Origin of the sequence: Nocardia sp. NPDC052316 (assembly GCF_044547795.1) — a bacterium.
Lineage (GTDB): Bacteria > Actinomycetota > Actinomycetes > Mycobacteriales > Mycobacteriaceae > Nocardia.
The window spans coordinates 56,508-114,178 of record NZ_JBIUBB010000007.1; the positions used below are offsets into that span (position 1 = coordinate 56,508).

Consider the following 57,671-nt stretch of genomic DNA (forward strand, 5'->3'; position numbering starts at 1 on the left):
GGCTACGACTCCCAGGTGCCGCTCGCCCGGGAATCGGGCGCGGTCACCCCGATCTACGACGCTCCAAGCGCATTGCGGCAACTACACGACATGGGCCTGCGCGTGGTCGGCCGGATCGTCGCGTTCCGCGACAAGACGATGGCCGAATGGGCTTGGCAGACAGGGCGTTCCGACTGGGTCGTGCAAACCCCCGCCGGCCAGCCCTACTCCAGTAAGTACGGCCCGATCGCCTTCACCAACTTCGCGAACCCCGAGATGCGCAAATACAACATCGATCTCGCGGTCGAGGCGGCGAAACTCGGCTTCGACGGCATCATGTACGACTACATCAGGCGTCCGGACGGCGCGCTGTCGCAGATGCACTTCCCCGGAGCCACCGTGTCGCCGACCGTCTCAATCGCCGAATTCCTCAGGGAGAGCCGCGATCCGGTGCGCGACGCGGGTGCCGACCAGAGCGCCGCGGTGTTCGGTATCGCCTCCACCCGCCCCGATCAGATCGCGCAGGACATTCCGCTGATGGCCCAGCACGTGGACTACATCGCGCCGATGGTCTACCCCTCGCATTGGAACCCCGGCGAATACGGCGTCGCCAACCCGAACTCCCAGCCCTACGACATCACCTTCCGATCGCTGCAGGACTTCCGCACCCAAACCCAGGGCACCGGCGCCCTGATCGTCCCGTGGTTGCAGGACTTCAGCCTGGGTGTGAACTACGGACCCGCCGAGGTGCGTGCCCAGATTGACGCCGCGAACGACGCAGGCGTCAACGGATTCTTCCTCTGGAGCCCGACGGTGCGCTATCACCTCACAGGCGCCTCGGACTGATCCGAGCGCACGGGTAGAGACGGCCCAGCGCTACCCATGGCTGGGCCGACTACCAGCGAAAATATAATGCGAACGACCGATCGGTTATGATGAATAGGCATGACAACACCCCACGTGACCGGCGCGGTTACCCTGGTGTGGTGAACGTTGAAGTGACGCGCCTACCGGGTATCGGTGTGCGCAAGGACTTTCCGGTCAAGGGCGGCCGCCGCCGGATCGGGGTCATCGATCACAAGGACGGCACGATCTATCTGATCGTCAGCAAAGCCGACAATCCGGAAGCCACCGACCAGATTCCGCTGTCGGCGTCGGAGGCGGCCGCACTGGCCAACCTGCTGGGCGCCCCACAGCTGATCGCGCAGTTACGGGACGAGCACCGCGAGTTCGACGGTGTGAACACCCGGCAGTTGTTGATCCTCGACGACTCCCCCTACGCCGGTCGTCCGCTCGGCGACACCGAGATGCGCAGCCGAACAAGGTCTTCCATCGTGGCGGTGATGCGGGGCGGCGCGGTCATCCCCTCACCGGGCCCGGACTTCGTCTTCGCCGCAGGCGACCTGTTGGTGGTCGTCGGCACCGCCGAAGGCTTGGAAGCCGCAGCCAAAATCCTCACCGACGGCTGAGGCTTTTCATCCGCTGAACACGTCGAACACCTCCTCCGCGCGGTCCCGGCCGCGGTACATGTCCCAGGCGGTGGCGGCGAGCCGGTCCGGATCGAGGGTGTGCCCGTCGGGCGATCCGTAGCGGTCCGGGTCAGCGGTGACCATGGTGTGAATGTCCCCCCGTTCGACGAGACCGCCGATGGTGAGGGTGCCCGCGTAGACCCCGCGATCGCCGAGCGCCGCGTGCAGGGTGAGGGCGTAGTTGCGCAGCGCGGCGGAGGGCAACGCCAGGTGGCCGAGCATGGGCATCGGCCGGACGCTGGACAGACCACCCGCGAACAGCAGGGCGCCGGAACCGCGAGCCAGCATGCCGGGGAGCACGTCGTGCACCATGTCGACGGCGGGCCACACCCAGTCGAACGCGGATCGCGCTGTGTCGGCGTCGGTTTCAGTGAGCGGAATGGGTTGGTGCGCCGGAGCCGGTCCGTAGTAAGCGAGTTCGATGTCGCCGTCGCCGGCTATGTCGGCGAGAACCGACTTCAAGCGGGCCCGGTCGGTGACGTCGGCGGCGTGAGCGGTGGCGTCGACACCTTGCGCGGCAAGGTCTCTCAGATAGCTCTCGTGGCGCGCTGCATTGCGCGACACCAGTGCGACCCGGAAGCCCTCGCTTCCGAATCGACGCGCCATGGACATGCCGAGTCCGGGTCCGACGCCGATGATCACGGCCGTGGGTGTGCTGGACATACGATCTCCTGTTCCTAACTTGAGGGGTCCCTCGGTTTAAAAACCTAGCACGAAATCGAGGAGCCCCTCGACTTTTGTAGGATGGTCACCATGACCAAACCGTTGCGCCGCGACGCGGCCCGCAATCGCGAGAAGCTGTTGCGGGAGGCCGCCGGCGTCTTCACCGAGCAAGGGCTCGACGGTTCACTGGAGGAGATCGCCCGCCGCGCCGGGGTCAGCATCGGCACGCTCTACAACCACTTCCCGCACCGCGACGCACTCATCGACGCACTGCTGCCCGCCCGGGTCGCCGCGATGGAAGATTTCGCCGCGCGAGCAGCGGCCGAACCCGACGCCTGGGTCGCGTTCAGCGGATTCATCGAGGAGCTGCTGGATCAGTTCACCGCCGACCGCGGGCTGCTCGAGGCCTTCACCGGCGACCACCCCGCCGCCGCCCAGCTGACCGAGGCCTGCCACCGCGGCATGTCGCACCTGTCGACGCTGCTGCACCGGGCCAGGCAGGCAGGCGCGGTGCGCGCCGACGCGACCGATGACGACGTGGTGCATCTGGTATGGGCACTATCGCTACTCGGCGAGGCCACCGGTTCCCCCGCATGGCGCCGCTGCCTGCAATTGGTCCTCGACGGCCTGCGCCCCACCGACTCACCGACGCGATAGGACCGATACCGTGCCATATGCCAAGGCCGCCAACGGAGTTCGCCTCGCGTATCAAACCGCGGGCGAGGGCACACCACTGCTCCTGCTCGCCGGGCAAGCCAACAACCATCACTGGTGGGACGGCATCCGCGAGGATTTCCACACGCGACATCGCACCGTCACGCTCGACTGGCGCGGCACCGGCGACAGCGACAAGCCCGACGAGCCCTACAGCACAGCGGGTTTCGCCGACGACGTGGTCGCGGTGCTGGACGACCTCGGCCTCGAACGAGCCGCGGTGTACGGCACGTCGATGGGCGGCCGGGTCGCGCAGTGGCTCGCCGCCCGCCACCCCGAACGGGTGCACGGCCTCGTCCTCGGCTGCACCTCCCCCGGCGGCAAACACGGCATCGAACGCGGCTCCGAGATCCGCCAGTCGCTCGTTCAACCCGACCAGGACGCCGCGAATCGGGCCCTACTGGAACTGATGTACACCCCGGAGTGGCTCGCACACACCACCGGCCCGTACAACACGGTCGGCGATCCCACCATGCCCGCCTACGCCAAACGCCGGCACCTGATGGCCAGCAACCGGCACGACGCCTGGGACGTGCTGCCGGACATCTCGACCCCCACCCTGATCGTGCACGGCACCGAGGACCGCTTCAATCCGGCGGCGAACGCGCCGCTGCTCGCCGAGCGCATTCCGCATGCTCGCCTGCGGTTGATCACCGGCGCTCGGCACGCCTACTTCGACGAATTCCGAGCCGTGGCAAGCCCCCTCGTGCTGGACTTCCTGGACGAGGTCGGCGCATAGCCAGGCCTCGGCGCCCGGCTGCCGATATTGATTTCGCCGAAAGTATTGACACAGCCAACATCCCGGAGTTAATATTCCCACAGAGGAAAACATTCGAAGTGGCTCTCCCATGTGCCCAAATCTCGAATGCCTATTGTGCTGCCGCGAATATGCGAGTAATTTGATGCGTTGCGCTGGCTGCCTCCTGTCCGACCCCACGAACCAATCCGTTGTGATCACCACCGATAACGTGGTCCTCACTTCCCCTGGTGTGCGAGTTCCGTTCGGGTAGGCGATCACACGCAATTCATCAGCATGAGGTCGTGGAAGGACGCACCGTGTCAGTCTCCCCGCACCAAGCCACCAACAACGCCCAGGTCATCGCCGGTGTCCCCGGCGCACCGAAGCGGGTGTCTTTCGCCAGAATTCGTGAGCCCCTCGACGTTCCGGGGCTGCTCGACCCTCAATTCGATTCGTTCCAATGGCTGATCGGCGCGCCACAGTGGCGGGCCCGCGCCGCCGCGCGCGGAACCGACAACTCGGCGGGCGGCCTCGAAGAGGTGCTCGCCGAGCTCTCGCCGATCGAAGACTTCGCAGGCACGATGTCGCTGTCGCTGTCCGACCCTCGGTTCGAAGAGGTCAAGGCCTCCGCCGCCGAGTGCAAAGACAAGGACATGACCTACGCGGCGCCGTTGTTCGTCACCGCGGAGTTCATCAACAACAACACCGGTGAGATCAAGAGCCAGACGGTCTTCATGGGAGATTTCCCGATGATGACCGACAAGGGCACGTTCATCATCAACGGCACCGAGCGCGTCGTCGTCTCGCAGCTGGTTCGTTCGCCGGGCGTCTACTTCGACCACTCCGTCGACAAAACGACCGAGAAGGACCTGCACAGCGCCCGGGTCATCCCGTCGCGTGGCGCGTGGCTGGAGTTCGACATCGACAAGCGCGACACGATCGGTGTGCGAATCGATCGCAAGCGTCGCCAGCCGGTCACCGTGCTGCTCAAGGCTTTCGGCTGGACCGTGGAGCAGATCGCCGAGCGCTTCGGGTTCTCCGAGATCATGATGTCGACGCTGGCGAAAGACCACACGACGGGCACCGACGAGGCGCTGCTCGACATCTACCGCAAGCTGCGGCCCGGCGAACCGCCGACCAAAGAGTCCGCGCAGCACATGCTGGAGAACCTGTTCTTCAAGGAGAAGCGCTACGATCTGGCCCGCGTCGGCCGCTACAAGATCAACAAGAAGCTCGGCCTGCACTTCGACCAGATGACGCTCACCGAGACAGATCTCGTCACGATCATCGAGTACCTGGCCCGCCTGCACCGCGGCGACAAGACCATGAACTCCCCGGACGGCGTCGAACTCCCGATCACCGTCGACGACATCGACCATTTTGGCAATCGTCGCCTGCGCACCGTCGGCGAGCTGATCCAGAACCAGGTCCGGCTCGGCCTGTCCCGGATGGAACGCGTTGTCCGCGAACGCATGACGACCCAGGACATCGAGGCGATCACGCCGCAGACCCTGATCAATATCCGTCCGGTGAGCGCCGCGATCAAGGAGTTCTTCGGTACCTCCCAGATGTCGCAGTTCATGGACCAGAACAACCCGCTGTCCGGGCTAACCCAGAAGCGCCGCCTCACCGCCCTCGGCCCGGGTGGTCTCTCGCGGGAACGGGCCAGCATCGAAGTGCGCGACATCCACTTCAGCCACTACGGCCGCATGTGCCCGATCGAGACGCCGGAGGGCCCGACCATCGGCCTCATCGGCTACCTCTCGGTGTTCGCGCGGGTCAACCCGTTCGGCTTCATCGAGACGCCGTACCGGAAGGTGGTCGACGGCCGGGCCACCGACGAGGTGGTCTACCTGACCGCCGACGAGGAGGAACGGTACATCCGCGCCCAGGCCAACTCGCCGGTCGACGCGCAGGGACGGCTGATCGAGCAGAAGGTCCTGGCTCGGCGCTTCGGCGACGAAGTCGAGTTCGTCTCCCCCGCCGACGTCGACTACATGGATGTCTCGCCGCGCCAAATGGTTTCGGTCGCGACGGCCATGATCCCGTTCCTCGAGCACGACGACGCCAACCGCGCCCTGATGGGCGCCAATATGCAGAAGCAGGCGGTGCCGCTGATCCGCTCCGAGGCCCCACTGGTGGGCACCGGCATGGAGCTGCGCGCGGCCATCGACTCCGGCGATATGGTCGTCAGCGAGAAAGCCGGTGTGGTGGAGGAGGTTTCGGCCGACTACCTCACCGTGATAGCCGACGACGGCACCCGCAAGAGTTATCGGCTGCGCAAGTTCGATCGGTCGAATCAAGGCAACTGCGTGAACCAGCGGCCGATCGTCGACGAGGGCGCGAGAGTCGAAGCTGGGCAAGTCCTTGCCGACGGCCCGTGCACCGAGAACGGTGAGATGGCGCTGGGCAAGAACCTGCTCGTCGCGATCATGCCGTGGGAAGGCCACAACTACGAGGACGCGATCATCCTGTCGCAGCGCCTCGTGGAAGAGGACGTGCTCACCTCGATCCACATCGAAGAGCACGAAGTCGACGCGCGTGACACGAAATTGGGCGCCGAGGAGATCACCCGCGATATCCCGAACATCTCCGACGACGTGCTCGCCGACCTCGACGAGCGCGGCATCATCCGCATCGGCGCCGAGGTGCGCGACGGCGACATCCTCGTCGGCAAGGTCACCCCGAAGGGTGAGACCGAGCTGACCCCCGAGGAGCGGTTGCTGCGCGCGATCTTCGGCGAGAAGGCGCGCGAGGTACGCGACACCTCATTGAAGATGCCGCACGGGCAATCCGGGAAAGTCATTGGTATCAGGGTTTTTTCGCGCGACGACGACGATGACCTGCCGCCGGGCGTGAACGAGCTGGTGCGCGTGTACGTGGCGCAGAAGCGCAAGATCCAGGACGGCGACAAGCTCGCCGGTCGCCACGGCAACAAGGGTGTTATCGGCAAGATCCTGCCGACCGAGGACATGCCGTTCATGACCGACGGCACGCCCGTCGACATCATCCTGAACACCCACGGTGTGCCGCGTCGGATGAACATCGGCCAGATCCTGGAGACCCACCTCGGCTGGATCGGCAAAACCGGTTGGGCGGTGAAAGGCGCACCCGACTGGGCCGAGACACTGCCCGAGGAACTCCTCGCCGCACCCCCGAACAGCAATCTCGCCACGCCAGTGTTCGACGGGGCCCGCGACGAGGAGCTCACCGGACTACTGGGCTCAACGCTGCCCAACCGCGACGGCGAGGTGATGGTCGGTCCGGACGGCAAGGCCACCCTGCTCGACGGCCGCTCCGGCGAGCCGTTCCCGTACCCGGTGGCGGTCGGCTACATGTACATCCTGAAGCTGCACCACCTGGTCGACGACAAGATCCACGCCCGTTCGACCGGCCCGTACTCGATGATCACCCAGCAGCCGCTCGGTGGTAAGGCGCAGTTCGGTGGTCAGCGCTTCGGCGAAATGGAGTGCTGGGCCATGCAGGCCTACGGCGCGGCCTACACGCTGCAGGAACTGCTGACGATCAAGTCCGACGACATCGTGGGCCGGGTCAAGGTCTACGAGGCGATCGTCAAGGGCGAGAACATTCCGGAGCCGGGCATTCCGGAGTCCTTCAAGGTGCTCCTCAAGGAACTCCAGTCGCTGTGCCTCAACGTCGAGGTGCTGTCCTCGGACGGCATGGCGATCGAGATGCGCGACGGCGACGACGAGGATCTGGAGCGCGCCGCGGCGAACCTGGGCATCAACCTGTCCAGGAACGAAGCGGCGACCATCGAGGATCTGCCCGGCTGACACCCCGCCCGCGCACACCGGGATCGAGCCGCGATACACATCGCGGCTCGATCCCGGTTGTCGCACCCGCTGTGACCGCCGCCCGCGTGTCGGTGCGGCGAGTCGGTGTGCGGGAACCCAGCAAGTGCGCGGCTGTCCGGACCTCAGACGTGCACCGCGGCGATCGCGTCGACCGCTTCTGGATTCTTCGGCTTGGTGCGCGGCAGGAAGAAGGCAGGTACCAGCGTGAGGACGGTCAGCACCAGCGCCACGATGTAGGTGTGGCTGAATGCCGTTGCGGCCTGGCTCAATCCGGTCTCCAGCACGCCCGGCGGTAGCTGGCTCGCGAACTCCGGGCTGGCGTTGGCCGCGATCGCCGGCTTGGCGAACTCCTCCTTGTTGAGGAAGTTGGTCAGCACCACCGAGATCACCGCGGTGCCGATCGAACCCGCGGTCTGGTTGACGATGTTCATCAAGGTGGAGCCGCGGGCGACCTGCTGGTGGCTCAGCGTCTGGATCGCCGCGGTCATGATCGGCATCATCGTGCAGCCCATGCCGAGACCCATCACGAACAGCGCGCCGAGCATGAGCGGGTACGAGGTATCCACGCCGAGCTTGGTGAAGAACACCGTGCTGAACGCGATGAGTGTGATGCCGACCAGCACGATCTTGCCCGGCCCGATCTTGTCGACCAGCCGTCCCGCGACGGGCATGGTGATCATCGCGCCCAAACCCTGTGGGATCAGCAGCAAGCCGGCCATCAGCGCCGACTCGCCCCGGATCTGCTGCAGGTAGGTCGGCAGCAGTAGCGCCCCGCCGAAGAACGCGATGGCGAACAGCACCATGGTGAGCACCGCGAAGGTGAGCGCGCGGTTGCGGAACAGATGCAGATCGATCAGCGGATGCTCGGTGCGCAGCGCGTGGAAGACGAACGCCACCATGAGTACCAAACCGATGATCGCGGGCAGCAGCACCTTCGTCGCCAGCACCGTGCCCTCACCGGGGATGGAGGACACGCCGAACAGGAACAGCGCGAGGCCGGGCGAGGCGAGCAGCATGCCGAGGAAGTCGAAGGACTCCGACGGCTCCGGCTTGTCCGCCGGGAACACCATCTGCGCCAGAACCAGCGAGATGATGCCGATCGGCACGTTGATCAGGAAGATCCACTGCCAGTGGAACTCGATCAGCCAGCCGCCGAGGATCGGTCCGCAGATCGGACCGAGCAGCATCGGCACGCCGAGCACCGCCATCACCCGGCCGACCCGCTGCGGGCCCGCCGCATGCGTCATGATCGTCATGCCGAGCGGCATCAGCATGCCGCCGCCGATGCCCTGGATCACCCGGAACGCGATGAGCGACTCGATGTTCCACGCGGTGGCGCACAGCACCGAGCCGAGGACGAAGAACGTCAGCGCCGCCATGTAGAGGCGTTTGGTGCCGAACCGATCCGCCGCCCAGCCGGTGAGCGGAATGACGGTGGCCAGCGCCAAGGTGTAGCCGGTGATCGTCCACGCCGCGATGGCGTAGCTCGTCTCGAACTCGGCTTGGAACGTAGGCAGCGCGATGTTGACGACGGTGATGTCGAGGATCGACATGATCGCGCCGAGCACGACCACGCCTGCCACCTTGAAGACCGCCGCGTCCAGTTTGTCGGCGGTCGGATCAGGCCCCGTCGCCTGAGTATCCGGAGGTTGAGTCACCGCTTCAGCGTTCCATTTCTTCGCCTCCTACACCAGCACTTTCTGAGCGGATTCGGCAGAACAAAATTCCAAGGCGGCGCGGGCGGCCGCCGTCGCGCCGGCACTCGCGGGGAGCAGCGGCAGGCGGACCGCCGGGCTGGGGATGCGCCCCTCGGCGGCCAGCACCGCCTTGATCACGGAGGGGTTGGGTTCGGCGAAGAGCGCTGCGGACAGTGCGGCGAGGCGGTGGCCGAGGGCTCGGGCCTCGTCGAGCGGTCCGTCGCGCCAGGCGGTCACCAAGGCGGCGAACGCGGCGGTGGCGAGGGTCGCGGAGGCGAGGATGCCGCCGGTCGCCCCGAGGGCGAGCAGCGGTGCGGCATACAGGTCGTCACCGGCGAGGACGGCGAAATCGGCTGGGCGCGTTCGCATCAGCTCGATCGTGGTGTCGTCGATGGCGCCGACGGCGTGTTTGACGCCGATGATGTTCGGCTCCGCGGCGAGCTCGCGCAGGGTGTCGGCGCCGAGCGTGCGGCCGGTGCGGTACGGAATGTTGTAGACGACCAGCGGGACCGGGCTGCTGGCGGCGAGGGCGCGGAAGTGGGCGAGGACGCCCGCCTCGGAGGGTCGGGTGTAGTACGGGACGACGGTGAGCGCGGCGGTGATGGATGCGCCGAGGCCGGCGAGTGCGTCGATCGAGTCGGCCGTGCAGTTGGTTCCGGCGCCGACGATCAAGGGGGCGTTGTGTTCCCGGCACGCGCGGGCGCAGATCTCGATGACGAGTTGGCGCTCCGCGGTACTCAGGGTCGCGGTTTCCGCGGTAGTGCCGAGCGCGACCAGGCCGGTCGCGCCGTCCGCGAGCGCCGAATATGCCAGGCCCGCCAGCGCGTCGGCCGCTAGCGCGCCGTCCGCGGTGAACGGGGTAACCAGGGGGACGAAAAGGCCTGCGAGCGTCATGAATACCAGCGTGACCTCGTTGAACCTTCAGGTCCAGTTCATGTTTCTACATTCGAGCATAAGGTGAACTGATGCTCGATATTCGCAAGTTGCGGCTGCTGCGCGAGCTGGCGCATCGCGAGACCATCGCGGCGGTCGCCGACGCGCTCGCCTACACGCCCTCGGCCGTCTCCCAGCAGCTCAGCGCACTCGAACGCGAAGCCGGTGTGCCGCTGCTGGAACGGACCGGGCGGCGGGTGACGCTGACCCCGGCCGCGCGGACGCTCGTCGAGCACGCCGAGACGATCCTCGCAGTGCTCGAACAGGCCGCCGCCGACTTGGCCACCAGCCGCGTCGAACTCACCGGCACGCTGCGGATCGGCGCCTTTCCGACCGCCGTCCGGACGATCCTGTCCCCCGCGCTCGTCGCGCTGAGCCGCGATCATCCCCGGCTGGAACTGATGGTGACCGAACTCGATCCGGCGACCGCACCCGCCGCGTTGCGTGCGGAGACCCTGGATGTCGCGCTGGTGCAGGAGTACGACTACGTGCCCGTCGAGCCGGATTCGGCGCTCGACACCGAGCCGCTGCTCGAGGAAACCATCTATCTGGCAGCGCTGTCCGATACGTCACTGGGCGCGCATCGCGAAACCTCGTGGATCGCAGGCACTCCCGACACGTTGTGTCACACGATGACCGTGCGCGCCTGTCAGGCAGCGGGATTCACGCCTCGCGTGCGCCATCACGCCGATGATTTCGGTACTGTGCTCGCGCTGGTCGCGGCGGGGCAGGGCGTGGCGTTGGTGCCGGAGCTCGGCGCGTCGACCTGCCCGCCGGAGGTCACGCTGACGCCGTTGGCGACCCGGCGGCGGACGCTGCTGGCGTATCGGCGCGGCACCGGGGGCCATCCGGCCGTTCAGGCCGCGCGCTCGGCGCTGCGCGCTTCCGTGGCCCGGGGTAGCGCTACCGGGTCGGCTCAGCGCAGCAAGTAGCGGCTGGTCGGCACCACATCGATGTCGCGGTCGGCACCGAAGGTGGCCACGCTCTTCATCATTCGCTCGATTCGACGCGTCAGCTCGGCGGTGTCACCGGCGCTGCCGTAGAACGCGTGCGGGTCGGTGAGCGCTTCGATCGGGAAGAGTTCCTCCACGATGGCGGCGATATGGGGAGCGTCGTTCGTGACGCGGTCGAGCACGAGATTCTGGACGTAGCCGAAGGTCGCCTGGGTGGTGATCGCGACTTCGGTGTGCTTGTCGCGCCAGCGGTGCAGCCACTCGGCGTGCGCGAGGGTGTCCGGTCGTCGGAGAAACGCGAGGTTGGCCAGGCCGGGTGTTCGCCCGCCGAGCGGAACCGCGGGAGGCTCGATCGGGCGCGCTTCCTCGACGTGCCAGCCGGCAACTCGTTCGGCGACCTCACCGAGAATTGTTGTGAGGGCTTCGATTTCGCCTGACTCGGATACCCAGGCGCTGACCACAGCGGTTACCGGCTCGTCGAAGCTTGTCAGCCGGAGCATGGCGTTCGCGACCGCGGCGTCGGCGATGTTCACCTGTAGCGCAGTGGCTCCGGCAGCGGTCAGCCGTGCGGTCGGTTCGTCGGCGAGGAGATCGCCTGCGCCCCAGAGTGCGAACATCACCTTCATCGCGCGGCCACTTTCTGTAACAGGTTTCACTTCTGCGCAGGGTAGCTCAATCCCGTCCCGATTCGCCCGTTCACGAAGGCCGCCGACCGTGCCGCACGGTCCGACCTGGGCAATCGCCGCGCCGCCCGGCCCGCACACGCGAGTGAATAGTCGCCTCTTCGCCGGGTAAACGGTCCGCATCGAGCGAAGGTGGGTGGCCTGTGAAAACGATTTCGACCGACATTCCGGCGCGACTGGATCGCTTGCCGTGGTCACGCTGGCACTGGATGGTGGTGATCGGGCTCGGGTCCGTCTGGATCCTGGACGGCCTGGAGGTCACCGTCGTCGGCAGTGTGGCGAGCCGGTTATCCGAGCCGGGCAGCGGCCTGAACATCACGGCCGCACAGGTTTCCGGCATAGCGGCGGCGATGTACGTCGCGGGCGCGGGCTGCGGCGCGCTGTTCTTCGGTTGGCTTACTGACAGATTCGGCCGCAAGAAGCTGTTCTTGATCACCCTCGCCGTGTATCTCATCGCGACAGCGCTTACCGCCGTGTCGTTTTCGGTGTGGTGGTTCATTCTGTTCCGCTTCCTCACCGGATTCGGCATCGGCGGCGAATACGCGGCGATCAACTCCGCGATCGATGAGCTCATACCGCGCAAATACCGCGGCCGCATCGACATCGTGATCAACGGGACCTTCTGGCTCGGCGCCGTCGGCGGCTCCCTGCTGTCCGTCGTCGCGTTGAACACCAACCTGTTCCCGGCGAATATCGGCTGGCGCTTGACCTTCGCGCTTGGCGCGGTGTTCGGGCTGGTCATTCTGGTGGTGCGCCGTCACGTGCCGGAGAGTCCGCGCTGGATGTTCATCCATGAGCGCGAGGAGGCGGCCGAGCGGACTGTCGTCGACATCGAAAAGCAGGTGCGAGCCGACACCAACCGCGAACTGGAAGATGTGTCGGATCAGCGGATCGAGATCCACCAGCGGCGCACCATCAGCTTCCGCGAGATCGCCGCCGTGATGGTGCGGCACTACCCTCGGCGCAGCGTGCTAGGGCTCGCACTGTTCATCGGACAGGCGTTTCTGTACAACGCGATCACCTTCAATTACGCGCTGATCCTGTCGAAGTCGTTCCATGTGGCCGACGACCGGGTCGGCTACTACTTCGCGGTGATCTGCTTCGGCAACTTCCTCGGACCGCTGCTGCTCGGCAAGCTGTTCGACACCGTCGGGCGCAAGCCGATGATCACGGGCTGCTACCTCGGCTCCGCCGTTCTGCTGTTCGGCACCGCATGGCTTTTCCAGGCCGGGGTGCTGTCGGCGGTGACGTTGACCGCGTGCTGGACGGCGGTGCTGTTCGTCGCGTCCTGCGGCGCCAGCGCGGCGTATCTGACCGTGAGCGAGATCTTTCCGATGGAGACGCGGGCCATGGCCATCGCGTTCTTCTATGCGATCGGCACCGTCGCGGGTGGCGTGGCCGGGCCGCTGGTGTTCTCCAAGCTGGCCGCCGAGGGGGACCCCGGCAAGACCGCGCTCGCCTTCGCCATCGGCGCCACCGCGATGTTCGCCGCCGGGCTGGTCGAGCTGGCATACGGCGTGCGAGCGGAGGGACGTTCGCTGGAAGACATCGCCAAACCCCTGAGCGCCACCGCGGCGTCGGGTAGCTCGACCAAGGCTTCCTAAGTTGTCTCAGACAATTTAGGATCTAGCTCAGCTACCCAGAAGGGACGCCCATGCCGCAGGCTCCGACTCGGGCTTTCAACAGCCTCGTCACCTCGGGCTGGAATCGGCTTGCCCGGGTGTACAACGCGCCCCTGGTGCAGCGAGTCGCCTATCAGCCGCCACAGGACGAGATCATCGACCAGCTGCGGCGGGCCGGGATCCGCCGGATCGCCGACGTCGGCTGCGGCACCGGCATTCTCGCCTCGCGCATCCAGCGGGAGCTGGTGCCCGAGGTGGTGTACGGCTGCGACGCCTCCATCGGCATGCTCCAGCAGGCGAAAGCCCGTTCCGCCGAGGTCGATTGGATCAATCGGCAGGCCGAGGATCTCGGCCTGCCCGACGGGGCGGTCGACGCCGTCGTCTCGACGCACGCCTTCCACTTCTTCGACCATGCGGCAGCGCTCGCGGAGTTCCACCGGATCCTCGCACCGGGCGGGCTTCTCGCCATCGTCCTGAACAATCCGCGCAGCCGCTTCGCTCGGTTGTTGCAGCCCCAGCCGATTCAGAGTGTCGCGTACTTTCCCTCGCCCGCGCAGATGCGACTGTTGGTGGAAGACGCAGGCTTCCTGGTCACCGAGCAGCGGCCCGTACGCAGGCCCATACCGGCCATCTTGGTGCCGGATGTGCTCACCATCGCCCGGCGGGTTGACTGAGAACGGCTGTGTCGCAATCGACCTCGGCATTGCGCCACCGGACGCGGCCGGCGCACCGGTATGCCGACGCCGGATCACCACACATTTGCTGAACCAATCCCGGCTCGGTGCGCCTCCCCGACGAGCTGTCGGCGCGCCGGGGTAATCTAGTCGACCGGAACGCGCTGCCCCAGCCCCCGTCAGCCGACCGTTCGAGGTACCGGCATCGGTCGAGGTGAGAGGGGCAGGTTGTTGGATCAGTCTGTTGATATTCCGGAAGCCACGCCGGAGGACGGCAACATTCCGGACGAGGTCACGGCTGGGATGCTGGGCGACTCCGGCGTCATCGGGCCCGAGACAGTGCGCCCCGTCGAGGAGGTGCTCGGCACGGGCAGCGCGCAAAATGCCGGGACGTTCCGCTTTTGGCTGGCCGACCAGCGTTGGGAGTGGTCCGACGAGGTCGCCCTCATCCACGGCTACGAACCGGGAACGGTGCGCCCGTCCACCGAACTGCTGCTGTCACACAAGCACCCCGAGGACCGTGAACAGGTGGCGAACACCATCGCCCGCACCGTCGAAACCGGCGAGCCTTTCTGCAGCAGGCACCGCATCATCGACATTGCAGGCACCGTGCACCACGTCCTCGTCGTCGGCGACGCCATGGTCGACGTCGACGGAGCAGTGGTCGGCACCTCCGGGTACTACATCGACATCACCGACACCCTCGAAGAAGACCGCAGACAAACCCTCAGCGGCGCGCTACCCGAGCTGTACACCGCGCGGGCCGCGATCGAGCAGGCCAAAGGCGTTCTGATGCTGATCTACGGGATCACCGCCGAACAGGCGTTCCGGGTGCTCACCTGGCGTTCCCAGGAAACCGGCACCAAGCTGCGCACGCTGGCCACCCAGCTGGTGTCCGAGATCAGCACCCTGGACGGACAGATGGTCGAGCTGCGCACCCGCTTCGACCATCTGTTACTGACCGTGCACGAGCGCCTGTGAACTCAAGTCCGCCGGTCCAGGATCTTGCTCACGTCGATAGTGCGGTCGACCACAGCGCGCGCAAGATCCGGTAGCCGGCCGCGCGTCGTGCGGGCATAGCCGCGCAACGCGTCGAACGCCGTCTCCGGATCGAGGTCGCCGTGCGCCGCCAGAATCCCCTTCGCCTGCTCGATCACCACCCGGCTCTGCAGCGCCGACTGCAACTGCCCGTTGACCGTCTTGTGGCCCGCCAGCAACCGAGCCTGCAAAATCGCGATACTTGCGATATCCGCCAGCGCCTGCCCCACCAACAGATCGTCCTGCGTCAAATGCTCACCGCCGGTACTGAACAGATTCAGCGCCCCCACCCGGTCCGCCCGCAACCGCAACGGCAACGCATACACCGACTGAAACCCCTCCAGCAGAGCCTGTTTCGCGAACGCGGGCCAACGGTCGCGCGCCGCCTCCAGGTCCTCCACAATGACCTGCTCACTATCGCGATACGACTGCACACACGGCCCGTCCTGCGCCTGGATCTGCAGCAACTCCAGCCACCGCGTCGCCTCGCTCGTCGAAGCCAGCACCTTCAGCTCCCCGTCGTCCCCCGCCAACAGCACGGCCGCGGTATCCACCGGTAGCAGGTCGACAGCCCGATCCAGCAGCTCCTGCACCACATCCACCGGGTCGTACTCCTCCACCAGCGAGTCCGCCAACTGCACAAACGCCTCGACCAGCCGCCGCTCCCGACTCATATCCCTCCCTCTCCTTCCGGTCCGCCGACACCGCACGGCCCCATTCGTACTCTGCGTAATGCCCCCACTGCTCGCCGCCAATCCGCCCCTCCCCCGTTCTCCGTCACACCCCCTGCGCCCGACCAGCTTTCAGCGCCCGCTCACCCCCCGTCGCCACGCCGCTCACCAGGCGATTCGCTACCCCGGGGGTACCTGAGGTAATCTCTTCGAGCGCCCAGCAATGGGCGCGGAACGGGCTGTGGCGCAGCTTGGTAGCGCACCTGACTGGGGGTCAGGTGGTCGCAGGTTCAAATCCTGTCAGCCCGACAGAGAAAAACCCCTTCTGACCTCGGTCGGAAGGGGTTTGCTGTTTTCAGACGACACGCAGTTGGGGACCATTTGGGGACCGCTGGGGCGCTCGTAGGTGAATCGTGAGCAAGTTGCCGTCGTTCTGGAGTGCTTCGATGCCCGGATGCAGGTACCGCTGGGTGATCCGGGGGTCGGTGTGACCGGCGATCTGCTGGAGTCGATGGAGCGGAACGCCGGCGTCGGCGAACCAGGTCAGTCCAGTGTGGCGCAGGTCGTGCCGACGCAGGTGTTCGTAGCCGAGTTTTGCAACGACCTCGTGCCAGTGCGTCGCCTTCCGCAGCACACCGGTTTGGATCCGGCCACCCCGCGGGCCAACGAACAGTCGCGCGTCCGGCCGACGGTTGGCAGCTTGGATCCGGTTGAGAACCAGCGGGCGGATGTCCTCGATGATCGGAATCCGGCGGGAGCGTTTACCTTTCGTGCCCTTGTCCTTCAGGCCACCTGGACCGGGTGACGTTTGCCGACGCAACCGCCAAACCCATTCCGTCGTGTCGATGTCACCGACCCGGCACCCGGACACTTCCCCGATCCGCACCGCGGTGCACGCCGCGAAGATCACGACGTCACCCCAGCCCTGGTAGCCGTCGGCCGACGCGGCGACCAACGCATCCGCGAGATTGGTCAGCGTCAACCAGTCCGGGAGTGCGAGCGATCGCGGGTCATCGAGTTCGTCCTCATATCGTTCGTATTGGCGTTGCCAGCCGCTGACCTCGACCCGGTTCCGGTCGATCACCTCGTCACGGACAGCCTGGTCCAGCACGCGGGACAGTGCGGCCAAGCTGTTTTTGACCGCTGACTTGCTGACGCCGTCAGCGATCCAGCCCATGACCGCGCGATCGGCCAGGCCCGCGGTAATCATGGTCACCGGGATATGGCCGAGGACCGGGACGACTCGCCGGTTCCAGGCTGGCAGGTAGGCATCCCCCGCCGTCTTCTCCTCCAGGCCGCGCATGGCCGCGGCCCAGTTGTCGTCGCCGTAGTCCTTGAGCGTGGCGGTCGCGGTCTTCGGATCGACACCGCGGGCCGCGGCACGTCGGATCCCGTCAACCCACGCATCCGCTTCTTCGCGCGTGTCGAAGGATGCCGACTTCGACGGCCGAGACTTGGTGACGGGATCGGTCCATCGCACTCGGGCTCGGAATGGTGTGGCGCGATTGCGTTCTTCGATGTCCGCTCGGATCTCCACTCCGAGCGGAATCAATCGAACCGGCTCGGTTCCCATCACGCCGCCGTCGGGTCGATGCGGTTACGACGGAGGTAGGCCAGAACGTCGGCGCCGAGGTACCGGGTCACTCGATCGGACAGGTGAACGAATGGCGGGCCTTGCGGTGGGCGGGCTGTGCGCCAGCGTCGCAGGCTCGACGGATCCACTTTGAGCACCGCGGCAACGTCTTCCGTTGTGTACCAGGCGTTCTCGGTCAGCTCCCATACTTCTCGGGCGTTGATGTCGGTCATGGTCGGGTTCCTTCTGTTCTGGTGTATTCCTGGGCGGCGGTGAGTGTTCGGGTGACGGTTGATGAGCTGAGTTCGACTTGCTCGGCGATGCGGGCGTGGGACCAGCCGTGGTCGTGGCGTAGGCGCAGGATCTCGGCGACCTTGCGGGGATCGCGCCGCCTGGCGGGGTCTGCTCCGCACACGCGATCAGCGACCACTGACCAGTGATCGGGCGCTGCACTGGCCTCGATTTCGATGCATTCGATTGGTTCGAGTTCACGCGCTAGGCAGGATTCGGTCAGTTCCGTCGATGTCGAGCGAGTCTCTGTGTGCACTGCCCGCACTGACATGGTGCGGACAGGTTCGGGGCTGTGCACCGGTTCCGGCTCGCTGCGCACGGCCGTTCGGGGATGGTGCTCGCTGCTGATCATGTGCGCCAGCGCCGCACCCATGCCGAGAACCACAACAGGTAGACAGGCGACAAGCACGGTAACCGGCCACGGTGCCGTGCTCATTCCCGCGGCTTGCATGAGGTGGTAGGCAACTTGCCCCACCGCACCCAACACGAGACTGCCGAACGCTGAATACTTGGCGTAGCTGCGCGTTCGGTCTGAACGGACCCGACCGGACAACCACACATACAGCGCGTAGGAGGCGTATGCCTCCATCCCGATCGGCAGCGTGATCGCGGTGTTGATCGTGAAGTCGTCGGCGATACCCGGCAGCGGGTGCACCGGACCGAACCCGGTCAGCTCACCGAGCCCGACCCAACCGGACCAGATCGCCACGAACGCCGGTAGCGCCAACAGCAGTACCGGCCACGCTCTCGGCGACGGACCAGCCGCGCGTGCACTGACATCTGGTGCGCTGCGGTGCGCAGCATCGTTGCTGCGCACCGCCTCGGGACCGGAGTCGTATCCGGTCACGGCTCATGCACCGCCGTTCGTACCGGAGGGTGTGTAGACCGCGGTGTAGAGCTTGGCGCGTTCGTCGTTGGGATCCTGCCCGACGTAGGTGACCGACAGCACGGCGCCGATTTCGAACGCTCCGGCGCCGGCTTTTTCCAGGGCGGTGCCGATGGCCTGTTCCATCCGCCAGGTCGGGTAGAGGTTGCGGGGTCCGGCGGGTGTGTCGATGGTGATGAACAGCTGCAGGACCGGGTTGCCCTTCTTGTCCTTGTCGACCTCACCGGGGGCGCCGTTGAATTTGAGTTTCGGCTGCTCGCCGATCTCTACGATGCGCCCGTAAATTGTGGTGTTAGGCGGAGTGTTCTTGCCGAACGCGCTCGGGGGCTTGCTCGCGGCGGCCTTGAATCGCTGGCTGTAGTCGACGCTCATGGTGAGAGTCCTTTCTGATGTATGGATGTGTCAGCGGCTGCGGGTTCGGCCTATGGCCGGCCGAAACCTTGGCTGTTGGGGTCTGTCGAGGTACGGGACTGGTGTGAGGTCTTCGAGCTGGTATCCGGCGTCGAAGTGGTCGGTGAGGTCTTTGCCGCTGCGGGCTTGCAGAACCCGGACTTCTCCGACCCGGCCTGCGAGGGTGTCGGCGACCTTGGCGGCGTGGCGGTAGCCGGGGCGGTCGCGGTCGGCGACCACAATCACCCGCCCCGCTCCGGCGAGCCAGCGCGCGTGCTCTGGCTTCCAGCTGCCTGCGCCCATGGCGTTGCAGGTGGCGATCAGCCCGGCCTGGTTGGCGCGCTGCACGTCCTTCTCGCCCTCGCACACGAAGATTTCGCGGCCGGTGCCGAGGGCTTCGCGGATGTCGTTGAGCCGCCACGGGATCGGCGCGAAACCTCCCGGCTCCCACGCGGTCCCGGTCCAGCGTGCCTGCCAAAACGACTTGGCATACCCGTACTCGTGCGGGGTGTGCACGCGGGTTACCGCGCCTTCGATACGTCCGCCCGGCCATCGGTAGACGTAGGTGTCGACGTTGGCCGCCGGACCGGTCTGATTTCCGAGGTCCCGTCGTGCCGGAATCGGGAATCGGGCGGCCTGGATCGCCCGCTCTACCGGTGCGAGCGGCTGCTTGCTGGTCGTGCTGCGCGGTTGAGCCCGCGGGTTGCGGCGGTTGGGGTCGCGTTCGGGGAGCCGATCGAACATGTCACGGACCCGAAGATCCAACCGTGCCAGCACGTCCCGGTCGTCACATCCGGCGAAGCAACGCACGATGGTCTTAGACCGGCTCGGGTCGTAGCGGACACCGAGTGACGGGTTGTGGTGGTGACCATCGGCTTCATGGACGGGGCATAGGTAGCGCACCCACCCGGACTGCGAACCCTTGCCCGTACCCATCGCGCGATCCAACGCGGTGGTGATGATCTGCCACGAACGCCCTTGCACCTGTTGCGGTTCCACGAGTTCACCGCCCCCGCTCGATCCCGCGACGCTGTCGGGCAGCCCCGAAAACCGGTACCGGCGTGTCCGGGGTGAACCGTGCGACATCGGGGGCGTTGCGTTCGTAGTCGACCTGGAAGGTCTCCCCGGCCAGTTCGCGGGCTTGTTCCAGGCTTCGCTGCTGCACCGGGGAGACCTGCTCGTGCCCGAGGTTGCGGTAATGCTCGATCCAGTCAAGGAAACGCCGCGTGGTTTCCGGAGCTCGTACCCAGTCGTTGTAGGCGGTGTGCAGATACCTCCATTCCTCGTGGTGCGGACTACCCAGCCACCGTGCATCGATGTCGTAGCGCTGATCAGCGAGTCGGTCGATCTCACTCGCGGGCTGTCCCAAGTCCTCGGCGTGGAACACCTCATCGCGGAGCCGAACCAGTTCGGCGAAGTCGACGCGCATCGCTTCTTCGTGTTCGCGTTCCATCTCAGCGGCTCCGTTCGATCACGCGGCGCTGCGGAGTTCGGTGCCCCTCCTGGGCTGCTTTGCGCTCGGCGCGGACGAGTCGCTGATAGCAGGCGTCGCAGCGGCCGCGGCCGCCGTAGCGAGCACCGCCGTGGCCGGCGGCACGTGGATCGCCGGTCGTCACACCGCATTTCACGCACCTTCCGGGGTTTCGCACCGGCTGTGATTTCAGCTGTTGTTGTGTCGGCGGCTCGCTGATCAGGCCGAGCATTTTCAGCAGCTCGGCGGCGTCTGCGCGGTCGGTGGCGTGTTGAGCCACGGTCAGCCGAGCGCGTCGGATGGTTTCGGGGGCCATGCCCAGCGGTGATGGACGGTTATCCATGTCAACGGCTCCGCTCGGTTCCGTTGCGCTGCTGCCCGTTTCGCTCGGTGCCGTTGGTCTTCTGTTCGCGGTGCTGCTCGGCAGCGTTGGTAAGCCATTCGCGGGCGAACTCGCGCAGCTTCGGCTCGTCGTAGATATCCCCGTGCACCTTGGCGAAGTCAGCCGACATCTGCTCGGCGATGGCGCGGCCGTACTCCTCCCGCGCCGCGGCGTCGGCCCGTGCCTGCGGGTCGTCGGCGGTCTCGGTCTGGCGTGACCAACGCTCGGTGTTGCCGAGCTTGTCGAACTCGGCGCGCTCACGGCTGCCGTACCGCTGCTCGCGTGGGGTCTGCTGGGCGAGTTTGGTGACGGCTTCGTCGCGCTCACGCTTGTAGCGGTCCCGTTCCGCGGCGACCCGGTCCACGTTCGGCTGCTGACGCAGTTCTTCGATCTCGGCGGCCATACGCAGGTTGCGGTTTTTCAATGCCTCGATCTGCCCGTTGGCGTTGGCGAGTTTGCGGTTGACCTCGTCGCGGTCGGCGGTGACCGCGTCCAGGCCGCGCTGCAATATGCCGACGCGGTTGCTCAACCGGTCCCGGTCTGCGGTGATCTCGCTCAGGCGGCGCTCGATGTCCGCGAACCGGTCCTGAGCCGCGCTGGTGTCGGGCGGTTGGCCGGCCGGGCAGGCCTGTGGCTGGTCTGCCTGGCGTGCATGGTCCTGGCGGCGCTGGTGCTCGCCGTACAGGCCGCGGACTTCGTCGGTGACCATCCCGAGCGGGCCACTGACGATTTGGCTGCTGTTGCTGCGCCCGAGCTCGCGGATGGAAGCAGTGAAATCCTGCCCGGCCCGGCTGCTGGTCGTCCGGTAGGTATCGAGTTGGGCCAGCGTCCACTCATAGGCTTGCTCGCGAGTGGCGAAGCGCTGCAACCGATCCCGGTCCTGATGCGGCACCGACGCGTACTCGTGCTCTTCGAGGTGGATCACGTCGGCCGGTCCGACCAAGGCAACGAACGGCTTCCTGTCATCGACAGCGGCGGCCACCCCGTCCGGTGCGGGAGTGTGCAGGCGTTCGAGTTGCTCGTCGCGGCTCCGGGATCCGGCGTCGACGTGGGGCATCGGCCGTGGCAGCGGGCGAGGGAAGCCTGCGGTGTCGCGTGCTCGTGCGACCTGCGCGCGGTAGCGCAACGCTTCGATGCCGCGCACCTTGTGCGCCCGGGAGAACAACTCGCCCGGCTTGTACTCAGGGAACACCGTCGCGGCATCCAGACCATCGAGAGCGATGCCTTTTTCGACCTCGGTGAGGTGCTCGTTGCCCAGGATGCGGTCTCGCTTGTCGGCGTAGTGACGCGCCAGTGCATCGGCGTCGCGGCGGCGCCGGTCCTCGTCCACGCGCGGATCGTTCTGGCGTTGGGCTGCGGCCAGCGCATGCATGCGGTAGTTGTCGATGCCGTGGCCGGTCCAGCTCAACTGATGGGTGCGTTCGGCGCGTTGTGCTTTGAGCTTGGCCCGCCATCCCCGCTTGATGTCGCGGCGGATCAAGCTGCGCTCTAACCAGTTCGAGGCTTGGGAGTGCTGGCGCAGCAGAGAGCTCATCGAGGCAACGAACCTTCTCGCCTCACTGGTGATTTCGTCCATCTCAGACATTGCTGTGGTCCTTTCGGTTGCTGGTTATCGGGTGCGTTCGATCGGCGGGCGGTGTTGTGCGAGTTGCTGTTCTCGCTGCTGGCAGGCTTGCTCGGTGAGCTTCAACCGGCTGGCGTAGCCGCGTGCCCGGCTGAGCTGTTCACTGGCGCGCCACAGGTTGCTGTCGGCGCTGGCCAGCCATCCCTCCGTCATCTGGGCTGCATAGAGAGGGCTGGTCGGCTCGCCGAGGTTGTCGACATCCAGTGATCGGGGTGACCGGGTCAGCTCGTGGTAGCGATGCTGGAGATCGAGTAACTTGCGCTGAAGGTCGTCCAGCTGGTCCTGGACCTCACCCACCTCCAGGTAGAGGTCGGACGGGATGGGCAGGATCGGCTCGTTCTGGTTGTCGTACATCGCCATTCGTCTCTTTCGGGTGATGGGTTATGTGGTTGCCGTGCGGGCGGCTTCGTGCCGGGTTCGAGCCGCGTCGACGCGCTCGTAGGCCCGCCGCAAGCCGCGGAAGAAGGAACGGAAGACGGCTGCAGTAGCCCGGCTGATCGCCGTGGTGACAAAGGAGATGGCTTGCGGGATCGGTGGACGCAGGGCGGCGTTCCACCACAGATAGGCCACCCATCCGGCGCCGTAGACCGTGATCGGGACAACCACGGCCGGTGGTTCACCCCAGGCCGCGAACAACGCCAAGACGATCACCACGGCCGAGCCGCCTGCCCCGGCGCGTACCAGCCGCGGCCGCGGCCCGTCGGCAGCAGCGACGATCGCCTCGTCCCGGACATTTGGGAGGTCGTCGGTTTTGACCAGGCGCAGTTCGGGTTTCACCGGCTGCCGGGCTGGGGCCGGTGCGTCTTGTCCGGTCGGGAATGGCGCGCGTTCGGCGACGGCCGCCAGGAAGTCCGCGACCTCGTCGGCCAGCTTTTCCCCCTGGTCTTTCGGGTCGTTCGGCTCGAAGTCCTCGGGGTCTTCGTCGTTGTGGTCGTTGTTACGGATGATGCGCATTACGGTTGCCTCACAATCGAATTGGTTGAATCAGGAAAATTCGTCAGAAGGCGGCTTTGGCGGCCGCCGTGGACGCAGCAGCTGCTGCGGCGGTTCCGGGAAGCGGGGACAGTTCGCTGCGATCGGCGGGGATGACCTGGCCCCACTGAGCTCGTCCAGCCTTGGCGTAGACGACCTGGCCGGTGTCGAAGCGGCGGACCCGGTCGGGATCGACCAGCCACATCTCACCGACGCTGACTTGCCCTTCGTCGCCGTGGCGCTGGCCTTTGATCAAATGCCGTGACGGCAGCATCCGGCGGATCGACCCGAAGTGCTTGCACAGGTCCCCGGCGTTTTCGCAGTAGCCGATGATCACCCCGCCTGCACAGGCTTTCAGCAGGCGGTTCAACGACCACTGATCAGCGGCTACGCCTTCAGGCGACTGAGATGACAGCACCATTGCCACGCCTTGAGAGCGACCTCGTTCGAGGACTTCCTCAAGGCCGATCGACCCCTTCTTGGTGGTCAACGCGCTTGCTTCGTCCAAAACGGCAGTGACCGAGCGGCGCTGGTCTTTGGTGGTGCGTCCGGCGCGCTGCATGATCAGGCGCAGGATCGCTGCGACCTGAGCGCGGGCGGCGTCCTTGTCCAGCCCCGGTACGGTCACATACAGCACGTCGAGGTCGTTGATGTCTTTGCCGCCGTCGAACACAACGTGTCCGTTGTGGTCCTGCAACAGCTCGAACAGGTTGGTGCACTTGATCAACGCGTCATCGAGCTGCGGGGTCTTCTCCGCCTGCGCGGCGTCGATCATGCGCTTCACATCCGGGGCGTTGCCCCAGATGTCGAGCAGCTTCTCCTCGGTCAGCCGCTCCAGGAACTCCGACGAATCGCGCGGCGGGCCGACCGGGGCGTCCACGACCAGCGACACGATGCGACGCCGGATCTCATCGAAGTGCTGACCTTCCGACGTGCTCGCTTCACCGGCGCTGAGCAGCTCGGATAGCACCGCGCGCAGGTCGCGGGCGGGCATGTTCCAGATGTCGAGCCGGTCCGCCAGCGGCATCATCGCGATCCGCTCAGGATCGATGCCCATCGCGATCGCGTTGGCGCACAATTCGATTCCCAAATCGCGGTCGTCCTCGCCGCCTTTGCACGAGATCACCGCCAGCAGCGGGCGCGGATGCTTGCGCCGCATCCCGGGCACGTCTTTCCACTGCTGCCAGGCCCGCCACTCGTAGCCGAACGTCGCCACCGCGTAGCGCTTCATCAGCTCGGTCTTGCCCGCACCGGTGGTGGCGAAGATCCCGAGATGGCGCCGGGCTTCCTTGTGCGGGATCGCCAGCCACGACTGATGGCGCGCAGTCAGCTCCGACCACACACCCAACGGGCTCGACGTCGTGCGGTCGGCCAGCGGCCCCAACACGATCGAATCTCCAGCGCTGTAGGGTGCGCCGAGCTTCGCCGCGCGGGCCGCGGCGTGGAATTTGCGGGCTGCGATCGCCTGCTGAACACGCTCGGTACGACCGAGCGACTTGAGTCCAACGCTGTTGGTTTTGTGCACGAACTTCGCCCACCCGTAGGCGGCAATCAGCGACGCGAACGGCACACCGAGCGCGAGCATCATCCGCAGTCCGGCCCAATCGCCGTCGCTGACGCGGGACGCGCCGGCCACGAACAGCATCGCGGGCACCGGCCACGAACCACCGGCCAGCGCGGCGGTTGCGGGCAGCAGCAGCGAGGCGATCGCGAAGTTACGCAACCGATGCGGCGCCAGTGGCCACCGCGCGGCGACCGCCACGATCATGACCAGCATCGCCACGATCACCACCCCGCACACAGTCGCGGTCGTCGCAGCGTGTGCGATTCCTGACATGTCCGGCAGCTGCACACCATCGAGTTGTTTGATCGGTGGCGTTTCCGGCTGGATGAGCCCGGTTCGGGCTGGCTCCTGCACTGCGGTCGGCGCTGGTGAAGTTGAGGTGACGCTGCTCGTGCCGAGCGGATCGCAGTCGGCAGCAGTGATGATGGGGTGGCAATTCGGGTTGCTCATGACGCCCTGCCTGTAATGTGAAGTCCGTTGCCGCCGTGGCGTTTTGTTGCCTTGGCCTTGTTGCGGCGCGCGAGGTAGCTGGTCCACTCGTCGTCGAAATCACCGATCGCGAACAACAACGACAACTCCGCCAGTTCACGCGGCAGGCGGTCGTAGGCGGCGTTGACGTTGTCGGCCACCGACGCCGACCGGCACAGGTACAGCAGCCCGACAACCGATTCCGGCGTCGCGTCACGGGCGGCGCGCAATGCGCCCTGCAACGCGGTGTCCATGTGTGCGCCGTGTTTGACGCTGAGTTCGACCTCCAACGCCCACCAACCGCGCTGGCCCTCTACTTCACCAAGAAAGCGGCCGTCGTGGATATGCGGGCGGCCTGTCCTGGGGGCGCGGCCCGTGCTGAACTCCGTGATTCCGGAACGGGATTCGGCAGCTTCGTCTTTCGCGCGCTGCCACAAACGGCGTTCTGAAATCCAGCGCTCTGGCGCGGTACCGACGAGCATGATCCGTGCTTGGCCGACCGCTCGATAGTGCTCGGCATACATCAGCGGCGGATGCCAATCCCGGGGCCGCCATCCCAGATAGCGCGCCGCGGTCACCCGCGTCGGCACCACCCATTTCTCGCCGGGCTGCACCTGCTCCAAACCATGGATGTGCTTGTCCTCGAACAGCTGCTTGACCATGGTGTATGTGTGGTTCTTCTCCATCCCGAGAAACCAGGCAAGCACGTCAACTTGCATGCCGTGCATTTCCGACAGCGCAGCCAGCGCCGCCGTCTTGCGTGCCGTCGACAACGATGACCGCTGCGAGCGCAGCAGATCCTGCACCGTGGTCCGCGGCAAACCGACCCGGCGGCCAATCTCGACCTGGCTGTATCCGTTGTCATGCAGCTCGGCGACCTCACCGAGAGCGGCCTCGACCTTGCGCGCCGAAATGCCCAGAAGGCGGGCAATCTCCCGATAGCCAGCGCCGCTGGTACGCAGCCCGCTGATGATCTGGTCGCGACTATCGAACTCCAGGTTCTCGTAACGACTCTTGTTGTGGTTCATCGGGTTCGGCTCCTTTTCCGCCCTCGCGACGTGGCCCGCCGACGGGCGGCCAGATCAGCGCGGGCCTGCTCGATCACCTCGCGCATGTCGCTGGCGTCGATCCCGCGGCGCTCGCATGCGGCCACCGACCGTGTCCAGCGCGCCACCTGCAGCGCCGCCAACTGCGCCTCGGACGGTGTTCGCTTCGGTACCGCCTTCTCGGCGTCGTAGAGGTGTGCCACCATCGGCGCCTTCCCGCGTCGGCTGCGCATCACCTGCGCTTGCGGTTCACGCTCAATCGGACGTTGGTCCCGTTGCGCCAGTTGCCTTTTGGTACGCAAATGCTGCGGTGCCATCCGCCACGGCCAGGTCGGAATCCCGTACTCGCGGCCGTCTGGATCCAGAAACCGGCTCATCGCGACCGCTCGATTCCCGCAACCCCGGACGTGGGAACACACGACCCTGGATGCTCAGCTGGCACACCGGAGTTCTCAGAGCGGCAGATGTTCGGCGAGGGCGTGTAGTGCTTGTAGTCAATCCACGCCGCCGTGCACCCCGCCATCGCGATCAGGATCAACACTGCCAGCGCGCCGAGCCGAACCATCGGCGGCAACACACCCAGCGGCGCATACACTGACCCAACGCCCGTGAACTCAGGCCCCGCCATCGAATGCAGCGGGTTGTGGCCTCCGCGACCGTGATCGAAATACCGGACCGTGTAGACGTGCGGTACCGGACGATCGCCCCGATCCAGGTTCATCGCCACATCCCGGTCCTGCGAAACCCCCGGAGAGCGAGGTAAGCCCCGAGAGCTCCTAGCGCCATCAACGTGAAGCCGACGATTTCCGGTGCTGTCAGCGCAACGTAGCCGATGCAGACGGCAGCAATCGCGACGCCGACAGCCTTGGCGCGCATCATGATTCGTCACCAAACGAGGCACAAACAGCAACCAGCTGGCGACTTCGCCGATGGGAAGGGTGCGATACGAGCATGGCCGCGCGGCCAACTAAACTAAACATGCTTCAGGGACTCCTGATCTCTGAGGTGCGAGGAATGCTGAAGCGGCTGCAACCGCTTTGGCGTACGGCTCCCCGGTAGTTCCAGCTACCGGGGAGCTTCTTGTTTTAGCGATGGATGGCTAAGTCTCTGCCGAATCCGATCGGGGCTCGCCCGCTATTCGCGTAGTGATCTGACGCCCATAGCCCTCCCGATGTTCTACTGATATGGTGTTCCAGTAGAGCATAACACTGGCGCACTGCGATAGGCTAGGGCTAAGAGGAGGAGGGATCGGGTTGACCATTAACGAAGCTTCAGGAATCACGCCGTACCTGCAGGTCGCAGAGGCACTTCGCGAAGCGATCGCGACTGGCGAATACAAACCGGGCGATCAGATTCCGTCCGCCAGGGAGTTGGCTGACCGATTCGATGTCGCGCTGACCACTGCGGTGAAGGCGGTCGATGAGCTTCGCGCGAACGGCTTGATCGAAACAAAACGCGGTCGAGGATCGTTCGTGCGAGCTAGGCCAGAGCTGTTCAGACGCGGCACACGGCGTTACCAGCGGAACCCCGAGGGGGTAGCTCCTAACCTCCAGGAAGCTGTGGCCGGCGGGTGGCACGACGAAGTAACAGCCGAACACTGGCGCGAGTCCGCATCCGAGGTCATCGCTTCGCGGCTCGGCATCCCTCCCGGTGCACCGGTGACGGTGGCGCGCTACGTATGGCTGGTCGACGGCCAGCCGATACAGGTGGGAACTCAGTACGAACCGCTCGCATTGATCGAGGGGACACCGATTGAAGAGCCGGTAGACGGGACTCGCGGCAATCCGGGTGTCATCGCCAGGTTCGACTCGATCGGCATCCACGTCGACCGGGTCGACGAACAGACGCGCGCAAAGAACCCGTCGACGGAGGAAAGCCGCATCCTGCAACTCGGTCCCGGCATCCCAATTCTTCACATCGTGCGAACCCATTTCGCGGGGGATCTTGCCGTCGAGACTGCCGATATCGCCATCCGAAGTGATCGAATGGTTGTCGTCGCCACGCATGACGTGCCGCTTAGCGAAGGAACCCCGACCGAATGACTGCAAAGCACGATAACGGTGTCGTCTTAGCCGATCAGACCGGCGAAGCCATGCAGTTCGTCGCTGACGTCCGCGATATTGCTCCGCCGAATCCCGGACGGCGAACGGTAGTCGACGCAGCTACAGCCGCAGCCAGACTGAAGGACGAGACGCTATCTCGGGTGGACGCCGTTCTCCGCGCACACTCCGGCGAGCCGGTCGTCCTCTTGTCCGGAGGCGTTGATTCGATCCTTGTAGCAGCAGCGGCCGTCGAGCTGGGAGTCCGCCCGCGCGCCGTCACCGTCGTGAGTAGCGGTGGCACCGACGAGACCAACGCGACTGCCGCAGCGGCGGCATTGGGCCTGACGCACGCTGTCGTAGAACTCGATCAAGCGGGAATCGTCGCCTTGACCCGAACCGCGCTTAGTCGTCTTGAAACACCCGAACTGTGGGAGGTTTCCTACGCGATCCCGCTGCTAGCAACGCTTCCGGCGCTCGACCAAATCGGGGAGGTCGGGCCAATCCTCACCGGCAGCGCTGCCGATGCGATTTTTGCGGGTGGCAAGGCGCTTCGGCATCCCATCGACTCCCCCGAAGCTGTCGACGAGCTGGACGCGATCATTCGCAAGGAGTCGGCGAACAACTTTGTCTACGATCGCCTTATTCCAGACTTCTACCCGCGCGTCATGCGTGACTACGCGGATCGATTCATCCACGTATTTCAGACGGTCCGGATGTGGGAACTTGCTGAATCGCTCGCGCCACCAGCGCTCTTCGGTAGTCACGATGGCGCCCCCGTCGACAAGCTGTGTGTGCGCCTCGCATGCGAGGATCTCCTACCAGGCTCCGCGAAAGAGCTGGCTTGGGCAAAGAAGGCGGCGATCCAACGATCGGCTGGAATCATGGGCCAACTCGCAACCGCGGCGCGAAGTTTCGCGGCCGCCATGCCGGGCGCAACGGAGTACGGCGACCCTATGACCGAACCTTACGAAACCGTCGCTATGCGACTCTTCTTAGCGATACTCGAGCTCGAACAACAACGGAAGGGCACCGGATCATGACCGCTGCGGACCAAGTGACCGGCTTCGTCGCGCACTACCAGCTGGACAACGGCGACAACTGGGAACAGAAGCGGAATAACTGGCGGCAGTCCGCGCTCGACGCATGGCTGGAAGCTGCTCGGCAGCATGGGCTCGACGTGACCGTACAAGAGATGTGCGAAGACCCAGATCGAGAGGTCGCGGTGGTAGAAGTTGAGGGGCAGGAGTACTACCTCACCCACTTCAGTCGGCGCCCTGAGGTCAAAGCGAAGCTGCGGTGACCGATTTACCTCGAGTTGTCACCGCTACGGGAATTACCGACGACGAGCTCGCCGAGCTGTACGAGTACCCGGACGTGCCCGGGCCGTGGCTTCGCGCCAACTTTGTAGTCAGTCTGGACGGCGCCATCACTACGAACGGCTCGTCCACCGGCCTCACCAACCCACTCGACCAGCGGACGTTCAAGCTGCTGCGGGACCTTGCCGACGTCGTTCTCGTCGGCGCGGCCACCATTCGCATCGAGGACTACATCGGAGTCAGGACCTCCGATGAGGGCCTGCAACGACGAGCTGACCGAGGGCTCGCCACGCTTCCACCCCTCGCGGTCGTCAGCGGCCGCGCGGACATAGATCCGGAGTCACGACTACTCACAAACACGATCGTTCCGCCGATAATTCTCACGACGACTACCGCACCGACCACCGCCAAGCGAAACCTCACCGCCGCGGGCGCCCAAGTAATCGAGCTCGGTCCCGATCGCATTGAAACTGCAGCGATGATCGACGCGCTCACATCGCTCGGACTGCGAAAGATCCTGTGTGAGGGCGGGCCGACACTTACTGGACAGCTAGCCGCGGACCACGCGCTCGACGAGCTTTGTGTCACGACAGCACCAAGTGTGGTTTGTGGGAACGCACAGCGCATCACGCACACCGACAGGCATTCGACGGTTGGGATGCGCTGCAACCACATCATCTTCGATGCTGACGGCGCGCAGCTTGCGCGCTGGGTGCGATCGAGCTAAAGCATCAACAGGTTAGGGTCGACGACGGGTAACATTGCAACCGAGCCCCTACTGGCCCGGCCGGGCAACGATGCCGCGTCCAGGTGTACGCGAAATCCCGAGGTCCTGACGGGCAGCGTCGTGCAACATGTTCAACGCTCCAACGACGTCGTCCCCTCCGAGCGTCCGCTCTTCGGCGGTCGCCGGACCCTCGACGGAGATTCGCTTGGCTTTGAGCACAAGCTGATTCGCAGACTTGGCTGCTTCTGTCACAGCTGGATCACCGAGTAGGACCAACCGCTCGAACACGGTCGACCGGCGATTGTCTGCGGCCTCCAATTCCGCCCGCAGCTCGGCCAGATCGGTGAAGCCCTCGTCGCGAGCATCCGCATACCGGCCAGCGCTGCGCAACATATCCTTCACACACGTTGCGAACTCTGCGTAAACGTCCAGCTTGTTCTGATCCCAACGTGTCGTCAGCAGCCGCTTGAACCGTGCTCGCTCGGCGAGAGTGGCACCTGCGTAGGTCGCGAACGACCCGAGGACAACGCCGATCATAGGCACCAACTGCTCAAGCATGATCAGAAGGTACACAACAGCTTTGGATGGCCGCTCGGAATTGGCGGCACTTGGCAGAGCACGCGAAACCGCGGCTCCTGTGTGGAAGGCGAACAGAAGTCAGCTCGGACTTCGGGCGGTGCGACTTTGCTGTTCCCGATCCGATCGGGTATTACTCGGCCATGCGAAGCGACGGCGGCAACTTCGACTACGGCGAGCGCTGGCGATGTTCGTGCTGTGGCCGGGTCGAAACAGTTGCCTGGGATGAGGAGTTGAAGCGTACCATCGGCCTACCCGACACTCAGGTTCGAGACGGCCAAGCCACCCTGCTCTGCGGTGATTGTTCGTTCGATTCGTGCTGAATGAGCGGACCTCGTCGGCTGTGCAGCGTGGCTCGGTCCCACGCCGAGCCTCGGGTCGCGACAGCCTTCTCGTTGTGGTCTACGGCGCCGTCCACGACGCGGCCGCGCTACATAGATTTCCTATCGTCAGCTCGCGTGCTCGAAACTGGCCTGCCGCGCCTGACTTGCCTCCCGCACTGCGCGCGCCCTGACGCGCGAACACGTCACCCGTAGGTGACGCAGCTCTAGACGTAACTTACCCACCTGACGCAACCCCGCTCCCAACCCCTCTCTTGTGGTCTCTTTGTGGTCCTTCTTCCCCTCCCCCTTACTCGTGTTCTTCCTGATCTTTTGTTTGGTGTTGTCTCTTCTTCTGCCCGGTCCCCACTCTCTATGAACAGCGAAGCCATAGAGAGTGGGGACCGGGCAGAAGAAGAGGCGGCGCCGAACACTGCAGGTAGAACCTTATTTTCAATACTGGGTGCCGGGACTTAGCCGGGACTTGGCAAGTCCCGGCACAGTCCCGGCCGACTCCCGTCATAGTCCCGGCACTGTCCCGGCAGCAGCGAGCAGGCTCATCACCTTCCGCCGATAGCGGGCTGCCGATGGCCTACTCTGGCTACGCTGAAATCCGAACCGTGCCGGTACGACGAATGAGGTTGGGGGACAGCGTGGCTCAAGAAACGGATGACCAGTGGCAGCCTGGAACGCGTGTGTGGGCGGCGGAGGAGGCTTTCTTCCCGGGCAAATACCACGACATGAACTTCTCCTTCGGGATAGTCATGCCGATGGGGACGCCGGCGTTGGCGACACCGTCGGAACTGGGAGAGCGGGAGGTGAAGACCACCGAACCGCCAGAAGTGGGGATGATTCCGATCCACTGGAATCACGTATCCAAGTGCTCCTGGGAGCACACGTCGGAGCTAGTAAACGAACTAACCCCTGACGTGGAGGAAGATGCCGCCAATCTGGCCATTGGTGCTCGCCGCCGCCAGGGGTTGAAGGCCGTCCCGTCCAACCCCAAGCGGCCACGCAAACCTGTGATGACCGTAGCTCTTGACGCTGAGCTGAAGGAACGAGTTGAGCAAGCCTTGAACGCGGTGGACTCGACCTACCGAGAGCATGCAATCGCGTTCATTCGATGGTTCGTCAGGGACACCGACGAACTACCCCCGCGGCCGGACTATCCACTCCCGTACTTCCCATATGGCGAGTAAGCCACAACTCAAGCCCTCCTGGATGGCGCGCCAACGTCGTGACCGCGCACAGAAATGGCCCTGGGTATCCGCGATCCGGACTCTCAGGGGTCAAGGACGGCCTTGATCTTCTCGGTGGCACGCCCGCAGTCACGGCGTCGAGGTCAGCGATCGGTTCGTCGGTACCGGCAAACCAGCCGGAACCGACGGTAAAAGGCACGCCGGGTCAGAGCGACAGCAACAGGACCAAGGTTGCAGATGATCTGCGTCGCCAGTCAGTGGCTCAGCGAGTACCTCGACGATGATGAATTGGCGCGGCACCAGGCCGATTGAACACGCCCCGGCTACGTGGGCCCTCGAATGCTGACCGCCCGCCGGTGATGGGCTGTCAGACCGCACGTCGGCGCACCAACAGACTCGCTACATCCTTATGCACCTTACTTCGCGGGAGGGAACAGGGTTTGCAGCCAGCCCTTTACCGCGGCAAGATCTCCATACCCGTTATTCTTGAGCGTGTTCACGACATCGGCACCGCAGATCAAGGCGATGGGGTGACCGTCACTGCGAACCTCGTCATAGACCTGGGAATTGAAATACGACAGTGTGACGAACACACCGAAGTTCCTGTGCCGCAGCCGGGAGATCAACCGGGCCATGTCCCGGACACCAACCGACTTCGACGCCCTATAGCACTTGGCCTCAAGCGCGAAGTCGATCAGGACCGGGTCCGCGGCCGGGCCAAGCTGGTATTGACCGATCGCATCGCGGCCGCCGTCTCGGCTCGGGCGAGTCAGATCGCACGTTGCCGTGGCCGGGGCCATCATTCGCCAGATCGCGACCGCGCACTTCTCGAAATCGTGTGGGCGACCGTCGAAATGCTCATGGATGGCGGCGAGGATTTTCTGGTCGGCTTTGCCAGCGGGAAGCTGAGCGGCTTTGCTGCGGACGATCGTGGTCGAAGGTGCAATCAGCGCCTCGTAGCTGCGGCTCTTCACCCACGCGCGCCATACCAGCGGGCAATGCGCACTTGTCACTGGTGCTGTGCCGGCAATGAGATCATTGATCCACGCGCGCTCAACCTTCCCGACGTCGAGCACAGTGAACTTCGCCCGGTAGTTCTGGAACCTCAACTTGTCTTTGGTGCGCCAGATAGCCACGAGGTCATCGTCGGCGCTGACCGACTCTGCACCCGGAGCCAGCAGTCCGCGAAAACGCGCGGCACGGCCCGGGGCGGCCTTCTCGAACAACAGGAACGGAGGCACCTTCTCACGCTCGCCCACGGTCGCGTGTGTGGCTTCAAACGCATTACACAGCAGCGAATTACCGCCTCGCGCTGTGGTGTGCAAGTCCGGATTCCCGGATTTCTTGTTGTCGCCGAAGTAGGTGAAGATCCCGGTCTGGGGATCGAGTTCATCAGGCCAGTCGATGTCTGTTCCGCTGGTAAACAGAACCACGAGGGCGGCCCTGTCCGCGGTGGGAGATCGCTTGTAGCGGAACCCGCCCTGGTTGCCTACCGGCAGCAGTTTGGCCAGGGCGTCGTCTGCTGTATTGCCTTGTGTGCCACCCAGATACACTGTTTCAAGGGTGAGGTCAGAAGTCGCCAGATCCGCGAAGGCCACCGTGTGGGACATGGCCGCCACAGTAGCCGAGCACACCGACAAAGAGATCAACTGATAGCGCCCGCCGGAGTCTTCGGTCCAGACGCGGCACTGCGTCTGGATCCTAGGCGCACGTTATTCGGCATCGCACATCGTCCGCCCGGCGCAGCACTTTTCGAGTCTGAGCATGCGCGCATCTCAGCGCCTTCAACGCATGTCGAGACATGCAAGTTGTGCCCCTATTGGAGTGATTTTTGCACCCACAGAGTCCGCTGCCAACCACTTCTACGGTGCCGGTCATCTGTTCTCGTAGACCGCCGCCCGGCCACTCCGCACACCTCGTCGGTACTCCCCCGCCCGATGCCGGTTTCCCCTCGGTCTAGTCCTTTCCTCGGTCTAGTGTCCTTTCCTCGGTCTAGTTGTGCCATCTCATGAGGTTGGTGCCGCTGGCCGAGTTGGCAGCTCATCGGTCTCGTGCACGAGCCAGCGCATGAATGCGACCACGTGAGCGTTTAGGTTCGAGTCGACCTGGGAGACTGCGGCTTTCGCTCGCTCGTGTAGTTCGGGATCCGCCCGAACCGTCATGATCGGAAAGCGGTGCTGACTAGGCATTTCTTCAGTATTCCACGGTGGACGTCCACCCGCTCGAAAGAGTAGAATCCAAGGTGGACGTCCACCTTTGAACTGGGGAAATGAGGACCGCCGGATGAAACCGCCGATGGCCTACTACGGGGGCAAGACGACGATCGCGGCGAAGATCGCGGACATGCTGCCCGAGCATGGGCACTACGTCGAACCGTTCGCCGGATCGCTGGCGATACTGCTGGCCAAACCCACCGCGCGGATGGAGACGGTCAACGACATCGACGGCGACCTCATGACCTTCTGGCGGGTGCTACGCGACCGACCGGAAGATCTGGCGCGGGTGTGCGCGCTGACTCCGCACTCGCGCGCCGAGCACGAGGCCTCGCACGGGGACCTGTCCGGACTGGAAGACTTGGAGCGGGCCCGCCGGGTGTGGGTGCGGATCACCCAGTCCCGCACCGGAACCCTGCGCCGCACCGGCTGGCGTCACCACGTCGACCCGAATGGGTCTGGAGTTTCGATGCCGGGCTACCTGGCGGCTTATCTCGAACGCATGCTGCCCGCCGCCGAACGCCTGGCCGCGGTCTCACTGGAATCGCGTCCAGCGCTGGATCTGATCGGCACCTACGGTCGCCACCGCTCGGCGCTGCTGTATGTGGATCCGCCGTATCTGGGCAGCACACGTGACCGCAACTACCGCCACGAGATGGGCGCGGACACCCAGCATCAGGAGCTGGCGGCCGCGCTGCACGCCTGCCAGGCCACTGTGGTGCTGTCCGGTTACGCCAGCGATCTCTACGACCGCGAACTGTTTTCGCACTGGTACCGCTACGAGATGGCGTCGTTCACTACCCAGGGCGGATCCCGGCACGAACGGACCGAGGTCTTGTGGTCCAACTACCCGCTCCTCACCCCGGATTCCGGCATGCTGCCGCTGCCGGAGTTTCGTAACAGTGAGCCCACCAGCGCGGACGCCTGTTACGAAACCCGGTGCGCCGCAGCAGGGTGCGCGAAGGTGCTCACCCGGGCCTCGACCGGCCGCCCGGGACGCTACTGCTCGACGGCCTGCCGCATGCGCGCCAGCCGTGATCGCGCAGCACGATCGGGCGAACTGCCTGCATCCTGACCTGCCGGGTCCGGCCTGCCGGAATTGTCGGTGTCGTCCCGCACTATCGATCGGGTGTCGATCGGAAGTTATTCGGGGACCGCATGATTGCACCGGACGGAGGCCTCACGCCCGGACCTGGACGGGGACATCACCGCAATGCACCGCTGACCCCGGAAGGTCGGAAACGCTTGTGCGAGCGCGTCGCCGCCGGACGTCCCCTCGCCCATGTCGCCGCCGAATCCGGGATCTCACGCCGCTGCCTGGCCAAGTGGTACGGGCGCTGGAGCGTTCACGGCGACGCCGGTCTGCGGGATCATTCCTCGGCACCGAACCACAGTCCCGCCCGGACCGCCGACGACATCGCGGATCTGATCGAGCAGGTGCGCCGCACCCACAAGTTCGGGCCCGCCCGCATCGCGGCCGTCCTGTGCGCCGAGCACGCCGTCATCGTGGCGCCCGCAACCGTGCACCGAGTCCTGGTGCGCCGCGGGCTGAATCGGCTTGCCGATATCGATCCGCCCACTGGAACCCAGCTGCGGAAGGTCGTGCGCTACGAACACAGCGAACCCGGCAGCCTTCTGCACGTTGATGTGAAGAAGCTCGGGCGCATTCCTGTCGGCGGTGGTTGGCGGGCCCATGGGCGCGGCAGCCCGAACGCCCTGGCGTCCAAGCGAACCGGACCCGGGACAAGCCGGATCGGCTACACCTACCTACACACCGCCCTCGACGACCACTCGCGGCTGGCCTACACCGAAGCCCTCGACGACGAAAAGGCCGTCACCGCGGCGGAATGGTGGCTACGGGCGGTCGGGTTCTTCACCGAGCACGGCATCGCCCGCATTCACCGCGTGCTCACCGACAACGGAGCCTGCTACCGGTCTCGCCGCTGGGCGGCCGCGCTGGAATGCACCGGGACCACGCACAAACGGACCCGCCCCTACACCCCGCGCACCAACGGGAAGGTCGAACGGTTCAACGGCACCCTGGCCCGGGAATGGGCCTACATCCGTGACTACGACTCCGAACAGGCCCGGCGCGCCGCGCTGGTCGAGTTCCTCAACCACTACAATCACGACCGCCCGCACGCCGGCATCGGACACAAGCCACCCATCAGCCGAGTCCCGCTCTGCACCTACCGACTCACCGACACCGGAATCGCCATCCCTGCCCCGCCGCTCCTCGAACCCGAACAGCTCGTCTTCGAGATCGACATCGAGGCACCAACGTCATGAGACACCACAGCTAGTCCTCTCCTCGGTCTCGTTTCTCACTCTCCTGTCTCACATCTGCCCCTGTTTGCCCCCCCGACCCCCCACCTCCTCAACTGTCTGTGCGGCAGGCAGACAGACAGCACCTCGAAAACTACTGGTCGGAGGGGCAAACAGGGGCAGACACTTGGGGGCGGACAGTAATCCTCCCCAGCGTGTGTCCGGCCTGGTGTGAGAGTTCGTCTGTTGGTACCCAAAATGCGCAGCTGACCGGGGGCCGGCCAGGCGTTTAGATTGAGGGCAGTCGGTGCACACCTCAAGTCGGGTCGTCAGCACCAGCATCTGAGGAAAGTGGTAACGGGTTGCCCGACGAAAGATATAAACATGATGTGAGAAATAGCCGCGTTGAGGACATCGAACCTCCGTACTTGATGGGGTTCGTCATGATCTTGCCGGACGGTATTCCCGTTCCAGACCAAACCACGTGGAGCTTCGAAACCGACGAGCTTGAGCCTCTCCTCGATGATGTAACGTTCGCTCCAGTAGACGGCATGACGAGCCTGCCGTCTGACGGTGTTGGTCGAAACTTCGTTTCGCTAAGATTTTGGCAGGTTGAGGACGAGACTGAGCCGCCTTTCAATGTGGATGCTAACCATCTCCTTAAAGCATTCAGCAAGGTTCACCCAGGAATGCATCAAACCCCCGAACCCAAAACCAAAGTATCCACAACTCCTCGATACCGGACCGCAGTCGAGGCAGTTACATTCGTAGCGTCAAATGACGACCTGGTCAGCGACGGAACGAAGCCTGACCCGCTTACGAGGTGCATAGACAAAATCCTTGACTGGCATCGAGTCTATCGTGTATTCGCCGAATCTCCCACACCGGAACTTACCTATGCTCAGATTTTTCCGATAGTACTCACCTTTCGACGCAGGCCGGCCGACGCGATCGTGACGCCCAGCGGTCTTATTCATTTATCATCGGAAAACATCAAGTTCGGTGCATTGGCCACGGATATCGGGAATGTCAAACTGAACCTCCTCGCGGTAGGTCTTATTCGGCTTCAGCTGGGAGATCCGGTGATGACCTTTCGCGAGCGTGTTATCGACGCACGGCACGAGATGCAGTACAAAGGCAACCATGGTAGTGCTGTTATCCAGTTTGGGATCTCCTGCGAAGTAGTCTTCGACGGACTACTGGGCATGCTTCTATGGGAGAACGGCGTCAATGAGGCAGATGCCGCCATCATATTTTCATCAGATATCACTCCACGTTTGAGGAGTGAGTACTCTCCCCGACTTGGAGGAAGCTGGAATTTACAGAATGGGCCACTCGGAGACTGGTTCGAGAAAGTGGCAACCTTGCGAAATAGAGTTGTGCACGGAGGGTATCGTCCATCCGTCCAGGAAGCTCGCAATGCAAGCGATTCCGTCGACGCTCTAACCGAATTTATTTCCGACAGACTATGCGAAAAATTCAGAAATTACCCCAAGACAGCGTGGCTCTTCGTCGGACTTGAAGGATTCGAGCGGCGCAATCGATTCAGCAAGCGAGTAAGCAATTGGATTGCGGAAGAACCACCGAACGCCGTTCTGGACTGGATTCGCGACTACGCTGAGTGGCGCGAAAGAGTGAACGCACAGGTCCAGAGGCGGCGCCGCGGCGCTTGACACCCCGACACGGATCGCGAAGCGCCAAACGCCCGAAGATCACGTGCGCGTCGGGTGCTTACGACCAATCGTGCGCGACCTGCGGAACGATCGAGTCCCAGCCTCTGCGACGATGGGTCCATTTGCCTGCCTCGCTGCGAGGCCATACCCCTGCGCAGTGGCAAGGGTGACTGCATCGCCAACTCTGGCCGATTTCCTACAAGACATTGCAACAAGAACTAACATTGACCAATGACCAGCCGGAAGCGGGGCGTGAACGCACCAAACCCACCTATTGGCAACTTCCATCAAAGTCTCGATTCTTGGCTATTAGCGGCTTTCCATCACAAAAACAAATCATATCCTGTTGCATACTTCCCCTCTGACGCGATTCGTGATGAATATCTGGAGAAGCTATCGAATGCAGATGAAAGTGACGTCAAGAAATTACTAAGACGCCTTCTCGTTCCTAGCGTGACGTTCAATAGCGCAGAATCGAGCGTCCAAACATTGAATTTCGTGAAGGATACCGACCCCGAAAAATATGAAAGAATGCTTGAGCTTGAATATTGGCGGCGACTGGGAAAAATTGACAGTAAGGATCAACCGCAATGGCACGGCATAACATGGGTCCTCGATTTATTGCCGCACCATCCCGCGATGGCACTTGAAGCATTGAACGCTTACTTTATCGCACATGCATGGGTGCTATCTGACACCATCCTATTCGGCATCTCAGATGCCGAGTCGATTATTCGTGCGTACTGGATCGGTAATCCGAAAACCAACGAGGAGAAACGAAAGTATCTCACGACATTAACGCCGCGAGCGTTCGAGCATACAATCGAGCGACTCTACAATGCGATGGGGTTCAAGACGTTGATCACGCCCCCCAGCGCGGATGGAGGCCGAGACGTAATCGCAACGAAGACGGATCCGGGATCGACCGAAATAGTCCTGATCGAAGCCAAGCTCTATGGAAAACCTGTGGGTGTCAGATTTGGGCGCGCCTTGCTAGGAACGGTCAGTGACGAAAAGGCGAATAAAGGCGTTCTAATTAGCAACTCCACACACACGCGCGGCCTTAAAGAGTTAGCGAAGAGAAATCCGGCGCTTGAACTAATTGATGGCGATCAACTTATTCCTCTATACAATAAATTTCTAGGTACCGACTGGGCGATTCGCATCGATTCAATTATTGCCTCAAGCATCCGCATTGGCGAAGCGGACGGCTGACGGGTGCGTTGTGGCGGCGACTGGGTTGAATGTGGGAACCAAACAAGACAGTGGACGTACCAGTAGGCCGGGGGGTATGCAGCCCCGTCGACATCACGCATGTAGCACGTAGAAAGAATGCGGTCGACGGCTTGCCTCGTGCCCGGCAGTATGGGGACCGTTTGGGGACCAGACGTCATGCACGCCACCGAACTTCCGCCGGACTCACGAGCTCTCTGCCGACCGGCCGAACACGCATGACGTGCGCAAACGCCTGGTTTTCAGTCCTGGGGGTCAGGTGGTCGCAGGTTCAAATCCTGTCAGCCCGACCAGGTCAGAGGTGGTTTCCACCTCTGACCTGAGCCATTTTGTGGACCACTTGTGGACCACGGCACACGCCATAGGCGTATCGGGTCTGGCGGGTACAGACGTCGTCAGCGGGTTCCCCGCACCGGACAACAGCTCACCCGTGCAGCCTCGACGGACGGATTGCCCACCGCGCCCGAGCCATCCTCTGGGTCTCGCCGCACGGATGCGGCATGGTTGCGGGGTCGCTCTCACGGGCTTACCCTGCTAGAAGTCCCTCTTCGTGAGGATTCCTCGGCAACCGCAGCGGCGGGCCCGGATGCAGCGTCTATCGGCATCTCTTCAGTTCTGCCCACACCCGTAGTCATCGATGCGCCCGGTGCGCCGTGGCAACCGAGCTTTTCGGACCGACCGGCTTCCCACAGACGGCGTCACCGCGTGCCGAAATGCCTTGCGGCCTCCGGACATCACGGTGACGGGAAGGGGTCCGTCATGCAGGGATTCCGACCGCGAGGCACTGCTGCTGGTCCAGCAGCGGATGTATACGACGTAGAAGTCGCCCACATCAACTCTGCCGCGTGACCGGTTCGCGCAGTCGCCTCGGACCACGGTGGCTCCAGTCGGAGAGGTGGCGCCGTGTCTAACGCCGTGCAGGTTCCGCTCGGGATCAAGCTGAGTGCCGACATCGAAAAGCTCGACCGCCGGCGCTCTGGCAACCTGTTACGCGCCCAGCTGCGGTGGAACAGTCCGTCGACCAAGCGCCGCCACAGCAAGTCCGAGACCTTCGAGACCGAGGACCTCGACGTGGCCTGGATCGCGCGGATGAAACACCTCGCTCAGCGCGGCGTGGATCCAGTCACCGCCGACCCAACCCTGGCCGAGTACCGCCACACCAACACGGAGCTGGCCCTCAAAGGACTCGAACCCAAACCACCGACATCTGTGCGGGTGGCGCAAACGAGTGCTCCCCACGATCGGGCACTTACCCGTTGCCACAATCACCAACGGGATCATCGACCGGGCGGTGGTGCAATGGATCGAAGAGGACGGCTGCGGAAAGTCCACCATCAAAACACCATCGCGGCCCTGGTGCGGCTCATGGAGCAAGCCAGACCCGACGGCCTGATCGACCTCAACCCCGCCCGTGTCCGCGGCTGGCAAGCCCTCCACAGACAGATCGAAGACGAACCCCAAGTCCCACGCGCACTGGCCCTTCCCGACTGGCAAGCCCTAGTCGAGCTGTCCGACGCCCCGTCGCCACATTCCGCAACACCGGCCCTGCAACAGTTCCTGGCGCGCAATCGACCTGCCGTGCGCCGGAATCGACCGCTGGGGTCCATAGCGCAACCGCAGTGACTGCTCCAGCCCGACGCGCTGAGTAGTTCCGGCACCAGCGCTGTGCCGACCTCGCCCTGTCCGGTTCCGCGAGGTGGGTGGCCGGCCGCCGAGTACCGTACTACGAGGCCACATTTGGCCGTTGAAGTCCAACGATGATCCGGCCCGAGGCACGCATATCGCGACCGCTCACCGGCGAGGAACTCGACATCGTTGCGCGTGTTCGGTTATCGCAATTGGGCGCGAGCTGCGCACGGCGTTCGCCACCTCACCCTCCGCAACGGATCGTCCACCGTCATCTCATATGACAGCAGCTAACCCGCTTGCTCAACAACGTAATTCGTGGCTTTCTCATTTCGCCTTACCCCCTCTCCGGAAGGCTTCCTAAGTCGAGTCCACTGTTTAGGTCGCAGTAAACCGCCCACCTCGCGGGGGCGGCCTGAATCTGGGCCAAGCTGACCGGCTGATCCTGGACCGTCAGCAACTGTGCAGCGGGGATGAACGTCGCGCCCGCGCCGTCGGGGTCGGGGTCTGGGTCTGGATGGTGAACCCTGCAGCGGCGTAGGGCAGCGACGCCTCGAGTAACTGGCGGCGTTCCTCACGCTGGTTGGCGATGCGAGGCGCTTCCTAGGTGAACATGTTGCGCGGGGTGTTAAGTAGGTGCTGCACCGCGGCGGACAGAACCGCCACCGGCCACCAACTGCACAGCCTTGGCCTCGGTCGCCTTGTGGCATTTCGGTGGTATGGCAGATCGGGGGGATGGGCTGACTGCGTACAACTTTGACATGGTTGTGCACGGCGCGCCATCCAAGATCGCAATCGTTCCGAATATAGGATGATTGCCTCCGCAACAGCTACATGGGTAAGCCGAAGACCGCCCTCAGTCCAAGAGCCCCCGGGGCTCGCTGTCACAGAGGAGTTGAACCTGCAACCAGAGTCGATCTGTGTCGCATTGCTCTATGGATCACCTGAGCTCGCCGCATTTGTTCGGTTTCCGGCACCCGTATGGGTGGATATTGGCGCAAAGATTGAGTCTCGCGTGGTTACGATTCGTTTGCGGCGTGTCGGAATCGAGTGTGCCGCAGGATGTTCGGCTTGTGAGCGCTGGGGTGTCGAACGGCTTTGCCGGACGCGCTTGCCGGGCGTTGGTCGAGCCGCTGCTGCCGCCGTTCACGGCGCGCCATTGGGGTGGAGGCGCTGCGCCGACCGAAGAGCGGGGTTCACCTGGTCCGCAGTTCACTGAGGAACTGATATTGATCGAACACGAGTGTAGAGCGTCACTTCATTCGAGAGAGGAAATATCCATGCGCTGCATTACTTCGTCCACGCTGGCCGCACTCCTTCTTCCTGCGCTTGCGATTACTGTAACGCCTGCACATGCGGCCGCCGGTTGTGGCACCAATCATGCTTCTTACGATCACATCGATTTTGACGTATCCTACGGCGACACAATGTCGTTTCCGGCGCTCAGCGGAGTGGGTATCTACTCTGAGAATATCATATGGGGTACAGCATGGCCGAAAGCGAACACCGGTGCATCTACCGGATGGAAAGGCAGCTGGGAGGTTTCGTCTAACGGATCATCGCCAACTATGACAATTAATCTGATAACCGATGACGAGGGAAAAGAGATTTCGAATCCATCCACCTACATATTGACTCGTTATAAATGCTCAGGCTCCAAGGTGAAGGAAATGAGTGGGACTGCCTCCTGGCAAGACGGTATAAAGACTCAAGTGACCATCAGGAATAACTGGGTGAACTGAGCCACTGGCATCCAGTTTCGTTTACGGATCTTTACGCCGGCGGGGTGCCGACCTAGGGAGAAGAACTCGAAGTTTTTCATGCGATGTCGAATACCTGGACCGCCATAGTCGTTGAGCTCAGCCGATCGACGCGTCCTCGATACGACAGGCCGTGCCTGCAACCGAAACCTCGGCAGGCACGGCCAGCTTCTGTTCCCTTACTCATCGTTTGACGCGTCCACGTCGAGCCGACTGAACCCCAAAGCGTCCAACAATGCCGTATGAAGCTCGAACCAAACGGAATGAGCGCTGTCCACGAACACCCCAGTGAGCCAGGCCGTGTCGCCCTGCAATACCCGGCTTGTTGCGCGCTCGAAGCGGATACCGTAGTCCCGGAGTTCCGGCTGGAGCGATGCCAGCCGCTCGAACATCGGCATTGCGCTGTCGAGAAAACTGTACAGCCGGTCGGGAGTGGCGCCCGTTAGCTGCCAGACCGTCACTAGTTGCTTGAATTCAACGTTGAGAGCAACGAACTCGGAGCGATAGAAATTCTCGAGCCTGCTGTCAGCCACTCAGATCTCCACAAAATAAATATACTTGGTCGGGTCCTGCGGCAATTAGCGATGCCTGATCCGGACCATGGCAGGTGCCGGAGTCAAAATCAAGCTGGGGCGAGCCTTGGATTTCACGGGATCGATTAGCTCCCACGATCCGAGAATTGTTGCGATGGACAAGGTCGACTCCAGCATTCCGAAGTCGGCTCCTATACAGATGCGAGGACCGCCGCCGAATGGAATATAACCAGCATGCCGCTCCATCGAGGGGTTCTTTCCGGTCCAGCGGGAGGGATCGAACTCTGTGGCTGCGGTAAACATATCGGTCCGTCGGTGTAGCATGTACGGACTGCAGAATATAGTGCTGCCGTTTGGTATTCGATGGCCGCACAGGGTGGTATCGGATACGGCTGTCCGGCTGAATATCCAACCGGGTGGGTACAGGCGAAGAGTCTCTTCCAGGACCTGGCGGGTGAGCTCGAGTTGTGGCACGTGGTGCGCTCGTGCGGGCTGTCCGGCCAGCACCGAATCAACCTCAACTTGCAGGCGACGCTGTAGCCGGGGTTCGGACGCGATGACATAGCACGCCCACGCCAGTAGCCGGGCTGTAGTGTCCGCACCGGCAAGGAAGAGTGTCACTGCCTGGTCCCGCAACTGTGTTTCGGTGAGGGCGGTTCTGCCGACATCGTCGTTACGCATTCTGCCTAAAATGCCGAGCGCCCTTCTCTGCTCACCCTCTTGTCGCGTACCGATAGCTCGGCTTACGATGGCTGCGATTCGCTGATTCGCACCGCTGTAACGAGGGTTAGCTCGGCGGTACTGCTTCCGTGCCCAAGCTGGTAGCAGCATGCGCGCGAGACCTCCTCCCAGTAACTGCTCGAAAGCCAGTCGCGCGTCGGCCAGCTCGGGGGCCGCTAATGACTGTCCGAAAAGCACGCTGCAAATCGCGCTTCCGGTAATTTCATACATTTCCTTGAGGAGGTCGATGCGCGAACCATCCTCCCATTTTCCTATGGTATCCGCTATGCACTCCACAATCATCGGCTCGTACGTGGAGACGCGTTTTCTCTGAAATTCCGGCTGCAACAACTTACGTTGCGTCACATGCTCCGCCCGTGAGCACGAAGCGAGACCGTTTCCGACGAAGTCCCGCGCCGCCTCCCAAAAACGGCCGCCTTTGTCGAATCGCGTATCGTCCATGAGTACTTCCATCGCAACCTGTGGATGACAGGCAAAGTATACAGGCGATCGTCCGATGGGTATCTTCACCAAATCACCGTATTGAGGGAGGCGTTCCATTAATCGCAGTGGCCAGAATACGTTTCGGAGCAAAACCTGCATCGGTAACTGTCCGAACAAATGATGCTGACGATCATCTCCATCGCCTGTCCTGCTCGACTCGCTCATCGTATCTCCAACGTGGTTCATCCTATTGTCAAATGCCATCCAAGTCGTCGACCGGGCGTACAACGCCGCCGTCGCCGTCTACGTGCACCAGGGTATTCGTAAGGATGCGTTTGGTCCCGTCCCTGGTGCCTATGACGCATGGGATGCCCAATTCCCGGGCAATAATCGCTGCGTGACTTGCCGTCCCCCCGACATCGATGACCAGGCCAGCTGCCAGCATTATTACGGGAGTCCAGCTCGGATCGCAGACACGACAGACCAGGACATCGCCAGGGGTGAATCGTTGGTTCGGCGCAGTCAATACTCGTGCACGACCAATCGTTCTTCCGCTCGCTGCGGCGATGCCTTGTAGCCCCTCGCCGGGAAGGACACTCGGTTCCGATTTTTCGAGTACCGTCGGCATTCCCTTGAACGCTATCGGGATCTCGATCCCGCGATACTCCTCCATGCGTGAGCGCCGGAAGTGCAATTGGGCCGAGAGCTCGTGCGGTGGCACCTCTGGTCTGAGCTCGTCCCATGTGCACATGAAGACATCTTCGACATCGTCGATGATTCCTTGTTCTTCGAGCTGTCGTCCTACCCTGCGAGCCCCCAGACGGGCAGCGTCGATCGCCATCAAGCACATCTCTTTAGTCAATTCGGAATTACGAATGTGCACTGCAGCGAAGCGGCACAGCGCGTAGACTGACGCCCGCTCTCGTCGACTGAGAAAGTTCTTCAACTCGCGCATCGAATCGGCGTGGGCCGCCGCCGCTCGCGTCGCCAGGGCCGCAGGACTGTCCGTACTTTGTACGGTATAGTCAGTAAAGATCGAGCTGGGACATTCTCGCCAGGATCGACCGGTAAGGTTTCCTTCGTGAATGCCATGAAATCCATACCGTGCAAGAAAAGGGCCCGGTTCCTTGCGATGTGTCCGGATTTCCCAAATCCTATGTGCTAGATCCGTCTCGACAACCCCGCCGAACCCGGAGAATATTGAAAGAAAGAGATCGGGCCTTCCTGCTTTTCTGGTTGCGGCAGAGAGTCTCGCTTGCGCCCCGAGCACGAAAGTGCGCGACACGGTGTGGACCTCCATTGCCTGGCAGAACCTAGATAGGGACTCGTCGAGATATAGCCGCAGGTCGGACGACGCCGGTTCATTTGCAACAATGTGGCTCCACCAGGCGAACTGCTCGGCATGCAGACGGCGAACCGTGGTCGTGTGCCGAATCACGTTTGTGATGCCCTTTAGCGCCAGCCTACCCTTAGGGATCCGCATCGGCTCGATCGTCGGAGCGTCGGTCCGCACCGAGCCTAAAAGGTCGCGCTCTATGTCTTCCGGCGACGCACCGGGAACGGCACCCATCAATCGGCACGTGGTGTGAACGTTGATTGCCATACGCCCGTAAAAGCAGTTGACTATCCGCTCAGAGGGTGCTTGCGGAATCATCACTTGGGCGGGTGAAAGAAGACCAATTTTGCTCCATCCCGCCCGTGTCCCCCACTCTATACCGTTTCGCCAATAAGACCAGCAGAGCGGTGACAGTATGTCGGTTGCCGCCTCGTCGCAGTTTACTCGCGACCAGTATATATCGGGAGGGGATTCCCCCTTGAGCAGTTCCTGCATTTTACCTCTGCCGGTCGTTGCATGCCGAAAATTCACTTGCGGACATCCGCTTCGTCCGCGGCGGGTCAGCGCTGTATCGGTAAATCGGAATGGTGAGAGAGTATGCGGTATACCCGGGATCTCCTGCCCATACAGCAAACGTATTCACGATAATCGTGACATAGTCGGTTTCAGACGAGAATGATTCCCACGGAATCACGTATCTATTTATCGGAATATATGTCACATTCTCGGAAAGAGAGCTGTCGCGCCAGGGTTTATGAAGTATCGGTGGACATCGACCAATCAGGATTTCCGGCTCCGGTACCTGCCATTCCTCATCCAAATGCTCAACATTGCGCTCCGACGAACTCAGCCAGTGAGAACTCTTGCTACCAGATGTTACGACGGTACATCCCGCGATCAGCCTTCGCGCCTCCGTGAAGGTGCCGGTATGCCACCAGGCTTCGTCGAATTTCCAGTCACGCACGCCCCAGGTGTGATCTCGCACCATCAGACCTACGCAGTCGAAATTCTCTGCACCAACCCAGAAACTGCCTTTAAATTCTCCGCCGAGTTCGTAATGGTTGACAGCCCACGGAAATTTGCGGCCGCCGTGATTTAGTTCGATCGGAAGGGAATGCGACTCAATGGTGATGGAGAATCCGAACGGTATATGATGCTCAGTGGATGAGAATTGGAATTCGTCCTTTGTTGTGCTACCTCTACCGTTGAACCGGATACCCATTCGCCGGAACGGTTCTACGACATCAACAGACAGCTCAGGGGCGCGGTAACAAGAGGTGCTCGAATTGCACAGTGTGCAGGATACCGTCTGCCCCTTTACTGTTACTGCGGCCTTAATCAATGTCGTTTCGTCGGCGCCGCGGTGACACAGATGCAGGAGAAAGCTGACGTCTGCGTTGTAACTCAATCCGCAGAACAAGAGATTCTCTTGCCAACGTGGATCCGCGTCGGCGGTATGCGATTGCTCATCGTGATCAATCAATGCCACGATGCACCTCCCTTCGAACGTTTGATGGACCGGTATCGGATCGAAACCCGGCGGGAGTGGAGAGGATTTGAACCGAGCCGGCCTCACCATCGACGAACACCTCACGGCCAGCAATTCGCGATACCGCGCCGGGCCCGCACCCCACAACGCAGGGCCGCCCGAGTTCCCGACTTATGAGCGCGGCATGAGAAGTGGCGCCGCCAAGTTCGGTAACCAACGCCACCGCGGCGACGATTCCTGGCATGTCGTGAGGATCTGTGGTGGGGCGACAGAGGACAACTTTTCGGCCCGCCGCTGCCCATGCGCGAGCAGCGGCCCGGCTAGTAACCGCGATGCCTGACGCCACACCGGGAGAGGCAGGTATGCCTGTGAGTACCGTGGGCGTCCGGGGACTGTCGAAGAAGGGCGACTGCGGGGGTGCGGTCGTGGCCGGGCGGGTCTGCAGGATCCAGAATCTGCGCTGCTCGACGGTGAACTCGATCTCCTGGGGCCCGCCGAAAGCAGCTTCGAGCGTATTCGCCGCCGCACGGAGACTGCGCTGCACCACAGGTAGGAAGTCGGTCAGCATCGCGAGAGATTGCGGGATTGCTCTGCCCTCCGCGAGGGCGTCCCCCTGGTGCCCAGGGAGCCATTCGCCGATCGGTGGTCGCGAGCCCTGGCTGATCGCGATTCCGCTGCCCGACGTTCTATCCAGGTTTCCATAAACCATGGCTTGAATCGTCACGGCGGTTCCCTCGGGGGTCGCTGCCCCACGGGCGCGTCGATACTCGACTGCTAGGCGGCTGCGGAACGAAGCTTCCACCGCCTTGATGCTGTAAGCCAGTTGTGCGTAGACGTTCTGTGGTGGCGTTGAGCCACACGCGCGGTGGTAAGAGGTGCGGAACCCGGCGTTCACTGCAGTGGCGAACTCGGGGGTATACGCTGCCTGCAGAGCGGCGTGAGTCGCGTCGTTTACACCAACGTTCAATATCGTTCTGAGAATCCCCGGCATACTGCATGTTGCACCGGATCGAACTGAAACCAGCAGAGGATTACCGGTAGCGCCGAAGCATCGCTGCGTTCTCGCCTCGAGGATAGACATTGCATTAAAAAGCTCCCTCGAACGCATGAGATCTTTTTCGGGAATCGCTGCCAGACTCGATGAAATAGGTATTACAAACGCGGGTGGTACAGGTAGGCCAAGCGACGTCATCCGGTTAATGCCCCGCGCCTTGAGGCCTATCTCCTCCGTCTCGGGCTGACTTCTGCCATCCAGTTGGACCGCGGCTATCATGACGTATGCAGTCTGAGCATAGTGCGCGCGCGAAACAGAATGTTTTTACTATGACCGCACACCGTGGTCGAGACTGAATCGCTGATAAGCATTGTGCCCATGGCTCCCTGCCTTGACCTCAGATGTGTCGAATCACCATACGGCTGGCGAGTTTCTGCCAACCCAATTCAGTTTGGGCTGTACTCCGGACAAGAATTTGGCCCTGCCTGCGCAGCATTTGTTGGTGCCAAGGAAGTTAGGTTCAGCCGGTTGGCTCGCACTGAGCCGCGTAGCGACCCAAAGCTCTTGTCACGATCGATGGTCTGTCACTAGAATTGCTTCTGCGGGACGTCTGGCTTCACGACGACTACCGCCGCGTGAAGGCGAGCAGTGTGAAAATGTCGACATGCTCGATCCCTCGGCGTGAATTAGCGCCGAGGCCCGAGACGCTTAGCTGATCTTGCCGAACTGAAGCTTCGGAGACAATGATGCCGCAGAATCTCTACTTCGAGATCCCTGTTGAGCCGCGCTACAACCCTAACCATGACTACGCCGAGCGACACAATCTCGACTGGCTGCGGGCGCATCACATGCTGACGACCCGCCGAGCGGAGCAGATGTATCTGGGCTGGCAAATTGCTGACCTGGCCGCGCGTTGCTGGCCGGACGCTCATGCCGAAGACCTTTGCCTTACCGTTGATCTGAAGTCCTTCTACTTTCTGTTCGACGATCAGTTCGACGGTCCGCAGGGCAAAGATCCGAGCCACGTTGCCAGAATCTGCCAGAAGTTGATCGAGGTTGTTCACCGAGACACCGCCGCCGATTCGAAGGCGGCCCCGGTTGTGTCTGCGTTCGCAGACTTGTGGGCTCGTTCCCGTGATGGTATGACGACGTCGTGGATCGCGCGGACTTCCCATGACTGGGAACGGTACTTCGCTTCATACCCTTACGAGGCCATCGGCAGGCACGCCGGGACGATCCCTGACCTGGATGACTACATGGTCATTCGCCGTGGGTCCGCGGCTACCGAGTCGGTGACGGATATGGTGGAGAGACTCAATCGAATTGAGTTACCGCCGATCGTTTTTCATGGCCCCCAGATTCGTCTGATGCGAGAGATCGCAGCAGATGTCCCTTTCATATGCAATGACGTCTTCTCCTATGAGAAGGAACGCGGTCGGGGCGACGTCTACAACCTGGTGGCGGTCCTGTGCCATGGGCGCCAGCTGAGCGTAGAGGAGGCAGTCGGATACATCCGGACGATGGTGGCAGCGCGGGTATCGCGGTTCTTTCAGCTGCGTCTGCAGATACCACAGATTTTGCAAGGCCTGGACATTGCTGCCGCTGATCGCGCCACAGTGACCCGGTACGCGGAGGGTCTGGGAGACTGGCTGCGGGGCCACAACGACTGGATGAGCAGTACGGTGCGCTACCGGCCTGCCGGCGCCCCACCGGCTGACCAGCCCGGTTACCTTGACGAGCTGATCAAGCCGTCACTCGACTCCAGGGTCCAGAATCAATGAAATCAACCTTCCGATTCCTTCAGGCAGTGAGAGCATAACCAGGGAATGCCTGCCTCGCACAGAATGCGCTCCCGTGCTTTACCCCTTCATCGGTGAACCACATGGGTTTCGAGCAGGTGTTGTCTAACCCGATCACGGGGACGATAACGCGCCGGCAGTCGCGCTCGGCCGGTGACAGCGTGTTCGAGACTGGGCACCGATTGCTCGTCCAAGACCAACTGCGACACCAAGTCGTCTCCGGCGAATGGTCCCGTCGAGCCATCCTTCGATGAGCTGGTACACGCCACCGGTGACGAACAGGGCGGCACAGCGCATCCCAGCATTGGTCGTAGAACTCGTACGTCTCGACTGCCAATGGGACGAGTTTCGCAGGTGGGACCGGGTCAACCGTGCCCAGCCCCCGGACGCCGTCGAGCACGACGGTTGGCTGAGTATTCCTTAACCACGACCTGACCGAAAACCTCTCCCACTGTTGATCCTCGACGCCCGCGACGTCGAACGCGGCCCCTCGCCCCAGCTGGCTCAGACATCACCTGCCCGGGGATTCCACGGCACCTCCACCCATCGCATCGCCGAACCCACCGCATCGGCCCCCGAGGCAGGGCTGCCTACCCGCCATACACACCCGGTCAATCGCTGGGGCGAACAGAGCATGGCGTTGCGCACGCGCCGCGGGTTCGTGCACTCGGCGCTCAACATGCTCCAATGTCAGATGTGCGGGCGCGAAACCGCACCTTTCCCGGAAACGAATCCGATTGAGCAACTGATTATCCCGACTCGATCGAATCACCAAACTTGTGCCTGATCCCGGATTCGCCCGCCGTCGACAGGTGGGGCGTGCAGACTGCAGTGGATTCGGTCACCGGTCTTCGGACGTTTCGGGCTCCGCACCGGTGACCGCTCCACCCGCCGAATCCCCCGCAGTCGACGGTGTGGCGAACAAGCCCGTGATGCCCAGTTCAATGGCAGCCTCAAGCGAGTCCCATCCTGCACCGACAGCGGCCGCGAACAGCTCCAGGCGCGCCCGACCGGCAGCTGCGTACTCCTGGACGGCAGTCTCGTATCGGCTTCTGGCGGCGCGTAATTCAGTACCAGCGATGTCCACAGATCAACGCTACCAGCAACCTATTAGCAATGACAGCTGATTCGATGGTTTCCTGGGAGCCTCCACGCCCAACAAGGAGCACACCGTCCAGAGGAAGCCACATCGCTTGGTACACTGGCTATCTCAATTATCGCCGATAGGAAATGCATCCCATCGTCCTCCGCGAGCGCAGCTAGAGCACGCGGTAGGACCATCACGTGCGATAGCCAAAAAGTTGCAGAAGATCCTGCAAGTGGAGAGACCATCCGCGCCGAGCGCTGCACACGGTGGCGATATGCCGCGTGCCCGAGAGGCCAGCCAAGGTCGTAGCCCCGATCGCACAACAGCTGCCTTGAAAATGTCGAACACCTGGACCCGAGCCGAACCGCCCTGGCGTAGTCGGCACAACGTCGAGGGCTGAACCGGATCCGTTCTCGAACACGCATCAAATAGTCACGTTCGACGCACAATCGGAGCGCCGGCCAACCCGCGCGGGCCGTGCCCGCAAGCATTCTCAGCCCGGAGGATCTTGTACGCACCTGCGTCCAAACAGGCCTCAACGCCGACGTCACATTGAGACCGATCGGAGCGAGCATGTTACTCGATGTTCCGCCGACCAAGAGACACCGACGACGCCAAGGGTTCGCGACCCGCCTCAGCCTTCGATCGGACGGCACTAGTCCATGCGAAAGTACGAGAACCCGAAACCGCATGACGTTGATCACAGGGTAAGTCGCTAGCTACCACCCCCCACCTCACCTAGCACGGCCAATGCCGCAACGGCCTACTTGTTATCGGCGATTCCGCAAGCCCCTCTACGGCGAATGTTCGCTGACGGGTTGCCAGCCAATCGTGGCCGTTGGTAATTTCACGGGACCTTCCACAAAAGACAAGGGGGTCTGCAGTGCGGCAAGATGTCACCGAACCCATTGCGCTCCTGCCTGTTCCGACGGCGCACAGGCCTGGAGGCGTATCGGATTCACGATGCCCACCGAGGCTTCCCAGCCAAACTGCCGCTGGCTAGCCCAGCGACGGCAGAGCTCATCGACCGACGATCAATTCCACTGTCCGTTCTGGTGTTATCCCATACCGAAGACCGCCACCGAGGCGTGGCCAGCGAGAGTCGGGATAGCACTCGCGATGACCGGAAAGGCTGCTGTGATCGAACGTAATTGCGGTTTCGGAACTCGACTCAACGCCCTGTTCGACGCGTGGGCCGACCGAGCCAACCGGCCCCTGACCAACCGAGAGCTTGTTGCCGCACTTTCCGCGAGAGGGTGCAGCACGTCAATGCCCTATATATCTCAACTGCGATCTTGTGCACGCTGCAACCCATCGCCGGATCTGGTAAAGGCTCTGGCAGAATTCTTTGCCGTCTCCGTTGAATACCTCTTCGAAGGTAATGGAGCACCGCTCGAGCCCGGGGACGTGGTCAAGGCCCGCGGATTCAATCACGCACGCGTACGGCGCCTTACAACCCTCGCCGCCGGACTCTCCTCGAAAAATATTGAGGAACTCGCACTACTCGCCGCCCAATTGCGAGCCGCCGAAGGGCTCCCCCCTGACAGTTTCCTGGCCGACCCTTGAACTGCTGGAGGCTAGGCTGAACTCCCGGCAGAGCGACATCGGCAACCATTCGGCGACGGACATCGATACACCGGCGAACAGGATCGAACCAGCGACGACGCCACCTCTGCAATGATATCCACTGGTAGCACCCGACATTCAGGCGGATGTTGGGGAAAACCGCGCGATCAGCAGGCTGGCCAACGGTATCCTGTGCCTAATCAACTTGCCATGGCAGCAAATCTTTTAGCGCGCAACTGCGAGTCGGAGGACCAACATGACATCCCTCGGGCCACAGTCGACACTCGGCGGCCCGACAGGCCTGGGAACATCGGCAGCGCGACTGTCGCCCGAAACACCTACCGCCGGTGGAACGGACCACCAACAACCATTGCGGATCCCCCAGTTGGTCTTTCCGTGGCCACCGGCCTGTCATCCTGACGCTGAGGACGCGGACCAGGAAATGCTCGCCTTCGGCGATCGGTTCGACCTGTTCCCCACCCCCGCTGCACGCTCGCATGCTGAGCGAGCTCGATATGGATGGCTGGCCGCGCGTAGCTATCCGAACGCAGATCGTGAATTCCTTCAGATCACAGCAGACTACTTCCTGACAACTTTCCTCATTGACGATCTCTTCATCGATCAATCCGAGACCCTCACCGACCACACGACATCCGACCTGACCGCAATTATCGACGTTCTCGATCACCACCGACCCCGCACTGAGCCAGTCTTCGGTGAATACGCCTGGCATAATGTGTGCTCGCGACTGCGAGTTCGGTTGTCCGATGAGCACTACCAGCGTTTTGCCAACGGCAATCGAATGTGGGCCATGGCAGCCGGGCTACTCATCCTCGATCGCCAGAACCGTTCCCCAGTCTCCGTCGAGTCCTATGAGACCATCCGACGCTACACCGGAGCCGCCTATCCGTCGATAGATCTCACCGACGCTACCGGAACGGGGGCCATCACCGCAGAAGAGTTCAATCACCCAGTGACACAACGGCTTCGACTCCACGCGAACAATGTTATCGCTTGGAGCAACGACGTTCACAGTGCACACAAAGAGACCCACGAACCAGGCCAGCCCTACAATCTGGTGTTGCTCTACCATCGAGACGGATTGCCTTTGCAGCAGAGCCTCGACTTGGTCGTCAGTCGAGTACATGCCGAGATCACACAGTTCCAGGACCTAGCCACCATGACCGAAGACCATTGCGGGCCGCGGCTACGCGGGCTGATCGCCGGAATGCGGCACTGGATGCGCGGCTACCAGGATTGGGTCGACAACGACACCCGACGCTACCTTAGTCACCCATAACCTTCTGCCGACCGCCCAACTCTTTGGACTTCGCTGCGGCGTGCCGCGTCCGCTGCATCGGGTGGCCCCCAACACTCCCGGCCCCAGATAGCCAGAAGCACCGATCAGACGGGAGTCCAGGCGGCCTCGAACGGAGTCGGGGTTGTCGATCCCCACAATGCATCTCGGCGTTATTCCCGGTCAACGGGGCACCGACCCAGCCGGTGGTGCTGGCCCTTCTTTCGGAAAGTTGAACTCTATTCGGGTCGCTTTCGACTACGTCACGCGGCTCGGATGCCTCACTTAGGACCGTTGAGCCGCTACCAACCCCGTGAACCCGAGTGGCAGCGAGGGAGTCCCCACTCCCCCGGCCTAAGAAAACTGTGCCCAATTTCCTCGGATTACAATGGCCCTATCGAAATTGGAATCGCAGCGACTTTCCCTCCGTAGCCTGAAATTTCGAAATATCTGGGTTCCCGCAGGAGGGCGCAAGCGCAATGGGTACCGCCGCTACACTCTCGGGCACAGGGTCTGCTCATGCCAAAATAGTTCTGCTCGGTGAACACGCCGCAATCTATGGGGCGCCTGCCATAGCGGCACCTCTGCCTGTCCTGACCGTCATTGCTCACGCCCAGCGGGCGGACGTCTCGGCACAAACGATAGAGCCCCATGACATGGGCGGCGATCTGCACTGCAGCCGGGATGGCTTCAAGTCAGCCGGTCCCGAGTACGTAAACGATCCGGGACTGCGCGCCGCAATCGAGGCCGCCCTCCGTCGGCTCGGGCAGGAAAGCAACGGTGTAGCAGTGCATTTCACCAGCTCTATACCGCTGGGTCGCGGACTGGGTGCCAGCGCAGCCCGATCATGTGCCGCGCTACGGGCCGTTGCGGATGCCTTCGGTCAAGACTTGGACGAACCGACCCTGTTCGACCTCATTCAGCTCAGCGAGCTGTACGCGCACGGACGTGCCAGCGGGGTCGATGCCCGTGCGGTGATGGCATCAACCCCGCTGTGGTTCGAGGGTGGAGCCGATCGCCCGATCACGATAGGAGCTGACTTTGAATTGGTGGTCGCCGATTCCGGGATCGTCGGGAGTACCCGCGAGGCAGTTGCGCTGGTGCGCGATAAATTCGAACGGGAGCCGCGGAGCACCGGCCGTTTGCTGGCCCACATCGAATCTCTCACCCGATCGGCGCTTGCGGACATCAGCGCAGGGGACGTGGATTCGCTCGGAGAAAAGCTGACCAGCTGCCACGAAGTGCTCAACAAGATGGGCGTTGGCCTGCCCGTGCTCGACGGATTGGTCGCCGCCGCACTGGACGCCGGTGCTGCGGGAGCAAAACTAACCGGGGGCGGGTTGGGCGGCAGCGTCGTGGCGATCACCGCGGATGCCCGAGTGCTCGAGCTGGAGCGGGCCTTGCTCGGAGCGGGCGCGATACGCACGTGGCGCACAACCGTCAAAGCAGGAGGCGATGAGGATCGATGAGGCGCGAGACAGTCGTAGAAGTAGTGATACTCCCGCTGCTTTTCCTACGGGCTCGGGGAGGATCGTGACAACCCCGGGGCGAACCGAGCCGGCACCGAGCCAATCCGGCCCTCCAGCGGTGACGGCGATCGCTCACCCGAATATCGCGTTGATCAAGTACTGGGGCAAGCGGGACGAATCAATGGTGCTGCCGCTTCACGGGAGCTTATCGATGACGCTGGACATCTTCCCGACCGCCACAACCGTCCGGATCACACCCACCCGATCAGCTGACATCGTGCGAATCAACGGCTGCCCTGCTCCCGCCGCCGCGGCGGCACGGGTGACAGAATTCCTCGCGCTTGTGCGTGTCCTGACTGGGAGTGACGCTTGCGCCTCCGTGGAGACGATCAATAGCGTTCCGACTGGCGTCGGATTGGCCTCCTCGGCAAGCGGTTTCGCCGCGCTGGCTGTCGCCGCAGCGCAGGCATACGGGCTGCAACTGGACCGTCGGGAGTTGTCACGGTTGGCACGCCGCGGCTCAGGCTCCGCAGCCCGCTCGGTGTTCGGCGGCTTCGCTCAATGGCATGCGGGGTCCGGGCTGGGTGCGGTAGGCGACCGAAGCTCGTATGCGGAGCCGGTCGATGCCTCTGCACTCGACCCGGCAATGGTGATCGCGATCGTCGACCGACGTCCCAAACCGATGCCGAGCCGGGAGGCGATGCGCCACACCGCTGCCACCTCACCACTGTTTCTGCCATGGTTACACTCTTGCGCCGACGATCTCGCCCGTATGCGGATCGCGATCGCCGAGGGTGACCTCACGCGAGTCGGAGAAATTGCCGAGCACAATGCCTTTGGGATGCACGCCACGATGTGGGCGGCTCGCCCGGCGGTCCGGTTCCTGGCACCCGAGTCCTTCGCGATCATCGACCGGATCGCCGAGCTGCGCCGACTGGGAATTCCCGCGTACGCCACCGCCGACGCAGGCCCCAATATCGTCGCGCTGTGTGCGCGCCACGACGCCGATCAGGTCTCAGCGTATCTGCGCGAAACGAGCGACAACCTTCATGTGCAGATCGCGCTGCCGGGCCCGGACGCCACCATCACGAACGGGGCCGACCGATGATAGCCGCGCGTGCGCCAGGCAAGCTCATGATCGCGGGAGAGTACGCGGTCGTGGAGCCGGGCCAGCCTGCGGTGGTGGTTACGGTGGACCGCTGGGTCGAAGTCCGAGTCCGCGCGGTGAGCGGTCCCGACACCACTGTCCGTTCTGACCTCACTAAGAATTCCATCCGCTGCCGACGCACCGATGGCGGGCTCACCGTCGATGGCACCTCGATCCAGCAACTACGGTCTGTCGAGTTCGTCCTAGCCGCCCTTACGGTCGTCACCGACCTCCTCAGCGAACTCGGAGCTCCTACACCCGCAGTGGATCTCACGATCTCCAGCACCCTGACCCACCACGACGGCCGCAAGTACGGGCTCGGATCGAGTGCGGCTGTCACAGTCGCAACCATCACCGCGCTCGGCCGGTTCCACGGACTGAATCTTACCGACCTGGAACGGTATCAGCTCGCCGTGCTGGCGAGTGCCACCGTCGATCCCGAGTCATCGAGCGCGGACCTCGC

The 57,671-nt window shown here is 63.2% G+C and carries 50 protein-coding genes, 1 tRNA gene and 1 pseudogene (2 of these 52 cut by a window edge); 26 read left to right on the plus strand and 26 right to left on the minus strand.

Annotation, left to right across the window (positions count from 1 at the left end; all coding sequences use genetic code 11):
• Positions 1 to 825 carry the 3' portion of a putative glycoside hydrolase gene (locus tag ACIHA7_RS31920; protein ID WP_397294677.1) on the plus strand. Its footprint begins 684 nt before the window's first position, so only the last 825 of its 1,509 coding nucleotides appear in the window; the start codon falls outside the window, past its left edge; its stop codon occupies positions 823 to 825.
• A gap of 140 nt (positions 826 to 965) precedes the next feature.
• Positions 966 to 1,448: a cation:proton antiporter regulatory subunit gene (locus tag ACIHA7_RS31925; protein WP_397294679.1), complete on the plus strand. Its 483-nt coding sequence runs from the start codon at positions 966 to 968 to the stop codon at positions 1,446 to 1,448.
• 6 nt (positions 1,449 to 1,454) lie between these two features.
• On the opposite strand, the gene ACIHA7_RS31930 is transcribed toward ACIHA7_RS31925, so the two are convergent.
• Positions 1,455 to 2,171 carry an SDR family NAD(P)-dependent oxidoreductase gene (locus ACIHA7_RS31930; protein ID WP_397294681.1) on the minus strand — a complete coding sequence of 239 codons (717 nt, stop codon included), beginning with the start codon at positions 2,169 to 2,171 and terminating at the stop codon, positions 1,455 to 1,457.
• Between the two features lie 90 nt (positions 2,172 to 2,261).
• On the opposite strand from ACIHA7_RS31930, the gene ACIHA7_RS31935 reads away from it, so the two are divergent.
• The 3 genes from ACIHA7_RS31935 to ACIHA7_RS31945 all read left to right on the plus strand — a co-directional run bounded on the left by ACIHA7_RS31935 (position 2,262) and on the right by ACIHA7_RS31945 (position 7,418).
• Positions 2,262 to 2,828, plus strand: a complete 567-nt coding sequence (locus tag ACIHA7_RS31935; RefSeq protein ID WP_397294683.1) for a TetR/AcrR family transcriptional regulator — start codon at positions 2,262 to 2,264, stop codon at positions 2,826 to 2,828.
• Positions 2,829 to 2,838: 10 nt separating this feature from the next.
• Positions 2,839 to 3,624, plus strand: a complete 786-nt coding sequence (locus ACIHA7_RS31940; RefSeq protein ID WP_397294685.1) for an alpha/beta fold hydrolase — start codon at positions 2,839 to 2,841, stop codon at positions 3,622 to 3,624.
• Positions 3,625 to 3,941: 317 nt separating this feature from the next.
• The gene (locus ACIHA7_RS31945; protein ID WP_397294687.1) at positions 3,942 to 7,418 is read left to right on the plus strand and encodes a DNA-directed RNA polymerase subunit beta; all 3,477 of its coding nucleotides are present in this window, start codon (positions 3,942 to 3,944) and stop codon (positions 7,416 to 7,418) included.
• 143 nt (positions 7,419 to 7,561) lie between these two features.
• Here ACIHA7_RS31945 and ACIHA7_RS31950 read toward each other — a convergent pair whose 3' ends face one another.
• On the minus strand, positions 7,562 to 9,097 hold the full coding sequence (locus tag ACIHA7_RS31950) for a DHA2 family efflux MFS transporter permease subunit (RefSeq protein ID WP_397294689.1): 1,536 nt from the start codon (positions 9,095 to 9,097) through the stop codon (positions 7,562 to 7,564).
• A 27-nt stretch (positions 9,098 to 9,124) separates the two neighbouring features.
• A complete protein-coding gene (dapA, locus tag ACIHA7_RS31955) occupies positions 9,125 to 10,030 on the minus strand; it encodes a 4-hydroxy-tetrahydrodipicolinate synthase (RefSeq protein ID WP_397294691.1) in 906 nt (301 codons plus the stop codon).
• Positions 10,031 to 10,101: 71 nt separating this feature from the next.
• Between dapA and ACIHA7_RS31960 the strand changes: the two genes are divergently transcribed.
• On the plus strand, positions 10,102 to 11,001 hold the full coding sequence (locus ACIHA7_RS31960) for a LysR family transcriptional regulator (RefSeq protein WP_397294693.1): 900 nt from the start codon (positions 10,102 to 10,104) through the stop codon (positions 10,999 to 11,001).
• Here the strand turns inward: ACIHA7_RS31960 and ACIHA7_RS31965 are convergent.
• Positions 10,986 to 11,678 carry a hypothetical protein gene (locus ACIHA7_RS31965; protein ID WP_397294695.1) on the minus strand — a complete coding sequence of 231 codons (693 nt, stop codon included), beginning with the start codon at positions 11,676 to 11,678 and terminating at the stop codon, positions 10,986 to 10,988. The two genes, ACIHA7_RS31960 and ACIHA7_RS31965, sit on opposite strands and share 16 nt — an antisense overlap.
• 170 nt (positions 11,679 to 11,848) lie before the next feature.
• Here ACIHA7_RS31965 and ACIHA7_RS31970 point away from each other — a divergent pair, with 170 nt between their 5' ends.
• The 3 genes from ACIHA7_RS31970 (at position 11,849) to ACIHA7_RS31980 (ending at position 14,982) form a co-directional block, all read left to right on the plus strand.
• Positions 11,849 to 13,309 (plus strand): MFS transporter, encoded by a 1,461-nt coding sequence (locus ACIHA7_RS31970; RefSeq protein ID WP_397294697.1) that lies wholly within the window; start codon positions 11,849 to 11,851, stop codon positions 13,307 to 13,309.
• A gap of 50 nt (positions 13,310 to 13,359) precedes the next feature.
• Positions 13,360 to 14,001, plus strand: coding sequence for a class I SAM-dependent methyltransferase (locus ACIHA7_RS31975; protein WP_397294699.1), 642 nt, complete (start codon positions 13,360 to 13,362; stop codon positions 13,999 to 14,001).
• 303 nt (positions 14,002 to 14,304) lie between these two features.
• On the plus strand, positions 14,305 to 14,982 hold the full coding sequence (locus ACIHA7_RS31980; protein ID WP_397295534.1) for a PAS and ANTAR domain-containing protein: 678 nt from the start codon (positions 14,305 to 14,307) through the stop codon (positions 14,980 to 14,982).
• Between the two features lie 2 nt (positions 14,983 to 14,984).
• Here ACIHA7_RS31980 and ACIHA7_RS31985 read toward each other — a convergent pair whose 3' ends face one another.
• Positions 14,985 to 15,713 carry a GAF and ANTAR domain-containing protein gene (locus ACIHA7_RS31985; protein WP_397294701.1) on the minus strand — a complete coding sequence of 243 codons (729 nt, stop codon included), beginning with the start codon at positions 15,711 to 15,713 and terminating at the stop codon, positions 14,985 to 14,987.
• A 232-nt stretch (positions 15,714 to 15,945) separates the two neighbouring features.
• Here ACIHA7_RS31985 and ACIHA7_RS31990 point away from each other — a divergent pair.
• A tRNA-Pro gene (locus ACIHA7_RS31990) sits at positions 15,946 to 16,019 on the plus strand.
• A gap of 46 nt (positions 16,020 to 16,065) precedes the next feature.
• Here the strand turns inward: ACIHA7_RS31990 and ACIHA7_RS31995 are convergent.
• The 14 genes from ACIHA7_RS31995 to ACIHA7_RS32060 all read right to left on the minus strand — a co-directional run bounded on the left by ACIHA7_RS31995 (position 16,066) and on the right by ACIHA7_RS32060 (position 27,104).
• Positions 16,066 to 17,190 (minus strand): tyrosine-type recombinase/integrase, encoded by a 1,125-nt coding sequence (locus ACIHA7_RS31995; protein ID WP_397294703.1) that lies wholly within the window; start codon positions 17,188 to 17,190, stop codon positions 16,066 to 16,068.
• A gap of 92 nt (positions 17,191 to 17,282) precedes the next feature.
• Complete coding sequence (locus ACIHA7_RS32000; protein ID WP_397294705.1) at positions 17,283 to 17,516, minus strand: helix-turn-helix transcriptional regulator; 234 nt, start codon at positions 17,514 to 17,516, stop codon at positions 17,283 to 17,285.
• Positions 17,513 to 18,229, minus strand: a complete 717-nt coding sequence (locus tag ACIHA7_RS32005; RefSeq protein ID WP_397294706.1) for a sigma factor-like helix-turn-helix DNA-binding protein — start codon at positions 18,227 to 18,229, stop codon at positions 17,513 to 17,515. Before ACIHA7_RS32005 ends, ACIHA7_RS32000 begins: the two co-directional genes overlap by 4 nt.
• Before the next feature lie 195 nt (positions 18,230 to 18,424).
• Positions 18,425 to 18,832, minus strand: coding sequence for a hypothetical protein (locus ACIHA7_RS32010; protein WP_397294708.1), 408 nt, complete (start codon positions 18,830 to 18,832; stop codon positions 18,425 to 18,427).
• 30 nt (positions 18,833 to 18,862) lie between these two features.
• Positions 18,863 to 19,849, minus strand: coding sequence for a toprim domain-containing protein (locus ACIHA7_RS32015; RefSeq protein WP_397294710.1), 987 nt, complete (start codon positions 19,847 to 19,849; stop codon positions 18,863 to 18,865).
• Positions 19,850 to 19,853: 4 nt separating this feature from the next.
• Complete coding sequence (locus ACIHA7_RS32020) at positions 19,854 to 20,303, minus strand: hypothetical protein (protein WP_397294712.1); 450 nt, start codon at positions 20,301 to 20,303, stop codon at positions 19,854 to 19,856.
• A gap of 1 nt (position 20,304) precedes the next feature.
• Positions 20,305 to 20,664: a hypothetical protein gene (locus ACIHA7_RS32025; RefSeq protein WP_397294714.1), complete on the minus strand. Its 360-nt coding sequence runs from the start codon at positions 20,662 to 20,664 to the stop codon at positions 20,305 to 20,307.
• 1 nt (position 20,665) lies between these two features.
• A complete protein-coding gene (locus ACIHA7_RS32030; RefSeq protein WP_397294715.1) occupies positions 20,666 to 22,237 on the minus strand; it encodes a hypothetical protein in 1,572 nt (523 codons plus the stop codon).
• A 75-nt stretch (positions 22,238 to 22,312) separates the two neighbouring features.
• Complete coding sequence (locus tag ACIHA7_RS32035) at positions 22,313 to 22,687, minus strand: hypothetical protein (RefSeq protein ID WP_397294716.1); 375 nt, start codon at positions 22,685 to 22,687, stop codon at positions 22,313 to 22,315.
• 21 nt (positions 22,688 to 22,708) lie between these two features.
• Positions 22,709 to 23,281, minus strand: a complete 573-nt coding sequence (locus ACIHA7_RS32040; protein ID WP_397294717.1) for a hypothetical protein — start codon at positions 23,279 to 23,281, stop codon at positions 22,709 to 22,711.
• 43 nt (positions 23,282 to 23,324) lie between these two features.
• Positions 23,325 to 25,313, minus strand: a complete 1,989-nt coding sequence (locus tag ACIHA7_RS32045; RefSeq protein ID WP_397294718.1) for a hypothetical protein — start codon at positions 25,311 to 25,313, stop codon at positions 23,325 to 23,327.
• Positions 25,310 to 26,359 carry a hypothetical protein gene (locus tag ACIHA7_RS32050; protein ID WP_397294719.1) on the minus strand — a complete coding sequence of 350 codons (1,050 nt, stop codon included), beginning with the start codon at positions 26,357 to 26,359 and terminating at the stop codon, positions 25,310 to 25,312. The genes ACIHA7_RS32045 and ACIHA7_RS32050 overlap by 4 nt, the downstream gene beginning before the upstream one ends.
• The gene (locus ACIHA7_RS32055) at positions 26,356 to 26,754 is read right to left on the minus strand and encodes an RRQRL motif-containing zinc-binding protein (protein ID WP_397294721.1); all 399 of its coding nucleotides are present in this window, start codon (positions 26,752 to 26,754) and stop codon (positions 26,356 to 26,358) included. The genes ACIHA7_RS32050 and ACIHA7_RS32055 overlap by 4 nt, the downstream gene beginning before the upstream one ends.
• Complete coding sequence (locus tag ACIHA7_RS32060) at positions 26,751 to 27,104, minus strand: hypothetical protein (RefSeq protein WP_397294722.1); 354 nt, start codon at positions 27,102 to 27,104, stop codon at positions 26,751 to 26,753. The genes ACIHA7_RS32055 and ACIHA7_RS32060 overlap by 4 nt, the downstream gene beginning before the upstream one ends.
• A 526-nt stretch (positions 27,105 to 27,630) precedes the next feature.
• On the opposite strand from ACIHA7_RS32060, the gene ACIHA7_RS32065 reads away from it, so the two are divergent.
• The 4 genes from ACIHA7_RS32065 to ACIHA7_RS32080 are packed head-to-tail and all read left to right on the plus strand — an operon-like array spanning position 27,631 to position 30,462.
• A complete protein-coding gene (locus ACIHA7_RS32065) occupies positions 27,631 to 28,419 on the plus strand; it encodes a GntR family transcriptional regulator (RefSeq protein ID WP_397294724.1) in 789 nt (262 codons plus the stop codon).
• Positions 28,416 to 29,459 carry an asparagine synthase-related protein gene (locus tag ACIHA7_RS32070; protein WP_397294726.1) on the plus strand — a complete coding sequence of 348 codons (1,044 nt, stop codon included), beginning with the start codon at positions 28,416 to 28,418 and terminating at the stop codon, positions 29,457 to 29,459. Before ACIHA7_RS32065 ends, ACIHA7_RS32070 begins: the two co-directional genes overlap by 4 nt.
• On the plus strand, positions 29,456 to 29,719 hold the full coding sequence (locus ACIHA7_RS32075; RefSeq protein WP_397294727.1) for a hypothetical protein: 264 nt from the start codon (positions 29,456 to 29,458) through the stop codon (positions 29,717 to 29,719). Before ACIHA7_RS32070 ends, ACIHA7_RS32075 begins: the two co-directional genes overlap by 4 nt.
• Positions 29,716 to 30,462, plus strand: coding sequence for a pyrimidine reductase family protein (locus tag ACIHA7_RS32080; RefSeq protein ID WP_397294729.1), 747 nt, complete (start codon positions 29,716 to 29,718; stop codon positions 30,460 to 30,462). The genes ACIHA7_RS32075 and ACIHA7_RS32080 overlap by 4 nt, the downstream gene beginning before the upstream one ends.
• A gap of 48 nt (positions 30,463 to 30,510) precedes the next feature.
• On the opposite strand, the gene ACIHA7_RS32085 is transcribed toward ACIHA7_RS32080, so the two are convergent.
• Positions 30,511 to 31,020 carry a hypothetical protein gene (locus tag ACIHA7_RS32085; protein WP_397294731.1) on the minus strand — a complete coding sequence of 170 codons (510 nt, stop codon included), beginning with the start codon at positions 31,018 to 31,020 and terminating at the stop codon, positions 30,511 to 30,513.
• Positions 31,021 to 32,011: 991 nt separating this feature from the next.
• On the opposite strand from ACIHA7_RS32085, the gene ACIHA7_RS32090 reads away from it, so the two are divergent.
• Positions 32,012 to 32,557: a hypothetical protein gene (locus tag ACIHA7_RS32090; protein WP_397294733.1), complete on the plus strand. Its 546-nt coding sequence runs from the start codon at positions 32,012 to 32,014 to the stop codon at positions 32,555 to 32,557.
• Between the two features lie 416 nt (positions 32,558 to 32,973).
• On the opposite strand, the gene ACIHA7_RS32095 is transcribed toward ACIHA7_RS32090, so the two are convergent.
• Positions 32,974 to 34,167: a restriction endonuclease gene (locus ACIHA7_RS32095; protein ID WP_397294735.1), complete on the minus strand. Its 1,194-nt coding sequence runs from the start codon at positions 34,165 to 34,167 to the stop codon at positions 32,974 to 32,976.
• A gap of 673 nt (positions 34,168 to 34,840) precedes the next feature.
• Between ACIHA7_RS32095 and ACIHA7_RS32100 the strand changes: the two genes are divergently transcribed.
• The 6 genes and pseudogenes from ACIHA7_RS32100 to ACIHA7_RS32125 all read left to right on the plus strand — a co-directional run bounded on the left by ACIHA7_RS32100 (position 34,841) and on the right by ACIHA7_RS32125 (position 43,309).
• A complete protein-coding gene (locus tag ACIHA7_RS32100; RefSeq protein WP_397294737.1) occupies positions 34,841 to 35,845 on the plus strand; it encodes a DNA adenine methylase in 1,005 nt (334 codons plus the stop codon).
• A gap of 83 nt (positions 35,846 to 35,928) precedes the next feature.
• A pseudogene (locus ACIHA7_RS32105) lies at positions 35,929 to 36,948 on the plus strand (IS481 family transposase); the annotation flags it as partial.
• 530 nt (positions 36,949 to 37,478) lie between these two features.
• Entirely contained in the window at positions 37,479 to 38,708 is a 1,230-nt protein-coding gene (locus ACIHA7_RS32110) for a hypothetical protein (RefSeq protein ID WP_397294739.1), read from the plus strand.
• A gap of 231 nt (positions 38,709 to 38,939) precedes the next feature.
• Entirely contained in the window at positions 38,940 to 39,923 is a 984-nt protein-coding gene (locus tag ACIHA7_RS32115; protein WP_397294740.1) for a restriction endonuclease, read from the plus strand.
• Between the two features lie 921 nt (positions 39,924 to 40,844).
• Positions 40,845 to 41,564 carry a hypothetical protein gene (locus ACIHA7_RS32120; protein WP_397294742.1) on the plus strand — a complete coding sequence of 240 codons (720 nt, stop codon included), beginning with the start codon at positions 40,845 to 40,847 and terminating at the stop codon, positions 41,562 to 41,564.
• Between the two features lie 1,055 nt (positions 41,565 to 42,619).
• Positions 42,620 to 43,309, plus strand: coding sequence for a hypothetical protein (locus ACIHA7_RS32125; RefSeq protein WP_397294743.1), 690 nt, complete (start codon positions 42,620 to 42,622; stop codon positions 43,307 to 43,309).
• Positions 43,310 to 43,506: 197 nt separating this feature from the next.
• Here ACIHA7_RS32125 and ACIHA7_RS32130 read toward each other — a convergent pair whose 3' ends face one another.
• From ACIHA7_RS32130 to ACIHA7_RS32150, 5 genes are read right to left on the minus strand one after another with little or no spacing between them, the layout of a single operon-like run.
• Entirely contained in the window at positions 43,507 to 43,860 is a 354-nt protein-coding gene (locus ACIHA7_RS32130; protein ID WP_397294745.1) for a hypothetical protein, read from the minus strand.
• A gap of 45 nt (positions 43,861 to 43,905) precedes the next feature.
• Entirely contained in the window at positions 43,906 to 45,249 is a 1,344-nt protein-coding gene (locus ACIHA7_RS32135) for a cytochrome P450 (protein WP_397294746.1), read from the minus strand.
• 28 nt (positions 45,250 to 45,277) lie between these two features.
• Entirely contained in the window at positions 45,278 to 46,855 is a 1,578-nt protein-coding gene (locus ACIHA7_RS32140) for a PEP-utilizing enzyme (RefSeq protein ID WP_397294748.1), read from the minus strand.
• 1 nt (position 46,856) lies between these two features.
• Positions 46,857 to 47,849, minus strand: a complete 993-nt coding sequence (locus ACIHA7_RS32145; RefSeq protein WP_397294750.1) for a hypothetical protein — start codon at positions 47,847 to 47,849, stop codon at positions 46,857 to 46,859.
• Positions 47,836 to 49,122 (minus strand): PEP/pyruvate-binding domain-containing protein, encoded by a 1,287-nt coding sequence (locus ACIHA7_RS32150; RefSeq protein WP_397294751.1) that lies wholly within the window; start codon positions 49,120 to 49,122, stop codon positions 47,836 to 47,838. The genes ACIHA7_RS32145 and ACIHA7_RS32150 overlap by 14 nt, the downstream gene beginning before the upstream one ends.
• Before the next feature lie 467 nt (positions 49,123 to 49,589).
• On the opposite strand from ACIHA7_RS32150, the gene ACIHA7_RS32155 reads away from it, so the two are divergent.
• The 5 genes from ACIHA7_RS32155 to ACIHA7_RS32175 all read left to right on the plus strand — a co-directional run.
• Entirely contained in the window at positions 49,590 to 50,624 is a 1,035-nt protein-coding gene (locus ACIHA7_RS32155) for a hypothetical protein (RefSeq protein ID WP_397294752.1), read from the plus strand.
• Between the two features lie 2,927 nt (positions 50,625 to 53,551).
• Positions 53,552 to 54,595 (plus strand): hypothetical protein, encoded by a 1,044-nt coding sequence (locus ACIHA7_RS32160; protein ID WP_397294754.1) that lies wholly within the window; start codon positions 53,552 to 53,554, stop codon positions 54,593 to 54,595.
• Between the two features lie 476 nt (positions 54,596 to 55,071).
• The gene (gene mvk, locus ACIHA7_RS32165) at positions 55,072 to 56,061 is read left to right on the plus strand and encodes a mevalonate kinase (RefSeq protein WP_397294756.1); all 990 of its coding nucleotides are present in this window, start codon (positions 55,072 to 55,074) and stop codon (positions 56,059 to 56,061) included.
• Positions 56,062 to 56,179: 118 nt separating this feature from the next.
• Positions 56,180 to 57,169: a diphosphomevalonate decarboxylase gene (mvaD, locus tag ACIHA7_RS32170; RefSeq protein WP_397294757.1), complete on the plus strand. Its 990-nt coding sequence runs from the start codon at positions 56,180 to 56,182 to the stop codon at positions 57,167 to 57,169.
• Positions 57,166 to 57,671, plus strand: partial view of a phosphomevalonate kinase gene (locus ACIHA7_RS32175; protein ID WP_397294759.1) — the 5' portion only. 601 nt of this gene lie beyond the right edge of the window; 506 of the gene's 1,107 nt are visible here — the first part of the coding sequence; its start codon is at positions 57,166 to 57,168; its stop codon lies beyond the right edge, outside the window. Before mvaD ends, ACIHA7_RS32175 begins: the two co-directional genes overlap by 4 nt.

Excerpts from the sequence above, each read along its gene's own strand:
- ACIHA7_RS32110 (WP_397294739.1), top strand. The coding sequence starts at position 37,479 with ATGATCTTGCCGGACGGTATTCCCGTTCCAGACCAAACCACGTGGAGC.
- ACIHA7_RS32150 (WP_397294751.1), bottom strand. The coding sequence starts at position 49,122 with ATGATAGCCGCGGTCCAACTGGATGGCAGAAGTCAGCCCGAGACGGAG.
- ACIHA7_RS31985 (WP_397294701.1), bottom strand. The coding sequence starts at position 15,713 with ATGAGTCGGGAGCGGCGGCTGGTCGAGGCGTTTGTGCAGTTGGCGGAC.
- dapA (WP_397294691.1), bottom strand. The coding sequence starts at position 10,030 with ATGACGCTCGCAGGCCTTTTCGTCCCCCTGGTTACCCCGTTCACCGCG.
- ACIHA7_RS32040 (WP_397294717.1), bottom strand. The coding sequence starts at position 23,281 with ATGCGCATCATCCGTAACAACGACCACAACGACGAAGACCCCGAGGAC.
- ACIHA7_RS32095 (WP_397294735.1), bottom strand. The coding sequence starts at position 34,167 with ATGTCCCACACGGTGGCCTTCGCGGATCTGGCGACTTCTGACCTCACC.
- ACIHA7_RS32085 (WP_397294731.1), bottom strand. The coding sequence starts at position 31,020 with ATGCTTGAGCAGTTGGTGCCTATGATCGGCGTTGTCCTCGGGTCGTTC.
- ACIHA7_RS32035 (WP_397294716.1), bottom strand. The coding sequence starts at position 22,687 with ATGGCGATGTACGACAACCAGAACGAGCCGATCCTGCCCATCCCGTCC.
- ACIHA7_RS32020 (WP_397294712.1), bottom strand. The coding sequence starts at position 20,303 with ATGGAACGCGAACACGAAGAAGCGATGCGCGTCGACTTCGCCGAACTG.
- ACIHA7_RS32010 (WP_397294708.1), bottom strand. The coding sequence starts at position 18,832 with ATGAGCGTCGACTACAGCCAGCGATTCAAGGCCGCCGCGAGCAAGCCC.
- ACIHA7_RS32135 (WP_397294746.1), bottom strand. The coding sequence starts at position 45,249 with ATGAGCGAGTCGAGCAGGACAGGCGATGGAGATGATCGTCAGCATCAT.
- ACIHA7_RS32000 (WP_397294705.1), bottom strand. The coding sequence starts at position 17,516 with ATGACCGACATCAACGCCCGAGAAGTATGGGAGCTGACCGAGAACGCC.
- ACIHA7_RS32140 (WP_397294748.1), bottom strand. The coding sequence starts at position 46,855 with ATGCAGGAACTGCTCAAGGGGGAATCCCCTCCCGATATATACTGGTCG.
- ACIHA7_RS32045 (WP_397294718.1), bottom strand. The coding sequence starts at position 25,313 with ATGAGCAACCCGAATTGCCACCCCATCATCACTGCTGCCGACTGCGAT.
- ACIHA7_RS31975 (WP_397294699.1), top strand. The coding sequence starts at position 13,360 with ATGCCGCAGGCTCCGACTCGGGCTTTCAACAGCCTCGTCACCTCGGGC.
- ACIHA7_RS31960 (WP_397294693.1), top strand. The coding sequence starts at position 10,102 with ATGCTCGATATTCGCAAGTTGCGGCTGCTGCGCGAGCTGGCGCATCGC.
- ACIHA7_RS32155 (WP_397294752.1), top strand. The coding sequence starts at position 49,590 with ATGCCGCAGAATCTCTACTTCGAGATCCCTGTTGAGCCGCGCTACAAC.
- ACIHA7_RS32115 (WP_397294740.1), top strand. The coding sequence starts at position 38,940 with ATGACCAGCCGGAAGCGGGGCGTGAACGCACCAAACCCACCTATTGGC.
- ACIHA7_RS31980 (WP_397295534.1), top strand. The coding sequence starts at position 14,305 with ATGCTGGGCGACTCCGGCGTCATCGGGCCCGAGACAGTGCGCCCCGTC.
- ACIHA7_RS31935 (WP_397294683.1), top strand. The coding sequence starts at position 2,262 with ATGACCAAACCGTTGCGCCGCGACGCGGCCCGCAATCGCGAGAAGCTG.
- ACIHA7_RS32055 (WP_397294721.1), bottom strand. The coding sequence starts at position 26,754 with ATGAGCCGGTTTCTGGATCCAGACGGCCGCGAGTACGGGATTCCGACC.
- ACIHA7_RS32025 (WP_397294714.1), bottom strand. The coding sequence starts at position 20,664 with ATGGATAACCGTCCATCACCGCTGGGCATGGCCCCCGAAACCATCCGA.
- ACIHA7_RS32030 (WP_397294715.1), bottom strand. The coding sequence starts at position 22,237 with ATGAGCTCTCTGCTGCGCCAGCACTCCCAAGCCTCGAACTGGTTAGAG.
- ACIHA7_RS32160 (WP_397294754.1), top strand. The coding sequence starts at position 53,552 with ATGACATCCCTCGGGCCACAGTCGACACTCGGCGGCCCGACAGGCCTG.
- ACIHA7_RS32070 (WP_397294726.1), top strand. The coding sequence starts at position 28,416 with ATGACTGCAAAGCACGATAACGGTGTCGTCTTAGCCGATCAGACCGGC.
- mvk (WP_397294756.1), top strand. The coding sequence starts at position 55,072 with ATGGGTACCGCCGCTACACTCTCGGGCACAGGGTCTGCTCATGCCAAA.
- ACIHA7_RS32100 (WP_397294737.1), top strand. The coding sequence starts at position 34,841 with ATGAAACCGCCGATGGCCTACTACGGGGGCAAGACGACGATCGCGGCG.
- ACIHA7_RS32075 (WP_397294727.1), top strand. The coding sequence starts at position 29,456 with ATGACCGCTGCGGACCAAGTGACCGGCTTCGTCGCGCACTACCAGCTG.
- ACIHA7_RS31930 (WP_397294681.1), bottom strand. The coding sequence starts at position 2,171 with ATGTCCAGCACACCCACGGCCGTGATCATCGGCGTCGGACCCGGACTC.
- ACIHA7_RS32050 (WP_397294719.1), bottom strand. The coding sequence starts at position 26,359 with ATGAACCACAACAAGAGTCGTTACGAGAACCTGGAGTTCGATAGTCGC.